This window comes from Aquabacterium sp., from assembly GCF_034003525.1.
GTDB lineage: Bacteria > Pseudomonadota > Gammaproteobacteria > Burkholderiales > Burkholderiaceae_C > Aquabacterium.
In genome coordinates this window covers 1-57,671 of record NZ_JAVEYN010000022.1, presented here as the reverse complement: position 1 = coordinate 57,671, position 57,671 = coordinate 1, and the positions used below count along the sequence as shown (strand labels likewise).

The following is a 57,671-nucleotide window of genomic DNA, read 5'->3' as shown; positions in this document are numbered from 1 at the left end:
TTCTCGGCCGACTTGTGGCTCTCCGCGTAGTGGTGGGCCGTGATCAGGCCGAGGGCGCTGTCGCCCATGGCATTGAGTGAGCCTTCTTCGGTCAGGTCACCGGTGGCGATGATGCGCACGCCGGCCTTGTCGAGCCCAGCCTGGGCAAAGGCCTTGGTGAAGGCCACGGTCTGCTCGCCCGGCGGCACGAAGAGGAAAACGGCGTCGGCCTGGCTGGCCTGGATGCGGGGCAGCACTTTGGCGAAGTCGAGCTGGCCGACCGGGATGCGGACATCACCCACGATCTCGCCACCCAGCGATTTGAAGGTGCGCTTGAACTCGGTTTCGGCGTCATGGCCCGGGCCGTAGTCGCTCACCAGGGTGAAGACCTTGCGCACCCGGTTCATGGCACTCCAGGTGGCGAGGGGCGCCGTAACCTGGGGCAGCGTTTGCGACACGCGCACGATGTAGTTGGACTGCGTCGTGATCTTGGAGGCGGCCGCGTTCATCACGATCATGGGCTTGCGGGCCGCAGTGGCCAGGGGCGCGACAGCCAGCGCGCTGGGGGTCAGGCCAAAGCCGGCGAGGATGTCGACCTTGTGGGTGCTCAGCAACTCCTGCGCGGCACGCTTGCTCGCCTCGGGGGCCACGCCGGTGTCGTCCTTGAGGATCAGTTCGACCTGGCGACCGGCGATCTGGCCGCCGTGCTGCTTCAGGTACACGCGCGCACCGCGCTCGATCTGCTGGCCATATGACGCATAGGGGCCGCTCAAGGGCAGCACCATGCCGATCTTGAGGGCTTCGGCCGCCAGCGCGGAAGCCGACAGGGTGGAGGCGAGCAGCGCCACCGAGAGCGAACGGAAAGACTTTGTCAACGCCATACAACTACCTGTTCATGGGGGTAGCGGGCATTATCAACATCTTGATGCGGTGCAGCAAATGGCACACGTCCTTGGTATGACATCCGCGCCCAAAAAGACAACGCGCCCCGGCGCAACAATCTGCGGCGGGGCGCGTTGGGGGATGCCGACTCAGGTGTCAGCAGGCGCTCAGTTCGCGGTCATCAGTGCGGGCAGCCAGGTCGACAGCTGCGGGACCGCGGCAATCAGGATCAGCACGGCCATGACGGCGATCAGGAAGGGGATGGTGGCCTTGAACAGCGCGCCCATGCGGATGTCCGCCTGCACCATCGCGATGTACAGCCCTGGGCCGACCGGCGGGGTGACCAGGCCGATGACGGTGGCCACGGTGCAGATGACGCCGAAGTGGATCGGATCGATGCCCAGGCTGGTGACCACCGGCATGAGCAGCGGCACGACCACGATCAGCACACTGATGCTTTCCAGGAACATGCCCAGGATCAGCATCATGACGATGACCAGCAGCAGGAAAACGAAGGGCGAATCGGTGAGGTTCTTCATCCACTCCACCACCAGGTCAGGCACGCCTTGGAAGGCCAGCGCCCAGCTCATCACCGAGGCGGCAGCGATCAGGCCCGTGATGGTGGCGGTGTTGGTGGCCACATCCAGGAAGATCTTGCCCAGGTCACGCACCTTGATCTCGCGGTAGGCGAAGCCCAGCACCAAGGCGATGATGGAGGCCACGGCGCCCGATTCGGTCGGCGTCATGATGCCCAGCATGATGCCGGCAATCACCACCACCGGGATCAGACCCGGCACCAGGCCGGCCAGCACGATCTTGAACGCCTCGGAGCGGTGACCGCGCTCGCCCTTGGGCAGACCAGGGCCGAACACGCCATAGAGGAAGATGACCAGCGCCAGCGCGACGACAATCAGGATGCCGGGCACGATGCCGGCGATGAACAACGGGGCGATGGGCTGCACGGCCACCACACCGTAGATGATCATCAGCATGGACGGCGGGATGATGGGGCCCAGCAGACCAGACGACACCGTGACCGCGCCGGAGAACGCACGGGTGTAGCCCGCCTTTTCCATGGCCGGGATCATGACCTTGCTCATGACGCCGATCTGCGCCACGGCCGAGCCGAGGATGGACGCAGCCATGGCGTTGGTGAACAAGTTGGCGTAAGCCAGACCGCCACGCAGCCCCCCCACCAGCACTTCTGTGACGGCGATGAGGCGCTGGGTCAGGCCACCCTTGTTCATGATCTCGCCGACCAGCAGGAACAGCGGGATCGCCAGCAGGCTGTTGATCTCCAGCGCACCGTAGAGCTGAATGGGAATGGAGTCGAACAGCACCGACAGGTCGTTGGTGGCCATGAAGACCACGGCGCCGGCCAGGATGGTAGCGACGATGGGCAGGCCGGCAAACAGCAGGCCGAAGAAGATGATCAAAGCGGTCATTGAGTGGCTCCCTTCGCGACCACATGCAGGTCGCGCAGGATGGCAACGAACTGGTGCCAGACGAGCAGGGCCAGCGCCACAGGCACGGCCGAATAGTTGTACCAACGCGGCAACTGCGTGGTGGCGCTCAGCTCGATGCGCACGTCATCGCGCTGCACCCACTCCCAGCTCAGCCAGCCGATGTAGGCGAACAGCACCATGGTGATGACGCCCAGCAAGGCCATCAGGGCATGGCGAGCCCGCAGCGGCAAGGCGCGCGGCAGGAAGTCGATCGTGACCAGCTGGTTCTGGTGCACCAGCAGCGACAGGCCGAACAGGGTGACGAACACCAGCAGCTGCACCGAGATCTCTTCCGCCCAGAAGATGGGCGAACTGAAGAAATAGCGCAAGATGACCTGCGCCATCATGATGACGGTGATGGCCGCTGTCAGCGCCACCACCAGCACGCGTTCCGCGGAGGCGACGCCACGGTCGAGTTTTTGAATCAGTTGGAACATGGCGCCCCTCTCTCTCACAGACCCTTGGCTTGGTCGTAGAAGGCCTTGATCAGCGGGTTCTTGGCGGTGTACTTGTCACGCACCTTGGCACCCACGGCCTGGAAGGACTTGATGTCGGCGTTCACGACCTTGGCGCCGTCGGCCTTGGCGATGGCCAGGTTGTCGGCTTCGGCCTTGACAGCCAGTTGGTAGCCAGCCTTCTCGGCATTGGCGATGACCTTGGTGATCATGTCACGTTCGGCCGGGGTGCGGGTGTTCCACCACTTCTTGGACACCACGATGACCGAGGGGAAGGCCATGTGGTTGGTCAGGGTCAGGTTGGGCGCCTGCTGGTGGAACTTGAGGCCGACCAGGGCGTCGAGGTCCACGTCCACAGCGTCGAGCAGCTTGGTGGTGAGCGACGGGGCCACTTCAGACAGGGGCATGGCCGTGGGGGCTGCACCGTTGGCCGTCCACCAGTCGTTGTAGATGGGGCTGGGGAAGGAGCGCACCTTCTTGTTGGCCAGGTCCTTGGCCGACACCACAGGCTGCACCGACAGCACATGGCGCTGACCGGCGAAGGCGTAGCCCATGCCGACCAGACCGTGCTGGTCCAGACGCTTGAGCATTTCCTTGGCTGCCGGGGTGCTGGCGGCGCGCGAAGCGTGGGCCACGTCCTTGAAGACGTAGGGCAGCGACCAGGCCTGGAAGGACTCTTCACGGTTGGACATGAAGCCCACGGTGAAGATGCCGAACTGCTGGGCACCGGCCTGCATCAGGTTGATCATCTGGCCTTCGTTGCCGAGCTTTTGCAGGGGGCTGACAGCGATCTTCATCTTGCCGCCCGAGGCTTTTTCCAGGTCGGCCGAGATCTGCAGGGCCACTTTGTGCCACACATGGGTCGGCGGAACGATGTGCCCCAGCTTGAGGGACTGCGCCTGGGCACCAACGGCCAAGGTCGACAGGACCACACCGCTGATCACGGTGCGCAGGGAGGGGGTGGCGTGCATGAGAAGCTCCTCAGTAGTACAGAAGTACGCTGATCATCAGCGCTCGAACCGTCAGTGTAGATACGACTGTCCGTATTATCCCCTAGTAGTTTCCCTTGAGCCAGATCAAAACACCACAAGGGGTTAGCCCCGGTTTCTTGATCTGACACATGGTCTGTACACTAATCATCAGCTGGCTCATCAATGAGCATGCAAAGCATTTACCGAACACCGTTTTCTGAGGAGATTCTCATGCAAAAGTACATTCTTGGCACTGGCTTGGCCCTGCTGGGCACCGTGGCCAGCGCTCAGAGCAGCCTCACGCTGTATGGCGTGGTTGATGTGGCCGTTGAGCACCTGACCAATACCGTTACCACGACCGACCCCACGCCCCGCAGCCTGACCCGCATGCCGGGCTTCACGGGCTCGGTGCCCTCGCGTTTCGGCCTGCGCGGCAGCGAAGACCTGGGGGGCGGCCTGCGCGCTGGCTTCACACTGGAATCGGGCTTTGGCGCCGACACGGGCTCGTTCAACCAGGGCAACCGCCTGTTCGGCCGTCAGGCCTTCGTGAACCTGAGCGGCAACTGGGGTTCGGTGATGCTGGGGCGTCAGTACACGATGCTGTTCCACGGCCTGCTGGGCTCGGACATCCTGGGGCCCAACGCATTTGGCTCGGGTTCGCTCGACGTCTACATCCCCAATGCACGCGCCGACAACGCCATCGGCTACCTGGGCACCTTCTCGGGCGTGACCGTCGGCGGCACGTTCAGCACAGGCCGTGACGCATCGACGGCTGGCAACCCCGGTGGCACGAACTGCGGTGGCGAAAATGCCGCCGACAAGACGGCCTGCCGTGAATGGTCGGCTCTGCTGAAGTATGACTCGCCCTCCTGGGGCGCAGCCCTGGCCGTGGACGAGATCCGTGGCGGCGCAGGCTCCTGGGCACCCGCCGGCCTGACCAGCTCCGACTCGATCGACCGCCGTATCTCGTTGGGCGCGTATGCCAAAGTCGCGGGCGTGAAACTGGGCGCCGGCCTGCTGAGCCGTGACAACGACGGCAGCAGCGCGAAGAAGCACGACGGCATCGCCGCCGCCAAGCGCAGCGACATGTGGTACGTAGGCGCTTCCTACCCGGTCACGCCGAAGGTCACGGTCGACGGTCAGGTCTTCCACCTGAAGTACAAGGACAGCGCCAACAAGTCGCTGATGTTCGCTCTGCGCGGCACCTACGCCTTGTCCAAGCGCACCGCCGTGTACGCCACCGCCGGCAGCATCGACAACAGCGGCACCCAGAACCTGTCGGTGAGCAATGCCGCCGCAGGTGGCGTGACTGCCGCAGGCGGCAACCAGATCGGCTTCGCCACCGGCATCCGTCACAGCTTCTGATGACGCGTCGTTGACGTAAGAACTAAGAAGTGAGAAGGGCCCGTTGCTCACGCACGGGCCCTTTGTTTTTTCTGTAGCCGCAACCGCAATACGTCAGAGATACCTGACGCATTCGGTGGTGATCAAGCCAGACGTCCTGCACGGAAGTCGTTGACTGCCTGGTAGATCTCCTGCTGCGTGTTCATCACGAACGGCCCGTACTGCGCAATCGGCTCGTTCAGCGGTTGGCCGGCGATCAGCAGCAAACGTGTCTCGGTCGATGCCTCGATCACCACACCATCGGCCTCAGCCTCGTTACGCAAGATGGCCATGCGTTGCACAGGCACCGCGGTGTCACCGACGCGGGCCTCCCCCCGGTAGACGTACACGAAGGCGTTGTGCCCCGGCACCAAGGTCTGCGCGAATCGGCTGCCCGCAGGCAGGTGCACGTCGAGATAGGTCGGCGCACTCGCCTCACGGGTCACCGCCCCGGTCACACCATGGCTTTCGCCGGCGATCACGGTCACGTCCACCCCTTGAGCCGTTTTGAACCGGGGCAGATCCGCCGCCGCAAAATCACGGTACCAGGGTGCCGACATCTTGTCCTTGCCCGGCAGGTTCAGCCACAGCTGAAAACCTTCCATCACCCCGTCTTCCTGCTGCGGGATCTCGGAGTGGATCACGCCTCGACCTGCCGTCATCCACTGCACACCACCGTTTTCGAGCAGGCCTTCGTGGCCCGCGCTGTCACGGTGCAACATGCGGCCGGCGATCATGTAGGTGATGGTCTCGAAGCCGCGGTGCGGATGGTCCGGAAAGCCGGCGATGTAGTCATCGGGGTTGTCGCTGCCAAAGGCATCGAGCATCAGATACGGATCCAGCCGGCGCTGCAGTTGCTGGGTCAGCACGCGAGTGAGTTTGACGCCCGCCCCGTCCGAGGTGGGGTGGCCCACGATCAACTGCTCGACGGTGCGCGACCGCTGGATGGTCGCCGAGGTGTCTGAACTGCTCATGAGGGGTCTCCTTGATCGAACGGAAGCGAATGGGTGCGAATGACAGCGGCCGAAGCCCGAAGGCTCAGCCCAGAGCCGCCAGCAGATCGTCCTCGGCCTGCGTGAAGCCCTTGTCCACCGCCTCGGGACCCATGGCCAAGCCTTCGGCGTGGATGAACTTCACATCGGTCATGCCCAGGAAACCCAGGATGGTCTGGATGTACGGGGTTTGCGAATCGGCCGGGGTGCCACGGTAGATGCCACCGCGGGCGAAGGCCACGTACACCTTCTTGCCCTGGATGAGGCCTTCCGGACCGTTGGCGGTGTAGCGGAAGGTCACGCCGGCACGGGCGATGGCGTCCAGCCAGGTCTTCAGTTGCACGGGCACGCCGAAGTTGTACATCGGCACGCCCAGCACGATCACGTCATGGGCTTGCACCTCGGCGATCAGCGCGTCGTCCAGAGCCACGCGAGCGGCTTGCTCGGGGGTACGCTGGTCGGCGGGGGTGAACAGAGCGCCCAGGGCGGCGGCGTCCAGCACCGGGTGCGGGGTGACGGCCAGATCGCGCACGGTGACGCTGGCACCGGGGTGCTTGGCCAGCAGGCGGGCCGTGACGGTGTTGGCCAGGCGGGTGGAGTTGGCACCTTCAACGCGGGCGCTGGAATTGATTTGCAGGATCTTCATGAGAGGGCTCCAAGTGGGTGAGTCGATGAATGAACTTTATTCCTCAACAATCCTCTTGATAAGCGCCTCAAATGGGTAACATTGACCCGCCAATGGAACAATATACCGAGTCCACCGCAGGCATCGAAGCCAACGACCTGCTGATCTTTGCCCGCGTGGCCGACCTGGGCAGCTTCAGCCGTGCCGCGGAGCGCCTGGGCCTGCCCAAATCCACGGTGTCGCGCCGCATCGCCTGGCTCGAATCTCACCTGGGCGAGCGCCTGTTGCTTCGCACCACCCGGCGCCAGACCCTCACGGAGTTCGGCCACTTGCTGCTGGAGCACGCCCGCCAGGTGGTCGCCGAGGTGGAAGCCGTCACCGCCCTGCGCGAGCACCGGCAGGCAGCCCCCAGCGGCCGCTTGCGCGTGTCCATGCCCAGCGACTTCGCCACCCTGTTGCTGGCCGACATGCTGGCCGCCTTCGTGGCCCTGCACCCGCGCATCACCCTGGAGTTGGACCTGTCGCCCCGGCGGGTGGACCTGCTGGGCGAGGGCTTTGACGTGGCCGTGCGCATGGGCGCCCTGCCCGACGACGCCCTGCTGGCCGCGCGCCGCCTGACCGTGTTCACCAACGGGCTGTACGCCTCGCCGAGCTATCTGGCCGAACATGGGGAGCCGACGTGCCCGGAAAGCCTGTTGCAGCACGACACGGTTCGCCTGCCGGGCCGAGCCAGCGACAGCACCGAGCCCGGTCACTGGGTGCTGACGCGCGGCGAGGAGCGCTGGGAAGGCTCACCACCCAGCCGTGTCATGGCCAACCAGCCGGAGTTGCTGTTGATTCTGGCGCGCTCCGGGGCCGGCATCACCGCGGTGCCCGACCTGTTCGCCCAGCCTTGGCTGCAGCGGGGCGAACTACGCCGGGTGCTGCCCGATTGGTGCCTGCCCTCACACACCGCGTGGGCAGTGTTCCCGGGACGCAAGCTGATGCCGGCCAAGACCCGCGTGTTCATCGACATGCTCGAAGCGGCCTTGACATCCCCCTGAGCCCAGTCGGCCCATCTCCCACCTGGCACGCACACCATACCCCAACCGGTAACATGCGTCAGCCCTCTTCCTTCCATCGGCGGTATCCATGAACAAGAACCTCTGGCTTCTGGCTGCGGCCCAGGGGCTCTTCCTGACCAACAACGTCGTCTTCATCGCCATCAACGGCCTGGTGGGCTTCAGCCTGGCCCCCGCGGGCTGGATGGCCACCCTGCCCGTGATGGGCTATGTGGTCGGTGGCGCCCTGTCCACCGGGCTGGTCGCGCGCAGCCAGCAACGCTGGGGCCGGCAGGTATCGTTCCAGTTGGGGCTGGCGGTGGCGCTGGGCTCGGCGCTGCTGTGCGCCCTGGCGCTGTGGCTGCACAGCTTCTGGTTGCTGGTCACAGCCACCGTGGTGGCTGGCTACTACAGCGCCAACGGCCAGTTGTATCGCTTCGCTGCCGGCGAACTGGCCACCCCGGCCTTCCGCGAGAAAGCCGTCTCCCTGGTGCTGGCCGGCGGTCTGCTGGGCGCGGTCATCGGCCCCAACCTCGCCAAGTACACCCGCGATGGCCTGGGCACGCCCTTCTTGGGCGCCTACCTGGCCCTGGCGGTGGTGGCCTTGTTGTCGATGGCGGTGATGATGGGCATCCAGTTCCCGCCCGCCGTGCGGCAGGCCAAAGGCGCCGACACCGGCCGCCCGCTGCGCGACATCATGCTCCAACCGGTGTTCATCGTCTCGACCTTGGGGGCCGCCCTGGGCTATGGGGTGATGAACCTGCTGATGGCCGCCACGCCCTTGGCCATGCAGGTGTGCGGCATGCCCTTTGACGACGCGGCCTTCGTGCTGGAATGGCACGTCATCGGCATGTTCGCACCGGGCTTTGTCACCGGCCACCTCATCAAACGCCACGGCGTGCTGACCATCATGGGCGCGGGTGTGGTGTTGAACCTGACCTGCATTGGCATCGCACTGTCAGGGCAAGACCTGCACCAGTTCGCGGTGGCGCTCTTCCTACTGGGCGTCGGCTGGAACTTCCTGTTCACCGGCAGCACCACCCTGGCCATGCAAGCTTACCGGCCGGAGGAAAAAGACAAGGCACAAGCGGCCATCAACTTCTGCGTGTTTGGCGTGATGGCCATCACCTCGTTTGCCTCCGGGGCCCTGATCACCACCCAAGGCTGGACCTGGCTGAACCTGGGCTCGCTGCTGCCCGTCGGCCTGACGGGCCTGGCCCTCATCTGGCTGGGTTGGCAGCGACGGACGGCGCAGACGCGTTGAGCGCAGGCGCCCAGCCTTTCAAGCGCCAGACCTCGGCCTGCAAGGGCGGCACCAGACGCAACGCCAGTGTGAGTTGCGTGTGCAGCAGGCGTTCGGTGCGCGACATGGCTGCCAGCCCGGCCTCGCTGTCGGCGTCACTCAGATCGTTGTGCAGCAGCGCCGACGCCACCGCTGGCGGGCTGGCCTCGCGCGCCTCCAGCGCATCGGCCAGGATGCCCAAAGCCGCCTGCAGGCGATCGGCCTGCGCCAGCACCGGCTCGCTGCAGGCCTGCAACGACACTTCACTGCGATGCGCCCCCAGTGCCGAGAGGTAATTGAGGACAGTGTGCGACAAGGTCAGGAAGCGCCCACACACCGCCGTGTCCAGGCGCACCCGCACCGGCTCCTTGAGCATGGCCGACAAGGCGTTGGACAGCGCCGCATCGGCCTTGTGGGCATTGCGCCGCGCCAGGCGATAGGCCAGATGGTCTTGCTTGCCCGTCTGATACTGCAGCAGGATGTCATGCAGGTATCGCGCCTGGGTGCGCAAGGCCTGCGCCGCCAGATGAGGCCACTGGCGCGCCTGCCAGTTCGGCCACACCCGCCAGGCGGCCACGGCTGCAATCGCCCCGCCCAACACGGTATCGAGCAAACGCGCCGGGATCACACCCTGCGCCATGCCCATCTGGTGAAAGCTCAACAACAAAAGCGTGGTGACCGCGCTGGTAGACACCACATAGTTGGTGCGCCGCGAGCCCAGAAACACCGCGCCCGCCACCACCAGCAAGGCCGATTGCATCACCGCCCCTGGGAACAGACGGATCAAGGCCCAGGCCAGCGCCAACCCGATCACCGTGCCCATCACCCGCTGGGTCAACTTGGTCAGGGTGGCCGCGTACTGCGGTTGGCTCACGAACACGATGGTCAGCAAGATCCAGAAACCGTGCGGGTCGTCCGTGAGCCACATCACCCCGCACCCCACCATCAGGGACACGCTGAGCCGCAGCGCATGGCGACACAACACCGAGCGCAGGCTCAGCTGCGCACGCAAACGCCGCCAGGCCTCCCCCAGCGTGCGCGGGTGGGTGTCCAGCAGGCTCTGATCCACCTCGCCCTGCCCCGGCTCCAGCACCGTGCGGAACACCTGTGCCAAAGCCGTGAGGTTGTCACCCAGGGCTTGCAAAGCCCGCAAGGAGCGACTGGCTGCCTGCCCATGTGACAGGTGCGCAATCGCCGCCTGCATGTCTTCGATCGCCCGTGCGGTGGCGCCGTGGTGCTCGGGGCTGCGGCGCTGGGCCATGGCCACGGACAGCTTCAAGGCCTGGTCCCCCGTCAACGCCAGCACCCGCTGACAGCGGTACAGCGCATCACTGTGAAAGAACGCATCGGCCAGCAACTCGTAATGCTCGTGCGACGAACTGGCACGCTCGTGGATGTCTTGCGCGGCCAGGTACTGTCGCATCGCCGTCTGCAACCAGGGCGGTGGACGCCGCTTGCCCAGACGGCTGAAAATCGCCTCCTTCGTGCCCCCCAGGCTTTCCACCACCCGGCCGTTGTGCAGCGCCAGCGCCATGCGACGCTGCGCCCGGTCGGCATCGCGCACCGGCTCCAGCAACTGCGCCTTCAGGTGCAGGTACTCGCCCAACAAGGCGTACAACTGCGACAGGCGGTGACGCACTGGAGGCTGCGGCAGCAGCGCCGCCCAGAGCACCGACACCAAGCCATACCAGGCGGCCCCGGCCAGCATCAAAGGCGTCACATCCAGCGCATGCAGGCGACTGGTCCGCGCCGACATGGCCACATAGATGAACAAGATGAGCGAGCCGAACGCGATCGCCCGATAGCGTTCACTGAGCGCGCCCAGCATCGTCAACCCAAAGGCCGACAGCGCCAGCACCACCATCAGCAACACCGGCCAAGGCAGCGTGAACCACACCGCCCAGGCCATCACCACAAACGCCCCCAACGCCATCAACTGCGCCCGCAGGCGGCCACGCCAGTTGTCGTCGGTCTCGGTCAGGGCACTGGCGATCACGCCCAGCAGCACGGGCATCAACTCGTCTTGTCGCCCTGCCCACCAGCCCACCGCCAGCACGCAGGCCAGGGCGAGCAAGGCGCGCACGCCATTCATGGCCCCTTCATGCTGAAGGAGGGTACGCCATCCGTCTTTCCAGTTCTCGTCCACTTGCTGCAACCGCCCAGGCACTGCGCCCGCCAAGATCGTGAGCATACGGCCGGAATCCACCCATACCAGCGGGCTGGGTCAAACGGTGCCCCCCTTATGGCACGAGAGTCTTTCACCGTCTTGCGCTGGTTGGGCTGGTGAGCCTGACGACCTGCCCCCCCACAACACACCCCGATTCCGCCCGTCCTCACCACCGTCCCGAGGGCTTTGCCAACACCAACGCCCAGATCCAGATTGGGCAGTTTCCTTGGTACGAGATCATGTGGCGCAGATGACGCGGCGACTTTGAGCCCATTACGCCACCCACAGGGGGCTGCGTGTTGGCGCCACGTCGCGAGTTCGACTGTGGTCAGTGTGTTTCAACTCGCGCTATCGATCAAAAGGTTCGCCCGAACTGCAGGACCAGCCCACTGCGATTGAGGTCTTTTGTCTCTTGACTGGCATACGACAACCCACCCGTAGGAGGTCGATAGAAGCGGTCATTCCCCGCTCTGACCCACGCCAGCCCACCATTCCAACCGTCGCCCCACGTCGCGTTGACCCCCAGCTTCAGGTCGTTGTACGAGGGGTTCATGCCACCGTAGCGAGCGCGCAACTCCGTTCTCCCCCAATGCCCAACGAGGCTGACTCGGTCGCTCAGCGGCCAGTTAACCGACAGGTCGTGATATCGCGTACCCCGGCTACCCGCGCTGTAGCCCGTGCGAACATTGGCGCCAAAATAATCGGTCGCCGAAATCGACAACTTGTAGCTCACCCACTTCCAGCTCACCCCTGCATTAACCTCGAAGGTGTCAAAGCGTTGAGAGACTTGTGAACATGGCGCAGCCATCGCTGCGGACGGACAAGCCGAATGGGCAAGGTTGGCGCCGGGGTAAGCATAGCCATACCCTCCCACAGAGAAGCTCCAGTCATCCCCGAAACGCCCACTGAAGCCTCCATAGTAGTCCAGCTCCAGCGACCCGCCTGGGTAAGTGTTACCCGACACATTGGAAGCCCACAGGCCGGCGTACCAGCCATTCGACCAATTGGCATCGACGCCGCCCTGCAATGCGGGGTGCCCCCAAGTCTGATCAATGCCTCGAAAGCGATAGTGGTTCACCACGCTGATGTTGCTCGCAATGGTGAGGGCCTTGGCATCAATTGGGTCAGGCTCCGCACGGCTCACCATGGACAGAGAAGACAAAGCAAGGCAAGCACTTACCCGGCCAGCAAACCGGTACAAAGAAGTGAGTTTGTTCATGTTGTTCATCGTTTTGACGAAGGTCAGTTCTGTCCACTGGAAGTTCGTGCCCGGGCCACCGCATCCACATCGATGTTGAGCGCCAGAACGTGAACACGTGGCTCCCCAAAGAAGCCCAGCCACGGTTGCTCGGTGTGGCGGTCGATCAAGTCCTGAACCACCAAATGAGGCAGGTCACGTACCCTGGCCACGCGAGCGGCCTGAAACTGCGCCGCGGCCACGCTGATGTGCGGGTCCAGCCCACTGCCGGACGCGGTCACCAGATCCACCGGAACGGGACGGGTGTTCCCTGGATCAATGGCGCGCAAAGCCTCGACACGTGCCTTGACCGCATCTTGCAAGGCAGGGTTCAGCGGCCCGAGGTTGGAGCCAGCCGAGTTAGCCGCGTTGTAAGGCGTCGGTGCCGTCGCCGATGGGCGCGACCAAAAATGCCCAGGATCGGTGAAGGCCTGGCCAATCAGGCGAGACCCGACAACCTGTCCGCCATCGTGCGAAACCAGACTACCGTTCGCCTGCGCCGGGAACAGCCCCTGCCCCACGCCTGTGACCGCGAGTGGATAGGCCACACCAGTCACCACTGACAGCATCACGAAGAGGCTGACAGCAGGACGAACGTACGAATGAGATGGTGATTGCGACTGCATGTGAATCTCCTAGTCGTGACCTCAGACGAGGCCCATGAAGCTCAAGCCCAGATCGATCAGCTTGATGCCGATGAAGGGCACCAGCACCCCGCCCAGGCCATAGATCAGCAGGTTGCGGCGCAAAAGCGTGGCAGCGCCCAGCGCGCGATAAGGCACGCCCTTGATCGCAAGCGGAATCAAGAGCATGATGATCAGCGCGTTGAAGATGACGGCAGACAGCACCGCCGAGGTCGGGCTGGTCAAGTGCATGACGTTCAGCGCCGCCAGTTGCGGATAGGTCGACACGAAGGCCGCTGGAACAATGGCAAAGTACTTCGCGATGTCGTTGGCCACACTGAAAGTGGTCAACGAGCCGCGTGTCATCAGCATCTGCTTGCCGGTCTCGACCACCTCAATGAGCTTGGTCGGATTGCTGTCGAGGTCCACCATGTTGCTGGCCTCCTTGGCGGCTTGTGTGCCCGAGTTCATTGCCACGGCGACGTCGGCCTGCGCCAAAGCGGGCGCATCGTTGGTGCCGTCACCCGTCATCGCCACCAGTCGGCCCTCAGCCTGGTGCTGACGGATGAGCGCCAGCTTCATCTCAGGGGTGGCCTCAGCCAGAAAGTCATCGACCCCGGCTTCGGCAGCAATGGCCGCGGCCGTCAGACGGTTGTCGCCAGTGATCATCACGGTCTGGATGCCCATGCGACGCAGCTCGGCAAAGCGCTCCTTGATGCCCCCCTTGACGATGTCTTTGAGCTCGACCACACCCAACACCTGTGCGCCATCGCTCACGACCAGCGGGGTGCTGCCTTGATGAGCCACACGCTCCACCTCGGCATCAACGGCGCTCGGGAAATGCCCGCCCAAGGCGATCACGTGCTTGCGAATGGCCTCGGCCGCCCCCTTGCGAATCTGGCGCTCGCCCAGGTCGACGCCACTCATGCGCGTCTGGGCCGAGAAGTGCACAAAATTGGCGTTCAGGGCCTGCAGGTCACGGCCACGCAGGTCAAACTGTTGTTTGGCCAGCACCACGATGCTGCGACCTTCAGGCGTTTCGTCGGCCAGTGATGCCAACTGAGCCACATCGGCCAGCATGGCCTTGTTCACACCTGGTGCCGGGAGGAACTCGCTGGCCTGACGGTTGCCCAGCGTGATGGTGCCCGTCTTGTCCATCAGCAGCACATCCACGTCCCCGGCAGCCTCGACCGCCCGACCCGATGTGGCAATCACGTTGGCCTGCATCATGCGGCTCATACCCGCCACACCGATGGCCGACAGCAGCCCGGCGATGGTTGTCGGGATCAAGCACACCAACAAGGCCACGAGTACCGTGACAGACACCGGCTCCCCCGCCCCAGAGGCCATCACGCCAAACGCTGAAAACGGCCACAGGCTGCAAGTGACCACCAAAAAGACGATGGTCAGGGCCACCAGGAGGATGGTCAAGGCAATCTCGTTCGGGGTTTTCTGGCGTTTGGCGCCTTCGACCATCGCGATCATGCGATCGACAAAGGTTTCCCCCGGGTTCACCGACACCCGCACCATGATCCAGTCCGACAGCACTCGCGTGCCGCCTGTGACAGCCGAAAAGTCCCCCCCCGACTCACGAATCACCGGTGCCGATTCACCGGTGATGGCACTCTCGTCCACAGAGGCCACACCGTCGATCACCTCGCCATCCGCCGGAATCACGTCGCTAGCCTGCACCATCACATGGTCACCCTTGCGCAGCTCCGACGATTCGATGGGATGCCACTTCGCCCCGACATCAGCCGACTCAAGCTTCTTGGCCCAGGTCTGCTTTTTGAGGCTGCGCAAGGAAGCGGCTTGGGCCTTGCTGCGCCCCTCTGCCAGCGCCTCGGCAAAATTCGCGAACAGCACCGTGAACCACAGCCATAAGGCAACGGCAACAACGAAGCCCGACGACTCGCCGCCGCTGCCACCACCGGACAAGGCATGGATCGCCAACCCGGTGGTCAGCCAACTGCCCACGTAGACCACAAACATCACCGGGTTGCGCCATTGCATGCGCGGATCAAGCTTGCGAAATGCATCCAGCACAGCAGGCTGCAGCAACACGGGGTCAAACAACTTGAAAACAGAACGTGTCATGTTGGTTCCTTCAACGCCACAGCATCAGTTGCTCCACCACCGGCCCCAAGGCCAGCGCCGGAACGTAGTTCAGTAAACCGATCAGGAGTACCGTCCCCATCAGCAGGGCCACGAACAACGGGCCATGTGTCGGCATGGTCCCTTGGTGAGCCGCCAGGCGCTTCTTGCCTGCCAGAGAGCCCGCCAGGGCCAGCACAGGCACAATCACACCCAAACGACCGAACCACATCGCTACGGCCAGCAGCACGTTGTAAAAGGGCGTGTTGGCCGACAAACCGCCGAACGCACTGCCGTTGTTGTTCGCGGCAGAAGTGAGCGCGTACAGGATTTCGGAGAAGCCATGCGGCCCCGGATTGGCCACCCCCACACGCCCAGCTTCCACCGACGTGGCAAGAGCCGTCCCTGCCAGCACCAGAATTGGCGTGATCAGAATGACCATCGATACCATCTTCATATCGAAGGCCTCGATCTTCTTGCCCAAATATTCCGGCGTGCGGCCGATCATGAGTCCAGCCAGGAACACCGCCATCACCGCAAAGATCAGCATGCCGTAAAGGCCCGTCCCCACACCACCGAACACCACCTCACCCAGTTGCATGTTGACCAGCGGCACCATGCCGCCCAATGGGGTGAAGGAGTCGTGCATGGCGTTGACGGCGCCACATGAGGCATCGGTCGTGACCGTGGCGAAAAGAGCGGACGCGACGATGCCAAACCGCACCTCTTTGCCCTCCATGTTGCCGCCGGCCTGATCCATCGTCTGAGCCTGGTTCACGCCAAGCTCACGCCACATCGGGTTGCCTTGTTGTTCGAAGTACGTGGCCGACCATGCCCCCGCGATGAACAACACGAACATCACCGTGATCACGCTCCAGCCCTGGCGCGCATCACCCACCATGCGACCAAAGGTGAAGCACAGCGCCGCCGGAATCAGGAAGATCAAGAGCATCTGAATGAAGTTGCTCAGAGCGGTCGGATTCTCGAACGGGTGTGCCGAGTTGGCGTTGAAGAAGCCTCCACCGTTGGTGCCCAACATCTTGATGGCTTCCTGAGAGGCCACTGGCCCCATCGCCACTGTCTGCTTCTGACCGGTCAGGGTCTGGAGCTCAACGTAAGGCAGGAAGTTCTGAATCACGCCTTGGTGAACCAAGGCCACCGCGGACACGAAGGCAAGGGGCAGCAGCACCCACAAGGTGGCCCTCATCAAATCGGTCCAGACATTCCCCAGCCCCTGCGCACTGTGACGCACAAAGCCGCGGATCAAGGCCACCACCACCACGATCCCAGTTGCCGCCGACAGGAAGTTCTGCACCGCCAGACCGAGCATCTGTGTGAGGTAACCCATCGTCGACTCACCACCGTATCCCTGCCAGTTCGTGTTGGTCACGAAACTCACGGCTGTGTTGAAAGCAGAGTCCGGTGTCACAGCACCCATTCCTTGCGGATTGAGAGGCAGGACATGCTGCAGGCGCTGCAAGGCATAGACCGCGATGACGCCCAACAAGTTGAACAAGATCAGCGACAGGGCGTAACGCTTCCAGCCCATGTCAACTTCAGGCTGCGCGCCGCAGACACGCAGGATCGGCGTTTCAACCCGGCGCATCCAGGTCACACGCCCCTCCATCACTGCATGGATGTACCGCCCCAAGGGCCATGCCGCGGCCAGCAGCACCACGCAGAACAGGCCTATGAGAGCCAAAGCTTGGGTGTTCATGAAAAGTCCTCCGGGTTGAGCAAAACCGCGATCAAGTAAGCCAGCAACCCCACGGCCAGGCCTCCACACAGCAGCAACTCGCCACTCATGACGCACTCCGCTTCAAACGATCACACCCCATCGCCATGCCGACGATGAGCAGCCAGAACGTCGCGCCCAGCGCGACAAACACGATGTCCATCGGGTTCTCCTGTTCATATCCGATGCCATCGATCGTAGGAAGGCAGCCGTCAAGACGGGACCAAGCTTTCGCATGCCCGCATCAAGAACGCATCAAGACCGACCTGAGCCACTCGCTCATGCACGAGCTTCACCAATTCTTGACACTCAAACCCGCCTTCTCTACATCGTCTTGCCGCCGCGATACCTAGATTGGGCAGTGTCCAAACCAACGCGCCACCCTGTTGTGGCGCTCACCAAGATGAGACCCGTTGCCGTGATTCAGCACGACGCCGTGCAAGGCCCTGGCATGCTGAAAGCGCTGCTGACCCAGTGGGGCATCCCCATGGTCCACATCCAACCCAGTCAGGGCGACCCGCTCCCTCGGTCAGCCAGCCGCTTCAGCGGCATCGCCCTACTGGGTAGCGATCACAGCATCCACGATCCGATTCGTTGGATCTACGAAGAGCGACGTTTGGTTCAAGATGCACTTTCGCAAGACGTACCTGTCCTCGGGCATTGCTTTGGCGCCCAGATGCTCGCCTGCGTCGCTGGCGCTTCGGTCCGACGCTTGCCGCGACCTGACATCGGGTGGCGCATGTTGACGCCCACCCCGTACGCTCACGGCCTTTGGGGCACCTGTCAGGCGGTGCCGTCGTTCAACTGGCACCATGAAACCTTCGACATGCCAGCCGGTGCTGAGCGCATCCTCATCGGACAGCATTGCCAGAACAAGGGCTTCCGCCTCGGTCCACATCTGGCCTTGCAATGCCACTTGGAGATCACCCCCGACATCCTGACAGCCTGGTGCCAACATGGTGCGCCAGAGCTGGCGTGTCATCACTCTCCCAGCGTTCAGCCTGCCAGTCAGATTCTCTCGGACGCCCCTGTCTGGCTGCCTGCGCTGCACGGGTTGGCCCGTCGCGTGTACGGCAACTGGACCGCACATCTGCCTGAAAGCCCTATGGCTTCAAGGCACCACATGCCCCACCGTCTTGACACCGTCTTGATGCGATCAGGCGCACACTTCGGAGAACAAGAAAGAACCCGCCATGTACCCTGGTCGAGAACGCCCCAACCCCGATGAACTGCTGCAACAGGTGAAGCAGGACGACATCCGCGCGCATCGGGGACGTTTGAAGATCTTCATCGGCGCCTCTGCGGGGGTCGGCAAAACCTGGGCGATGCTGGCGGCTGCTCGCGCCAGTCAGGCGCAGGGTCGCTCGCTGATCATCGGTCTGCTGGAAACCCATGGCCGCCATGACACTGAGCGCATGGCCGAAGGTCTGCCACGGTTGCCCCTGCGTCAGGTGCAGCACCGTGAGCGAGCGCTCAAAGAGTTCGATCTGGACGCCGCACTGGCCTTCGGTCAAGAACACAACGATGCCTTGGTGTTAGTGGACGAATTGGCTCACAGCAACGTACCCGGCTCACGCCATCCCAAGCGTTGGCAGGACATCGAAGAGTTGTTGCAGGCCGGCATCGACGTCTGGACGACCATGAATGTCCAGCACCTCGAAAGCCTCAACGATGTGGTCAGCGGCATCACCGGCATACGGGTGTGGGAGACGGTCCCTGATCGCCTGTTCGACGAGGCCGACGAGGTGGTCGTGGTGGACCTCCCCCCCGATGAGCTGCTGGCGCGACTCAAAGCGGGCAAGGTCTACCTGCCAGACCAGGCAGAGCGCGCTGCCGGCAGCTTCTTTCGCAAGGGCAATCTGCTGGCCTTGCGCGAGTTGGCTCTGCGTCGCACGGCTGATCGGGTTGACGGGCAGGTGCTGGCCTACCGTCGACAGGCATCGGTTGAAAGCGTCTGGCCAAACCGTGAGGCCCTGCTGGCTTGCGTAGGCGCCGACGGGCAGGCTGACAAGGTGGTACGAAGCTGCGCGCGCTTGGCTGCACAACTGGATGTGAACTGGCATGCGGTGCACATCGAGCCGCTTGCCACGTCGGGCCAGGACGGTGCTGTTTCTCCAGAAGTGGATCGCACCTTGAAGCTCGCTGCCCAGTTGGGCGCGACCACGGCGGTTCGCCCCGGCGCTGACGTCGCTCAGGCGTTGGTCCGCTACGCTCGTGAGCAGAACTTGGTCAGACTGGTGATGGGGCGACACGGTCGACGCTGGCCTTGGGACGTCGTGCTGTCAGATCGCATCGCAGAGATGGCCTCTGAGATTGATGTCCTGCAGGTGTCCACCCCAGCCGGCAGTCTCGGCAACACGAACAATGCGCCCGCATCTCCCTCAGCGCCCTCAGACAAGCCAGCCATGGTGTGGCAAGGACATGGCGCGGCCGTGGCGGCATGCGTGCTCACGGCCTTGCTCGCCACACCTTTGCAGCAGATCCTGGAGTTGTCCAACATCGTCATGCTCTTCCTGTTGACCGTGGTGGGCGTCGGACTGCGCTTCGGCCGCGGTCCGGCCTTGACTGCTGCCTTCCTGGGCGTGGGCTTGTTCGATTTCTTCTTTGTCACCCCTCGCTTTTCGTTCGCTGTCAGCGACGTCCAGTACCTGGTGACGTTCATGGTCATGCTCGCCGTTGCCCTGACCATCGGACAACTCACCGCTGTGCTCAAAGTTCAGGCGGAATCAGCCATACGCCGTGAGCAACGGGTGCGCAGCCTGTACGAAATGGCCCGTGACTTGTCATCCGCCCTGATGGTTGAACAGGTCTCCGACATCGCACAGCGTTTTCTTGCTGCCGAGTTTCAGGCCCAAGGTACCTTGCTGGTCGCCGACGATGCAGATCAACTGAAGCCTGTGAATGGAGGCCGGTGCGAAGTTGACATGGCCGTGGCCCAATGGGCCTTCGGCAAAGGTCGTGCAGCGGGATCTGGCACCGACACCCTGCCTGCCAGTCGCACGCTGGTACTCCCCCTGAACGCACCCATGCGAACCCGCGGGGCCCTTGTCATCATGCCTCCGGAACACACCAACCTCGATTCGGCGCAGCATCGACTGCTGGAAACCTGCGCCTCACTGTTGGCGATCTCGCTCGAACGCATCCATTACATTGAGGTGGCTCAGGCCAGCACCATTCAGATCGAGTCCGAGCGACTGCGCAACTCGCTGCTGTCAGCCATTTCACACGATTTGCGTACGCCTCTTTCAGGCTTGGTGGGCATGGCCGATGCCCTCGAAACATCCAGGCCCACACTGCCCCCCCCACAGCGCGAGATCGCAGGGGCCATGCGCCAGTCCGCGATTCGCATGGGGGTCCTCGTCAACAATCTGCTTGACATGGCCCGGCTGGAAGCCGGTGCGGTGCAACTCAATCGCCAGTGGCAACCATTGGAGGAAGTGGTGGGCAGCGCGCTTGCAGCAAGCCAGCCCACACTGAAAGATCGTCCGATCACCGTCGATCTTGCCGAGAACCTGCCTTTGCTTCACCTGGACGCCGTACTGATTGAGCGTGTGCTCGTCAACCTCTTGGAGAACGCCGCCAAGTACACCCCCGCAGGCTCCCCCATTGAGCTGCATGCAGACTGCGCCAGTGGCACAGTCACCATCTGCATCGATGACCGAGGACCAGGATTGCCCCCTGGTCGAGAAGAAGCTCTGTTCCAGAAATTCGAGCGAGGCTCCCGTGAAAGTGCACTGCCCGGCGTGGGTTTGGGGCTGGCGATTTGCCGCGCCATTGTTCAGGCACACGGCGGGCAGATTCACGCGGAACAACGCGATGGCGGGGGGGCCCGCTTCATCGTGGCGCTACCGACTGGAACCCCCCCCAGCGATGACGGTAGCGTCACCATCGGCGACTCAACCTTTGTAGCGAATGACCTCACATGAGCGAACTGCATGCACACATTCTCGTCATCGAAGATGATCCGACGATCCGGCACTTTGTTCGACTCACGCTCGAATCCGAGGGACACGAATCACACGAGGCCGACACGTTGCGACGAGGCCTGATCTCAGCGGGTACCCGTCGGCCTGATCTCGTGGTGCTCGATCTGGGCCTACCTGACGGAGATGGGGTTAACTTCATCCGCGAGTTCCGAACCTGGTCGACAACACCTGTGATCGTCTTATCCGCTCGCAGCGCCGAGGCCGACAAGATCAATGCACTGGATGCAGGCGCCGACGACTATCTGGTCAAACCCTTTGGCTCCGGCGAACTCATGGCCAGGGTACGCGCTCAACTACGCAGACACCTGCATCAGACGCCCAGTGGCGACAGCACCATTCGCTTTGGCGAACTGGAGCTGGACCTCGTCAAGCGCCAATTGAGCAAACAAGGAACACTCGTCCACCTCACCCCCATCGAGTACAAGCTGCTCACTTACCTGGCCGGTCAGCCAGATCGCGTCATCACGCATAGCCATTTGCTCAAGGCCGTCTGGGGCCCTGGACATGGTGAAGACACCCACTACGTGCGCGTGCACATGGCCAACCTGCGCAAGAAGGTCGAAGCCAACCCGTCCATGCCAAAACACCTGTTGACTGAGGTCGGTGTGGGCTATCGATTCGTCAATCAATGAGCCATCCCACTGAAGCGACAGTTCAGCGCAAATGGTGTGGAACGTGCAAACTCGGTTCCATCTCTGATAGGTACCCTTCAGAGTCATATGCGGCCTCAAGGGGCTTGTGCCCCTTGTCACGGATGCGCACAAATCAGCTTTCATCCAACTGCACAACTCTTGGCGTGAATCGCTGAGTACGCAACTCTGTCATGCAGGCCTCGACCTCGGGCACCCTGTTGAAGACACAGCGTCTAGCGAGTTCCGGCTTGTTCTTGACGGTCACACGGGAGCAGCTGCGCTTGGCGATGTGCGCCATGAGACAGACTCCTGTGAACGAGGAGACTTCTGTAGTCAGCGTGTTTATATCCGGACCGACTTTCCGTGCAGTCACGCTGCGCCGTTTGGCACAGATTTGGCACAGAACCCTTGAAAGCAAAACAGCCACATTGCTGCGGCTGTTTCAACTCCTTGATTTACAAGGGAAATTTGGTCGGGGTGAGAAGATTCGAACTTCCGGCCTCTACGTCCCGAACGTAGCGCTCTACCAGGCTAAGCTACACCCCGATGTCATTGATTTCGACTGCGAACCGCTCAAGAAGAGCGGTGAATCGAATCAAACGATAATTGTAGCAGAGCTTCGCGCCACTCCGAAGCCGGCAAGGCCTCCAGGCACTTTTTCGCCACTTCGGCCTGGGCTTGCGCGGCCTCTCGCGTGACATCCAGCGCGCCAGTGGCCTTCACCACGGCCACGATCTCGGGCATGCGCTCGACCTCGCCGTTCAAAATGGCGTTGCGGATCATCTCGCGCTGCTCGGGCGTGCCGCGCTGCATCGCCGCCAGCAGCGGCAAGGTCGGCTTGCCTTCGCGCAGGTCGTCGCCGATGTTCTTGCCCAGCTCGGCGGTGGTGCCTTCGTAGTCCAGCAGGTCGTCGATCAATTGGAAGGCGGTGCCCAGGGCGCGGCCGTAGGCGGCGCAGGCCTCTTCGACCTCGGGAGAAGCGTCGCTGATCAGGGCGCCCAGGCGGGTACTGGCCTCGAACAGCTTGGCCGTCTTGTATTCGATCACGCGCAGGTAGTCGTCCACCGAGATGTCGGGGTCGTGCATATTGACCAGCTGCAGCACCTCGCCTTCGGCGATCACGTTGGTGGCTTCGGCCAGCACTTCCATCACGCGCATGCGGCCGGTCGAAACCATCATCTGGAACGAGCGCGAGTACAGAAAGTCGCCCACCAGCACGCTGGCGGCGTTGCCGAACATCGCATTGGCCGTCTGGCGGCCGCGGCGCAGGTCAGACTCGTCCACCACATCGTCGTGCAGCAGGGTCGAGGTGTGGATGAACTCCACCACCGCCGCCAACTCGTGCATCTGCGAGCTGTTGCATCCCAGGGCGCGCGCCACCAGCAGCAACACCATCGGGCGCACCCGCTTGCCGCCCGCGTTGACGATGTAGTGCGAGATCTGGTTGACCAGCGCCACTTGCGAAGACAAGCGACGGTGGATGACCTGATCGACCTCGGCCATGTCGGGCGCGGCGAGGGTACGGTAGCTGGCGGGGGAGGTGGAGGTGCTCACGCGGAGTTGCAGACGAAACGCCCGGTCACGGGCAGACCTGAGATTATAGGAAGGGAAGGCCGCGGGTTTCCCTGCACCGTTTTTCCACAGGACAATACAAGGGCATCCGGCTTTTTCTACTCAGGTCTGCCCATGTCTGCTCCCCACGCTTCCGACACCTCCGCGCCTCTGTCCTCGGTCGAGCTGCGCCTGGCCATCATCGGGGCCGGCCCGGCGGGTCTGAGCCTGGCGCTGCAAGCCGCACGCGCCCTGCCCGCGGCCCGCATCACCGTGTTCGACGCCCGCCCGGCCGACAAGGACGTGCGTGCCGATGCCCGCACCCTGGCCCTGTCCCAAGGCACCGTGCAGGAGTTGCACCGCATGGGCATCTGGGAAGCCATCGAAGCCAGTGGCCACAGCGCGTCAATCAAAGCCGTGCACGTGTCACAGCAGCAGCCCACGGTGCTGTGGCCCGGATCGCAACAGCCCGCCGTGCGCATCAGTGCGCAAGAGCAAGGCGTGCCGCAGTTGGGCGCGGTGGTGAGTTACGGCACCCTGGTCGCTCCTTTGCAAGAAGCCTGGTTGAAGGCCATCGGCACCGACGAACATCGCTTGGCCATGCGCTTTGGCACCCCGGTGCGCGGGTTCAAGTCGCTGCCGCAAGGCGTGGAGATCGACGCCGACATCGCCGAGACCTTTGACCTGGCCGTGGTGGCCGAAGGTGGCGTTTTTGCGGACCAGCCCAAGCTGCAATGGCCCGAAGGCGTGAGCCGCGACTACGAACAAACCGCCTGGGTGGGACAGGTGCTGCTGGACGACAGCAGCGCGCCCGGCGTAGCCTACGAGCGCTTCACCCCCTCCGGCCCCGCCGCCTTGTTACCCCTGCCGCCCGGGCAGGTCCAAGTGGGCGGCCCCATCGGCCGCCGCGCCGCGCTGGTGTGGTGCGTGCAGCAAGCCGACGACCCCGTGCGCGACCTGAACGACACCCAGCGCCTCACCCTGCTCAACACCATCTTCCACGAAGAGGTGGGCGCGATCCGTCAGATGTCATCGCTCAAGGCCTTCCCTCTGGGCCTCAATGCGCACCGTCACCTCGTCTCCGACGGGCAGGTGGTGCGCATCGGCAATGCCGCGCAAACCTTGCACCCGGTGGCCGGCCAGGGCTTCAACCTGGGCATGCGCGATGTGCACGAACTGCTGGCTGCACTCAAGGACCAGACCTGGACCACGGTGGACGACGATGCCGCGCGCCAGATGAAGGTGCAACGCGCGTTGCGCCGTTTTGAGCGCCGCCGCCAGCCCGACCGCCTGGCACTGGTGGCCTCCACCGACTTCCTTGCGCGCAGCTTTACCTGGCCCGCCCCGATCCTGGCCACCCTGCGCGGCCTGGGCCTGGGGGCGGTGCAGACCCTGGGCCCGGTCAAGCGCCTGCTGGCGCGCACGATGATGTTCGGCGTGCGCTGAAGCCTCAACCCTGGTCTTCGCGCGGCGCGTCGGGCAACCGGGCCGGCGCTCGCTCACCGAAGCCATCGCCTGCCGACGGATCAGCGCCCACCTCCAGGCTGGCATCACAACCGCTGCCTGCTGAAATCAGGCGACGCACCCAACGCAGCGCCAAGGCACGCACCGGCCTGGGCCAGCGCAGCAACACCCGCGCAGCCACCGGCCCCGCCTCCACCGTCTCGCTCCCTGCGGCCAGCATCAGCCCGCAGTGATAGCGCCCTGCAGCCTCGGACCACACCAGCACCGCGCAGGCACCGTGGCGCTTGCGACTCACCAGCATCCCCACGGGACAAGGCTCGGCCAGACAGCACACGCCGCAGCCATTGCACGGCGCGCCCTCCGGCGGTTTGACCGGAGCGTCAGGGTGAATGTGGATGACCTGGTGCATGGCGAGCAGAGTTTGCGACAATCTTGCCTTATGAACACCGCGATCACCCCTTCCGCCGACCTGCCGGTTGACCAGTACATGACCGCCGTGGGTCAAGCCGCCCGCGTCGCGGCCACCACGATGGCCGCCGCCAGCACCGCCGCCAAGAACAACGCCTTGCTGGCCCTGGCTGCGCAGATTCGCGCCCATGCGGGCGAGCTGAAGGCGCGCAACGAGGCCGATGTGATGGCCGCCGAGCGCCACGGCCTGGCTGCTCCCATGGTCGATCGCCTGCGCCTGACCGACAAGGTCATCGAGACCATGGCCGAGAGCTGCGAACAGGTCGCCGCCCTGCCCGACCCCACCGGGGAGATCACCAATGTGCGCCGTCGCCCCACCGGCATCAGCGTGGGCCAGATGCGCGTGCCCATCGGCGTGTTCGGCATGATCTACGAGAGCCGCCCCAACGTCACCATCGAGGCGGCCTCGCTGGCCATCAAGAGCGGCAACGCCTGCGTGCTGCGTGGTGGGTCTGAGGCCATCCATTCCAACCTGGCGCTGTGGAAGCTGGTGCAAGCCGCCCTCACCCAGGCCGGTCTGCCCGCCAACGCCGTGCAGCTGGTGCAGACCACCGACCGCGCCGCCGTGGGCCAGCTCATCACGATGCCGCAGTACGTGGACGTCATCATCCCGCGCGGCGGCAAGGGCCTGATCGAGCGCATCAGTGCCGAGGCCCGCGTGCCGGTCATCAAGCACCTGGACGGCAACTGCCACACCTATGTGGACAGCGAGGTGGACCTGGACCTGGCAGTCAAGGTGACCGACAACGCCAAGACCCAGAAGTACAGCCCCTGCAACGCCACCGAGTCGCTGCTGGTGCACGTGAAGCAGGCCGAATCCTTCCTCCCCAAGATTGGCGCCGTGTTCGCCGCCAAGGGCGTGGAGATGCGCTGCGACCTGCGGGCCAAGTCCGTGCTGGGCAAGGTGGACGGTGCCACGGTGGTGGATGCCACCGAGCAGGACTGGTACGAGGAATACCTCGCCCCGGTCATCGCCGTGAAGGTGGTCGACTCGCTGGACGAGGCCATCGCCCACATCAACCAGTACGGCTCGCACCACACCGACGCCATCCTGACGACCAACCACCCGAACGCCATGCGCTTCCTGCGCGAGGTGGACTCGTCGAGCGTGATGATCAACGCCTCGACCCGCTTTGCCGATGGCTTCGAGTACGGCCTGGGCGCCGAAATCGGCATCAGCACCGACAAGTTCCACGCACGGGGCCCGGTCGGCCTGGAAGGCCTGACCTCGCTGAAGTACGTGGTGCTGGGCCAGGGCGAAGTGCGCAGCTGAGCGGCTCGCCCTTCTCTGCCCTGACACGAGCCCGGCGACCTGCCGGGCTCTTTGCTTTGAAGCCCCCTTGTGATGCTGGACCTCACCCTCACCAACGTGAGCCTGATGCTGCTGGCCTCGGCCGGCGCCGGGCTGGTGGACGCCATCGTGGGCGGCGGCGGGCTCATCATCGTGCCCTCGCTGTTTGGCCTGTTCCCGCAGGCTGTGCCAGCCACGCTGCTGGGCACCAACAAGGCCGCGTCCATCTGGGGCACGGGCTGGGCGGCACTGCAGTACGCACGGCGCGTGAAACTGCCCTCGGCCCGCCTGATGGGCGCCATCGTGGCCGCCATGTTGGGTGGCTTGCTCGGCGCCTGGCTGGCCACCTTGATCCCGGCCACGCGCTTTCGGGTGGCGCTGCCGTTTGTGCTGGCCGCCGTGTGGGTCTACACCCTGTGGCGCAAGGACCTCGGGCACCACCATGCGCCGCACTGGTCAGCCCGCACCGAAGCACTGGTTGCCACAAGCATCGGGGGACTCATCGGCTTTTGCGATGGCGTGTTCGGCCCCGGCACCGGCAGCTTCTTCGTGTTCGCGCTGGTGCGCCTGCTGGGCTGGGACTTCCTGCATGCCAGCGCCGCCGCCAAGCGCCTGAACTTCGCCACCAATGTGGCAGCCCTGACCTGGTTCATCCCGCACGGGCACGTGGTGTGGGCGCTGGCCCTGCCGATGGCCGTGGCCAATGTGGCCGGCAGCGCCGTGGGCACCCACCTGGCGCTCAAGCACGGCGCCGGCTTTGTGCGCGCGGCATTCCTCTTCGTGGTCGGTGCCCTCATCCTGAAGACGGGGATGGATGCATGGCAGTTGCTGTGACGCCTGCGGTGACACGGCATGAGGCCAGACATCACCACAGTGCCCTTTCAACTGATCCGCAGCCAAGTGGCCATCATTTGACAAAAGCTATCAAATCAATCGAATCAGTCGACTGGACCAATGGTGCCTCAGCCGGAATAATGAGAACCATTCTCAAACAAGAAACCGTCTGCCAAAGGAGTCCACCATGGCCAAAACCGCAACCTTCGGCGTGATGCACGTGATCACCGCCTTCAGCGTGACCTACGCCATGACGGGCAGCATCACCATCGCCGGCGTCGTCACCTTCGTCGAGCCTGTGGTGAACACGGTGATGCACTACTTCTTCGACAAGTACTGGGATCACCCGCGTGCCCAGGCCGCTCGCCAGGCCATCGCCCGCGTGGTGCAGCAGATCACCCCACACCGAACGCGCCAACAAGAAGGCCCCGAAGCGGGGCGCGCAGTCGGGGCCTGAGGCGGCGGGTTCACGCCCACCAGACGGCAGACACGCCCGGGCCACATGCCTGGGCGATGTCTGATGCGTGAGATTTACTTTTCCACGAACGCGCGTTCGATCACATAGTCGCCCGCCACGCCTTGCGACGGCGAGATCTGGAAGCCACGTGCGTCCAGGATCTTGCACAGGTCGGCCAGCATCGAGGGGCTGCCGCACATCATGGCGCGGTCGGTGGCCGGGTTCAGCGGCTGCAGGCCCAGGTCGGCGGCCATCTTGCCGTTCTCGATCAGGTCGGTCAGGCGGCCCTGGTTGCGGAAGGGCTCACGCGTGACCAGCGGGTAGTAGATCAGCTTGTCGCGAATCAGCTCGCCCAGCAGTTCGTGGTCGGGCAAATCGTGGGTGATGTAGTCGTGGTACGCCAGCTCGGACACCGTGCGCACGCCGTGCACCAGGATCACCTTCTCGAACTTCTCGTAGGTGTAGGGGTCCTGGATGATGCTCATGAACGGGGCCAGGCCGGTACCGGTACCGAACAGGTACAGGTTCATGGCGGGCTTGAGGTCGTCCACAACCAAGGTGCCCACGGCCTTGCGGCTCACCAGCAGCTTGTCGCCCACCTTCAGGTGTTGCAGGCGCGAGGTCAAGGGGCCATCCTGCACCTTGATCGACAGGAACTCCAGATGCTCTTCGTAGTTGGCGCTGGCGATCGAGTAGGCACGCATCAGGGGCTTGCCGTCCACTTCCAGGCCGATCATCACGAAGTGGCCACTGGCAAAACGCAGCGCCGGGTCGCGGGTGGTCTTGAAGCTGAACAGCGTGTCGTTCCAGTGGTGAACGTAGGTGACGGTCTCTTGATTGAACGCGGCCATGTTGGTTGATCCTGACGAAAACCCTGAATTGTCCCTCAGATCGTCACGCGAACGTCATCTGACCCCGTGCTTTTGGGGCCTTTGACCTGGCATAAGCTATGCTCAAAAAGTCATAAAAAACATCGCCTTGCACCGTCATGTCACAGGATCCCCGCACCGCACTGGTCGTTTTCTCGGGAGGCCAGGACTCCACCGCCTGCCTGGCCTGGGCTTTGGCACGCTACAGCCACGTCGAAACCATCGGCTTTGACTACGGTCAGCGACACAAGGTCGAGCTCGACTGCCGCGGCCGCATCCGCACCGAGCTGGCGCGCGCCTTCCCCGACTGGGCGCCGCGCCTGGGCGAAGATCACCTGCTCGATTTGGGCCTGCTGGGCCAGATCTCCGACACGGCGCTGACCGAATCGCGCGCCATCGAGATGCAGGCCAACGGTTTGCCCAACACCTTCGTGCCCGGGCGCAACCTGCTGTTCCTGAACTTTGCGGCCGCACTGGCCTACCGCCGTGGCGCCTCGGTGCTGGTGGGCGGCATGTGCGAAACCGACTACTCCGGCTACCCGGACTGCCGCGACAACACACTCAAGGCCTTGCAAGTGGCGATCAGCCTGGGACTGGACAGCCCCATGACGATCGAAACCCCCCTGATGTGGTTGACCAAGGCGCAAACCTGGGCACTCAGTGAGACACTGGGAGGTCCGGCCCTCAACGACCTGATCATCGAACACACCCACACCTGCTACCTCGGCGACCGCAGCCAGCGGCACGCCTGGGGATATGGCTGTGGGCACTGCCCGGCCTGTGAACTGCGGCGTGAGGGCTACGCACAATACCAACGTGACAAAGGGAATGCATGAGCACCACACAGATCATCCTGCTGGCCTTGGGCGCGGTTTTGTTGTTCTGGGTCGTCGGGGCCTACAACCGCATGGTCCGGATGCGCAACGAGATCGGTAACGCCTTTGCGCAAATTGATGTGCAGCTCAAGCGCCGGCATGACCTGATCCCTAACCTGGTCGAGGTCGCCCGCAAGTACCTGGAGCACGAGCGCGAAACGCTCGAGCGCGTGACCGCTGCGCGCGCGCAGGTGATGGCCGCCACCGACATGGTCAAGTCCCACCCCAACCAGAGCGGCCCGATCAAGAGCCTGGGCCTGGCCGAAGGCGTGCTGGGCAGCGCCATGGGCCGCTTTCAGGCCGTGGTCGAGTCCTACCCTGAGCTCAAGGCCGATCAGCAGATGACCGACCTGCGTGAAGAGCTGACCCACACCGAAAACAAAGTGGCCTTCTCGCGCCAGCTGTTCAACGACGTCACGCTGGACTACAACAACGCCATCCACCAGTTCCCGACCAATCTGCTCGCTGGCCTGTTCAGCTTCCAGACGGCCGAGATGCTGCAATCGACCTCGTCCGAGGCCGAGCGCGCCCCGGTCAAGGTCAGCTTCTGATCCCTGGGACTCATGCGTTTTCGTCAGCACCAAGGGGCCGCCCAGACACGCACCATCCAGCTGATGCTGTGGTTTGGCGTGCTGGTGGTGGCGCTCACCCTGGCCATCAACCTCTTGCTGGCCCTGGTCTACAAGCTGGTGGTGCCGACAGGCTTCGGCTTTCCCAACCTGTTTTTCGAAACCAACACCGCCGTGGTGCTGTTGTTCGTGGTGGGCGGCGCCATCGTCGAGACCCAGCGCCTGCGGGCAGGCGGGGGCGCGCGGGTGGCGCACTGGCTGGGTGGTGTCGAGGTCACCGACCCGGATGACGCGCTGGAGCGCCGCCTGCTCAACGTGGTCGACGAGATGGCCATTGCCAGCGCGCAGCCCGTTCCCCGCGTGTTCGTGATGCGTCGCGAAGACGCCATCAATGGCTTCGTGGCAGGCTGGAGTGCCGACGACCTCGCCTTGACCGTGACCCGCGGCGCCCTGGAACGCCTCAACCGCGCCGAGCTGCAGGGCTTGGTGGCGCACGAGTTTGGTCACATCAAGGAAGACGACCTGCCCTTGAGCATGCGCATGCTGGCCCTGGTGTGGGGCCTGTCGCTCATCCACGGATATGGCCAGACCCTGATGCGACCCAACCAGGACGGTCAGGTCAACCCGCTGGCCTGGCTGGTGGGGCTGGTGCTGACGGCCGCGGGCTGGCTGGGCTGGTTGGCCGGTCGCATCCTGCAAGCTGCCATTTCGCGCCAGCGCGAGTTTCTGGCCGATGCCAGCGCGATCCAGTTCACCCGCACAAGCGACGGCCTGGGCAATGTGCTGCGCAAGATCTGGCACGACCAGAAGCTGCTGGCCGGCCGCATGCAGCACCCCGCCGCCGAAATGGTGGCCGCCATGCTCTTGCACGAACCCGGACAGACCCACCTGCTCGCCTGCCATCCGCGCTTGAGTGAGCGCATTCGGCGCGTGTGCGGCACCGTGCTGCCGCCCCTGCCCGCGCGACTCCTGCGTGAACCGGTCTCCGAGCCGCGTCGGCCGCGTGCCACCACCGCGCCGGAAGGGGCGCTGGCCGCCGTGAACGACGGAGGCCTGACTTGGGTGAGCGCGGGCGCCACAACAAGCGCGACCCCAGCCAGCGTCCAGCACGACCTGATCCAGGCGCACAGTGAGGGATGGAGCGCTCGCCTGCACGCCGACCGCGAGGCACTGGCGCGCCTGCAACGCCTGCAAGGCCCGACCGAGCAGCGCTTGCTGCTGCTGGCCCTCATGATGGACCCGGCCAATGGGGCCGAGCGTCGCTGGTGGGACGTGCGCAGCCAGGAACTGACCCATGGCGCCCGCATCCTGGACGACGTGCAGGCCCTGCTCCCCCAGCACCGCATGCCGGAGTTCGAGCGCCTCACCGCGCAACTGGCGGGCGCCCCGATCGCGCAGCGGCGTCAGGTGGTACATGACGCGCGCGAGTTGCTGCGCGCCGACGGTCGCATCAGCCCGCGTGATCGCCTGTGGTGGTTGACCCTGCGCCATCGGCTCAACGCACAGCCAGGCGGCGCGCCCCTGATCCTGCCCCTCACGCATCACCACGAGGACATCTCCGACCTGCCGGAGGCGGAGCGTGCGTACGTGGCCGCGCTGAGCGCTTATCTGGCCCGCTTCATCCCGATGCCGGAGCGGGCTGACGGGGTTCACCCTGCTTCGCAAGTCTGGTACGACCAGGTCATGCAACGCTGCGGAGAAGACATGGCGGACACGGTGATGCCTCAGCCCCCGGATGCGGATGGCCTGGTGCATGCCTTGTCGGCGGTTCAGGAATTGGGTTGGGTGTTGCGCGCCATCTTGGTGAAGTCCTGGGTGGAAGAAGCGTTCAACCACAGCCCCCAGGGCCTGCTCAGCGACGAGACCGCCGATGCCCTGCGCATGTGTGCGTGCCTGCTCGACACGCCCTTGCCTCCGATGCTGGAGGCACACTACCGCGCCACTCGCTGAGCAGCGCGGTAGCCAGAACCGGTCAGCCGATCAGCCCTTGGTGAGGCCCAACAGACCGTTGCGCAGATCGGGAGGCGCACCCTCGCCGATGTACATGCGCATGTAGATCTGATAGGCCAGCTTGTCGCTGATCACGAGTGGCTTGCCATCGGCCTCATTGAGCGAGCGTCCGTTGTGGGTGGCCAGCCAACCACGACCGGGCACCCAGTCCAGATTGACCACATCGCCCTTGACCACTTCCTTCACGTTCGAGTATGCAGCGCCAATCATGCCGATGGGGCCGATCAGGCGCTTGAACTCGTCCTCGGTGGCGTGATCCTTGAAGTCAGCCAGGAAGATGCGTGTGATGGTGGACGAGGTGAAACGGCGCAGGATGTTGAGCTGGATGCGGCGCACGCCGTCCAGCTTGAAGATCGCTTCGGCCGAGGTGGTCTTCTCTGGCAGGTACAAGGCCGTGACGTCGGCCTTGAAGTAGCCGCGCTTGCGCACGCCCGCACCATTGAGCACGAGCTTTTGGCCATAGGCCGTCACCGTGGGGGCCAGATCGACCCCTTCCAGTGAGACCTGTTGTGCCATCGCGGGTGCAGCCCAGGGCAGGAGCGTCGAAGCCGCCGCGCCCAGCGTCAACTGGCGACGCAGGGTGTTGATGGCTTCAGGCTTTTGACGTTCGTCATGCATGGTCATACCTCCAGACAGAAAGGCGGCAGGATCACAGAGGCTTGGAGATGGTCAGCCAGAAAGCCTGACCTTCGGTGCGGTTCTTGGCACCGAATTCCTTGATGAACTTGCCTTCGATCAGCATTTCGCCACCGTTCATCAGCCAGGCGACGGCGGGGCCGATGGCGTTGACGCTGGCTTTGTTGCCATTTTGGTCTAGCAGCATTTTCTGCGTCATCGCGTTCGACGCATTCGGGGTGACCGTATCCGCTTGCAACTGGCGAACAAAGTAGCCTTGCACACCGACGCGGATGTCTTCCGACACGAAGGCCATGGCCTGCCAGTCAAAGTTGAAGATCTTGCCGCTGTAGTAGTCGGTGTCCTTGTTACGGGTGTTGAAGGACATCACGGCACGGCCACCGATGTCCCAGCCGTCACCAATGAAGGCGTACTGCACGGACGGACGGAAGGTGTAGTAATCGCCGAAACCGGTGTTGACACGCTGATTCGCCTTGAAGTCACCCAGCGGCATGACGATCGTCGGGGCAAACGTCACCGACTGGTGATCGCCAATTTCCCAGTGCATGACGGGAGAGACTTCCAGATCAGCGATGCCGGTCTCGGACCCACTCATGCCTGCAGCAATGCCAGACAAACCTGCGAACCCATCCACAACAGCGCTACCGGTCGTCAGACCGAAATCAGCCTTACGTTTGACAACCGGCAACATGGCCGTCACACCCACATGGGCACCCAGCAGGCGATGGCTGCTGATGTAGGTCAAGCGAGGGAGGATCGCGTAGGTGTCGGTGTCAATGGACACCTTGGCACGGTACGAGGGGTTGACATAATTCGTCAGCTGCTTGCCGTCGTTCCCTTTGATCTTGCTGGCGTGGTACGCCACCATCGGGGCCTGGAAGTACAGACCAGGCACGACCGGGGTGGTCATGTCGCTGCCACCAATGCCGGCGGAGTAACGCTGGTTGCCGTTCTCGGCAGCCATGGCGCTGGTGGCTGCTGCCAGGGCCAGCACCAGAGCAGACGCCTTCAGAGGGGCGCGGTAAATCGACGACGGGACGGAAGTAAAACGGGGCATTGTGACTCCTTGGTACGCGGGGACAGTCTGTGATCCACAGCAGGGGACAGATGCCTGATCACCCCCCTTTGCGGGATGAGCCAACTTTGCCTCGAGAACTTACGTCTGGGCACAATCTCTGCTGTCTCGGCGCAACAAAAAATCACGGTTTTGCAGGAGCTTGTGACAATTTCGCGGCAGATGAAGGGTAAACCCTCGTCGGGTTATTCACCTTCGCCAAACTTGTCGTTGATCAGCGCCAGCAAGGCCTTCATGGCCTCTTCTTCCTTCGGGCCTTCGCACTCGATCTCCACAGTGCTGCCCAGGCCGGCGGCCAGCATCATCACGCCCATGATGCTCTTGGCATTGACGCGGCGGTCGTTGCGGCTCATGAACACTTCGCAGGGAAAGCTGCTGGCCAGTTTGGTGAGTTTGGCGGAGGCACGGGCGTGCAGGCCCAGTTTATTGCTGATGTTGGCGGTGGTCTTGATCATGACTGCTAGCTTGGCTGGCCTGGTTTTGCGGCCTGCTGGCCGCGATCTGCATGACGCCCTGGGTGCCCCCGGCCAGCGCGCGGGTCACCAAGGTGTCCAGGGGTTCGCTGGCGTAGTTCAGGGCGCGCCACAGCATCGGCACATTCACCCCGGTGATCACCTTCACGCGCAGACCGTCGGCCAGGCGCTGGACGGTGTTGCAGGGCGTGGCACCGAACACGTCGGTGAGGATCAGGACCTCGCCGCGCGGGTCGGCGTCCTGCGCCAGGCTCAACATCACACGCGCCTGCGCTTCGAGCTCGTCACAAGGCAGGTTGGGCGGCACGTCGAGCGCCTGCAGGTGCTGCGCCAACTCGGGGAAACAATGGCCGGCGGCCAGCTTCAAGGCTGAAGCCAAGGGAGCGTGCGCGATGATGAACAGGCCGGGCATGGGGTGGGTGTGAAGGGGTCAGACAGGGAACTGGAATCCGTCCCGGAAGGACAACTCCGCATCTTGCGCTGCCGCAGTGGGTTCTGTCCCCTTTGATCCGATGGGACGGGACACCGAGGCCTGAAAAATCTGCAGGCCGTGGGCAAAATGCCACGCTGTGACGCCCATCTCCAGCGGCCGCCCCCAGCCATCGACCCGCCGTGCCTGGAAACGCCAACCCTGCGCTTGGGCTTGTGGCGTCATGCCACGAACCTGTACCGGCCCCAATGGCACCACCCCGACCGGAGCCTGACTGCCTGCCATCTGGCTGGCGGCCTGCAGGTTGTCCTGCATGACGCGGGGCAAGGCCGCCAAGGTGGGCCCGACCTGCGTCACGTCCTGCACCTGCACCTGGCTGAGCGCCCAGGTCACCTCACCGGTCTGACAGGACCACATGTGCATGACCAGGGGCTGGGGCGCGCTGGGCAGAGTCACGGTGCGCGTCACGTGATCTGGCTTGCAGGGAAACAGGGAGCGCAGACCCGGCGCCTCGGACGGGCGCACCTCGCGCCAATCCAGTGCGGGCGAGCAGGCGCTCAGGGCAACCAGGGTCAGCATCAAACCCAGGCGCGCGCAACGCCGCGGCAGGCTCACGAACGGCATCGGGCGCGACCTCAAGCGGACGGCTGGGCCAACAACTGCCCCAACAGCTTGTGCAGGGCATCGAAGTCAGGTTCGCCCACATAGCGTTTGACGACTTTGCCCTCGCGATTGATCACCAGGGTGGTGGGCGTGAGTTGCACGTCGCCAAAGGCCTTGGCCAGGCTGCCGTCGTGGTCGATGGCCACGCGGAACGGCAGCTGGCGGGTCTGCGCAAACTGCATGACGTAGGCCGGTGGGTCGTAAGACATGGCCACAGCCAAGGTTTCCAGCCCTTGCGCCTGGAAACGCTGGTGGGTGGCGACGATCTGAGGCATCTCCTTGACGCAGGTGGTGCAGCTGGTGGCCCAGAAGTTGAGCACGGTCACTTTGCCTTTGAACACGCTTGTACGATGCTGGCTGCCATCCAGCTGGGTGAAAGGCAGGTCCGGCAGATCCGAGTTGCCCCCCGACAGGCAGGCGCTCAGGAGCACGGGCAGGCCCAGGATCATCAAACGTCGACTCATCGGCATGGGTGTCACCACAGCAAACTAGAAAGGAAACAACATGAAACGTCGCAGTGTATTGTCATCCCTGGGGGTGTTCGGCCTGGGCTGGGTCACCCTGCCGGCAACAGGGTGGGCTGCCGCGTTCAGCAGCAAGGACGCCACCGCCGCCCTGCGTGCTGCGCTCGACAAGGGGGCCGAGGTGGCGGTGTCCCAACTGGGTGCCAACAATGGCTTTCTGAACAACGAGAAGGTGCGCATCGGATTGCCCTCACCGTTGGACAAGGCGGCACCCGTGCTGCAGGCCATGGGGCGCGGCCAGCAATTGCAGCAGTTGACCGAAGCCATGAACCACGCGGCCGAGCAGGCGGTGTCCCTCGCACGGCCCCTGCTGAGCAAGGCGATCAAGGACATGAGCGTGCAGGACGCTGCCGGCATCTTGCAAGGCGGCGACAACGCGGTGACCGAGTACTTCGCCCGCAAGACGCGTGAGCCGCTGACAGCGCAGTTTCAGCCGGTGGTCAACCGCTCGCTGGAAAAGCTGTCGGTGACCCAGCGCTACAACGATCTAGCGGGCAAGGCCCAGCAGTTCGGCCTGCTCAAGGGCCAGGGCGGGACGCTGCAGGATCACGTCACGAACAAGGCGCTGGACGCCCTGTTCATGGTGATCGGCGAAGAAGAACGCAAGATCCGCCAGGATCCGGTGGGCACGGGCAGCGCCTTGCTCAAGAAGGTGTTCGGGGCACTGTGACCTCGGCCGGCTTGGGGCCACGCTCGAGCTTTTCCACATGGGGGTCGGCCCAGGGACCGGTGACCATGAATTCCTGGGTGCCGGCGTCGGCCACCTGTTTGCGCAACAGGTACTGTGCAATGAAGGTGCCGATGCCAATGACCGGGTTGATGGCAGCGTAGGCCAGTGAGGCCGCCTCGGCGTTGATCTGCGGCACCACGAAGACGTGCAGGTTCTGCGTCTCCTTGGCCAGGTCGGCCTGCCCTTCCATCAGCACGATGGCCTGCACACCACGCATGCGCAGGTTGCGGGTGGCGGCCACGCCCTGCGTGACCTTGACGTCGCCGTCGATGGCGTCAAACGCAAACCCCTGCTGGAACAGGTCACGGAAATCCAGCGTCAGCCGGCGCGGCAGGGACTGCAGGCTGAGCACCCCCAGCAGTTTGGCCATGCCCGGGTCGGCTTTGAGGAACTGCCCGGCGTTGATCTGGACCTTGATGTCACCGGACATCGTCAGCGGATCGGGCTCCAGCGGCGAGCCCAGCCAGTTGACCTGCCCGGTGAGCTGGCCTTTGCCGCCGCGCAGCGTCTGCGGCAGGCCCAGGCGGGTCAGCAGGGCACCGCTGTCGCGCAGGTCCAGGGTGAAGCCAAAGGCCGAGCGCGGGCGGCCGAGCGTGCCCAGGGCTGCCCAGTTGCCCGAGGCATCGAGCTGGGCCTCCGGGGTGCTCACGCGCAGGCGATTGAGGCGCCATTCGGGCAAGGCTGCGCCGCCCGCCATGGGCACGAGGCGGTTGAGGGCCTCGACCTCCACACGGCCCAAGGCCAGGCCGCGCCACTCGAACTGATCGATCTGGATGTCGAGCGCGGGCAACTGCCTGGCGCCCTCGCCAGCGAGCATCTGCGCGGTCGCCTGGCTCTGCAGAGCCTGTGCCTCGGCATTGGGGATGGACAGGCGGGACAGACGCGCCGTCACCCTGCTGGAAGACGGTCCGGCGGCCAGCGGCGCCTTCTCAGGCGCCCATTCGATCTGACCGGCCACCTGGTCCGCGTGGAGTTGCAGACGCCACACCTCCGGGGCCGGATGGGCCAGCGTGGCCGACACGTCCTTGAGCGTGCGCTGGCGGAAGGTCAGCGCGCCCGTCTGGATGCTCACCGTTTCTGGCAGGCCATCCCCGAAGTCTGACTGGCTGGCGCCCCCGGCCGGGCCACGGAAGGTGTCGGCGACCTTCATCCACGCATCCAGATCCAGCGTGGGGCTCGACCACTGCGCGGCCACCCCGCGCGCTGGCAAAAGTGGCAAGGCCGCGCTCTGCCCCGGCCCAGCCTGCACCACGCTGATCAGCCCCTGCGTGACCCGGGCGTGAGCGCCGCTCACATCACGGCGCAGGTCCACACGCACGCGCGGCAAGGCCGCCGGCGTCATGGCCAAGGTCTGCGGATTGCCCACGTCCACCTGGATGAGGTCACGTTCACCTTGCTCGCTGTCGGTGCGGTAGGTGACGGTCAGCGGCCACACTGCGGCAGCCGGCTTGGTCAGGGGTGCGGGCAAGGCCGCGCCGATGCCCTGCAAGGTCGAACTCACCTGCACCTCGGTGCGTGCCCCGGCGGCCACCGTCACAGCCACCGGTGTCTCCCCCGCGAGGTGCGGCGCCAATCGCGCCAGGGCCGGGTACTCCTGCGCCTGCTTGAGGCCCTCGGCCGACATGCTGCCGCGCGCGCTGAAGCGCACCATGCCATCTGGTCCGCGCTTGCCCTGTACGGTCATCTCCTGCCCCCAGACGCGGGTGCGTGCCTGCACATCCAGCTGCGTCTCGGTGAGGGCAATGGTGCCGCGCAAGGCCGCAAAGGCCGGGATCGACGGACTCAGACGCACACTGGCCTGGTCCTTGTCCGACAGGGTCACCAGGCCCTTGACCCGGGTGTCTTCGCCGCGGTTCAGCGGGATGTCCAGCGACAGCTGCAAGGCGCCCCGCCCACCGCCTCGGGCCTCGCTGAGCGCACCGCCCGTCCACTCGCCCACTGGCGAGGTCGCCAGGAAGCGCAGCAGATCGTCCATCGGCCCTGCGCCACGGCCCTGGATGGTCAGGTGCGGGTCATCCGCCCCCATGTCCTCGATCCGGCCTGACACCTCGCTCAGCACAAAGCGCCCCGCGCCCATGGTACCCAACAGGGCACGGGCGTCCTCGATGAGCATGCGCTGGCCCTCGAAGCGCAGCAGCCCTTCCAGCGACGTGAACGCCGGCCAGATGCCCTTTGTCGCGTCGGGCGTCAGGCCCAGCAGCGTCGGGGGCACATAGTCCATGACCACCTGACGCACGGGCACCCGCACGCGGAAGCGCCCACCCACATCGTCCTTGAACGGGAATGCGTCCAGTTCGCCCTTAACCTCAAACGTCACCCCTTCGGCGTGGCCGCTGCGGAAGGCCTGGCGCACATAGTCACGCGTGTCGGGCGGGATGCTCAGGGGCAGGTAGCGCCACACGCGGGTGGCCTCACCGCGTGCCAGCCGGCCGTCCAGCTGCAGCACCCCCGGCAGACGCGACAGCGGCTGCCCCTGGGCATTGCGCTCTCCGGCGGCGGCTGTGCGCCAGGTGGCGTCCAGCGTGCCTGCGGCGTCGGCATTGGCAAAACTGGCCTGACTGACCTTCACCGACCAATCCGGTGCAGCGCCCACCGCCACGCGCCGCGTCCAGTCCACGCGGGCCTGGAGCCGATCCAGAGGGATGCGGGGCGCTTCGAACACGCCCGGGAACGCCAGCCAGCCTTGCTGCATGGCGAGATCGGCCCGCCCGCTCGTCTCTGTGGCCGTCACCGTGACATCGGCCTGCGCCAAGCCCGGTCTCATCCCGTCCGGGGACTCCGCCAGACCCAGGCCCTGGACGCGCGCCTTGACCCGGTAACGCGTGGGCGCCGTCGCCGCCCCTTCCCAGCTCAGGTCCAGCCCGGACACGATGCCCTGGGGGGCCAGCTCCTGCAGAGCCTGGCGGTGGGCGGTGGGCAGCGGCAAGCGATCGGCCACCCGGGCCAGCAAGGCCAGGTCCAGATGCTCGGCCTGAGCCTGCCCGCCCAACGTCTGACGCCAGGCTTTCGCCACATCCACCAGCGGGTCGGCCGCATGGCGCCACACCAGGCGCCCCTGGCTGAGGGGCCACGAGAGGCCGTCGTTCAACTCGAAGGCCAGTTGCTCGAATGCCAGTGCGGTCTGCTCGGAGCGGTGGTCCAGGCTCAGGCGGCCATCCAGACGCCTGAAGCTCAGCGGCGCCAGCACCGGGTCCAGACGCACATCCACGCCCTGCACCGCAAGCTGCAAGCCCCCCCCCGCCAAACGGCCGTCTCGCAAGCGCACAGTGGCACGCACCGCGCCCCGCCCGCCCCGCACCTCGACCGGCAGGCTCACATGACGCTGCAGCGTCTGCACATCCACATGCGGCAGGTCCAGCACCACCGAGCCGGTCCAGCGCTGCCACTGGCTGGGCCGGGTCAAGGACGGCCACCAGCGTTGCCACCAGGCCGCCTGCTCATCCAAGGCCCACAAGGGCTGGGCCATGTCCATCTCCAGGCGCACCCGCTGGCCGAACTCGCGCGGCGGCGTGGCGGCCAGCGCCAGCTCATGGTGACGACGCCCCAGTCCCAGTCGGTGACGCAGCGCCAAGTCCACCTGCTGCAGACTCAAGGTGGGACGTCCCCGCATCTCATCGGTCCAGCGCAGACGCCCTTCGCGAATCTGGATCAGCGACTGCGACAACACCCAGTCGGCCCCCGCAGACGTGCCCTGGCCGCTCGCCCCCTGCGGCGCCAGGCGCAAACCCGCCACATGGACTTGCCCGCTGACGTCTCGCCGCACCTCCAGCTCAGGGCGAACCAGTTCCAGGCGGCCCAAGCGCACCTCGCCCGCCCACAGGGCCTGGGGCGACAGCGTGGCCAGCGACACCCGCGCCGACACCTCCGGCAACGCCAAGGCCACCCGGCCCTGCTCGTCCAGCAGTTCCACCCGGTGCAGGCTCAGCACCGGCCACATGCCATCAGTGTGCCCCTGCAGCGCACCAATGCGCACCGTCACCCCCAATGCCCGCGTGGCTTGTTCAGCCAAGTCCTGCCGCCAATCGCCAATACGGGGCAGAATCTGAAACAGCAACACCGCCCAGGCCACCGTGGCCAGCAACACCCCCGCCCCCAAGAGGCTCAAGGTGATGCGAACCAGACGTCGGGTCGCCCGCCCCATGAACCGGGCCGACGACCACAGCCTGTGGCGGCGCCCGGTGGCGGTTTGCGTGGAAAGCTCAGAGGAAGCAGCAGGAATCTCAGACATGGATCAGACAGTTCACCCGTCGAACCGCCCACAACGTGGCCTGACTGCTGCTCTACCATTGCCAGCACAGCCCCAGGGATCGACAACCGATCACACTAGCACAGACCTCTTCGCCGGCGACACGGTCCATGATTGATTTCCCCTTCGACGCGGTGCCCACCACCACCCCTGCGGCCCACTCCCGCTACGTCCAACGTGTCCGCCGCCGCTACGCTGACGAGATCGCCCGGTTCGCCCAGACGGCCCCCGGCACGCCCCGCACCGCCGAGATCACGACCCTGATCGCCCACCTGCGTGAGCAAGGGCGCGAGTTGGGCTCGGCCCTGCGCGTGGCCCGCCACCTCGTCATGGAACGCCTGGCCTGCCTGGACGTGGAAGGCGGCGCCCCCATGCTGGAGATCACCGCCTCGGTGACCGAACTGGCCGAGGTCACGCTCGACCACGCCCTGGCTGCCGCCGAAGCCGAGCTCGACCTCAAGCACGGCGCCCCACTCGACGCCCAAGGCCAGCGCATCGACCTGTGGGTCATCGGCATGGGCAAGCTCGGCGGGCGAGAGCTCAACGTCTCGTCCGACATCGACCTCATCTACGTCTACGAAGACGAGGGACACACCACCGGCATCGAAGACGGCGGCATGGTGCGCGGCCGCGTCACCGCCCACGAATACTTCAGCCAGGTGGCCCGCCGCCTGTCCACCCTGATCGGCGACACCACCGAAGACGGCTTCGTCTTCCGCGTCGACCTCGCCCTGCGCCCCAACGGCAACTCTGGCCCTTCCGTGGTCAGCATGGGAATGCTGGAGGAGTACTTCCTCGTTCAGGGACGTGAGTGGGAGCGCTTTGCCTGGCTCAAGAGTCGCATCATCGCGCCGCGTCGCGCCATGCCCGGTGGCGAACACCACCAGCGCGCCCTGGCCTTGCGCGACCTGGTCATGCCCTTCGTGTTCCGCCGCTACCTCGACTACGGCGTCTTCGAAGGCCTGCGCCAGCTTCACCGCAAGATCCGCGACGAAGCCACTCGCCGCGCCGCTGGCCGCCCCGAGCGCGCCAACGACGTCAAGCTGGCCCGCGGCGGCATCCGCGAAATCGAGTTCACCGTGCAATTGCTGCAGGTGGTGCGCGGCGGCCAGTTCCCGGAAATCCGCACCCGCTCCACGCTCAAGGCCCTGCCCCGACTGGCCGCACGCGGCCTGATCCCCGCCGACAAGGCCGAGAAGCTGGCCGAGGCCTACACCTTCTTGCGCCGCATCGAGCACCGCATCCAGTTCCTCGACGACCAGCAGACCCACATGCTACCCACCGAGGACGCCGACCTGGCCTGGATCGCCGACAGCCTGGGCATCCATGCCCGTGAGCAAGGCAGCGCCGACCGCCCCGAATGCCGCTCCAGCACCTGCCAGCTGCTCGAAGCGCTGTGCAATGTGCGCGAGTTCGTGGCCACCGAGTTTGACGCCCTGCTCCATGACGGCCGCGACCCCAAAGCCAACGGCTGCAAAGGCTGCGGCGGCCCGCCTCTGCCCGTGGACAGCGAGGAGTTCCTCGCCAAGCTGCCAGAGGATCTCGCCCCGCACGTGCGCCAGTTCGCTCAGCAAGGCAAGGTGGCCGTACTGTCGGATGCAGCCAAGCTGCGCCTGGCCAAGCTCATCGGCCGCGCCACCAAGGCCGCCCTGGACGCGCGCGAAGGCCCGGACGGCGCGCCGTGCATGAACACCGACACCGTGCGCCACTTTGTCGACTGGCTCACGCCCTTGCTGCGCCGCGACAGCTATCTGGCCCTGCTCGACGAGCGCCCCGAGGTGCTCAACCGCCTGCTGCGCCTGCTGGGCCTGGCCAAATGGCCCATGCAGTACCTGCTGCGCCACCCCGGCGTCATCGACGAACTGGCCGACCCTCGCCTGCTCGAAGGTCGCTTTGACGCCGTCGCCTACCAGCGCGACCTCGAAGATCGTCACACCGCCTGGGTTCGCGCCGGCCAGGCCGACGAAGAAGCGGTGCTCGACACTTTGCGCCGCGCCCACCACGCGGAGGTGTTCCGCACCCTGGTGCGCGACGTCGAGGGCACGCTCACCGTCGAGCAGGTCGCCGATGACCTCTCGGCCCTGGCCGACGCCACCCTGTCCGTCACCATCAAGTGGGCCTGGAGCTACCTCCAGCAGCGCCCCGGCAAGCAAGGCCGCTACGCCGTGGGCCGCCAGCCCCACTTCGCCGTCATCGCTTACGGCAAGCTGGGCGGCAAGGAACTCGGTTATGGCAGCGACCTGGACGTCGTCTTCCTCTTCGACGAAACCCAGGATGCCCCCGACCCGCAAGCCGGCCCCGACACCCCGAGCGCCATCGATGCCTACCTGCTGTTCGCCCGCAAACTGGTCACCTGGCTGACCCTGCGCACCTCGGCCGGCGAACTGTTCGACATCGACACCGCCTTGCGCCCCAACGGCAATTCGGGCCTGCTGGTCACCAGCTTCCACGCCTTCGACGACTACCAGCGCCAGCGCGGCAGCAACACCGCCTGGACCTGGGAGCACCAGGCCCTGAGCCGCGCGCGCTGGTGCGCCGGCGAAGTGGCTCTGGCCGATCGCTTCGAGACCACGCGCCGCAGCGTGCTGTCCGCCCAGCGCGACCCCGTGGCCCTGCGCGACGAGGTCATCGCGATGCGCGAACGCCTGCGCGAGGCCCACCCCTGCCCAACCGACCAGTTCGACATCAAGCACAGCCGTGGCGGCATGATCGACGTGGAGTTTGCCGTGCAGTACCTGGTGCTGACCCACAGCCACGCTCACCCCGCCTTGCTGGACAACGTCGGCAACATCGCCTTGCTGCAACGCGCTGAAGACGCCGACTTGCTGCCGCCGGGTGTTGGTCATGCTGCCGGACAAGCCTACCGCGAACTGCGTCGCATCCAGCACCGTGCCCGACTGGACGATGCCAGCACCAAGCTGAAAGACGAGGCCCTGGCGGCGGCCGCATCGCACCGCGAGGCCGTGCAGGCACTGTGGCAGGCCGTTTTCCCAGGGCATTGACTTGGTGGGGCAGGACGGGTTAACACTGTCACGACGACACAACAGGCCCAGCCCCCCATGTGAGCGGCAGGAGAAAACCCCAGGGAACTCACCCCTTCCCTGCGTGATCATTCACCGGTGACGCAAAAGAACGCGCACAACCGTTCTGGTCTCCACCTTGATTTGATCAACCCCTGCCACACCATGACCCATCGCCTGCAAGCCATTGCCCGTCAACGCACCATCCGCTCGATGGCGCTGCTGCCCATCGTCGTTGCTGCCGCCCTGGTGGCCGGTTGCGGTGACAAGTCCGCCTCGGGCGAAGGCAAGGCCACCCAGGCCGCCGCGCGTGTCGATGGCAGTGAAATCACGGTGCACCAGATCAACCAAGTGCTGGAGCGCCAACAAGGCCTCAAGCCGGAACAGGCCGAGGCGGCCAGCCACCAGGTGCTCGAAAGCCTGATCGACCAGCAACTGGCGGTCGCCAAGGCCGAAGAGCAAAAGCTCGACCGCGACCCGCAGGTGGTGCAGATGCTCGAAGCCACCCGTCGCAGCATTCTGGCGCGCACCTACTTGGAAAAGGCTGCGGCGTCTGGTGCCGGCACCCCCACGACAGAAGAGATTCGCAAGTACTACGACGAGAAGCCAGCCCTGTTCTCTCAGCGCAAGGTGTATGCACTGCAGGAATTCACGGTTCCTGCCGCCAAGGAACAAAGCCAAGCCCTGATGGAGCAACTGAAAGCCACTCGCGGCCCGGCTCAGTTCGTCGACGTACTCAAGGCCAGCGGCCTCAAGTTCAATGCCAACCAGATCACACAGGCTGCTGAAGGCCTGCCACTCGGCATCATCGACCCACTGAGCAAGGTCAGCGATGGTGAGGCCCTCTACATCACCGGCAACGATGGCTTCAAGGCCGTGTTGGTGGTCGCGTCCCGCAGCCAGCCGGTGTCGTTCGAGCAGGCCAAGCCCGCCATTGAGCAGTACCTGACGGCCGAGCGTCGTCGTGAGTTTGCGCTCAAGGAGATGAAGGGCTTGCGTGAGGCGGCCAAGATTGAGTATCTGGGCAAGTTTGTGAACAAGCCTGCATCGGGTGTGGCCGCAGGAAAGCCCTCGGCCTCGGCACCCGCAGCAGTTGCCTCACCAGCTAGCGTTGCATCGGAGCCGAGCGTTGACGCCGACGCGCTCAGCAAGGGCCTGACCGGTCTGAAATGATGCCTCGGGCGGGGCTTGGCCCCGCTCCGCAATTTTTGCAACTCCGAAGTTCGCTGCCCCACCAAGACGACCATGACGTTCAACCAATTCCTGCGAATCATCCGTTCCCGCTGGGTGCTGGTCTTATCGATCGTCACGGTCGTCGTGCTCAGCACGCTGGGTGTCAGCCTGATGCTGACCAAGCAGTACACGGCGTCGGCCACCGTCATGGCCGACGTGCGGCCCGACCCCGTCTCGCCTTACGCCATGGCCGGTGCCATGGCCAACACCTACCTGGCCACCCAGGTCGACATCATCAAGAGCGCCAACGTAGCGCAGCGTGTCGTCCGCACGCTGAGACTCACCGAGAACCCGCAAATGCGCGAGCTCTGGATGAAGCAAACCAAGGGTCAAGGTGACGTTACTGCCTGGGCAGCCGACCTCATTGACAAAGGCCTGACTGTCAAGCCATCACGGGAGTCGAACGTCATTGAAATCCAGTACGAGGGCAACTCGCCCGGGTTTGCCTCCACACTCGCCAACGCCTACGCTCGCGCCTACATCGATTCCACAGTTCAGATCAAGGTCGGTCCGGCCCGCCAGTACGCCGAGTTTTTCGAAGAGCGCGCGCGTGCCGCCCGTGAAAAGCTGGAGCGCGCCCGTGAAAAGCTCGCAGAAGCCCAACGCGAGAAGGGCATCGTGCTAACCGATGAGCGTCTGGACGTCGAAACTGCACGACTTGCCGAACTTTCAAGCCAAGTCAACGCTTTGCGCGCCATGCGCTCAGAGACCACCAGCCGCCGCGCCCAGGCCTCAGCCAATCCAGAACAACTCAACGATGTGCTGAACAACCCGGTGGTCGCCAACCTCAAGACTGATCTGGCCCGCCAAGAAGGTCGCCTGCGCGAGCTGAGTGAACGCCTCGGTGATGCCCACCCTCAAGTCATCGAGTCCCGCGCCACGATTGACAGCCTGCGTGCCCAGATTCGCAACGAAACCAGCCGCGTGACCGGCAGCGTGCGTGGTGGTGCCTCCATGGCAGCACAGCGCGAAGCGGAGGCTATCGCGGCCTTCGAGGCACAACGTGAGCGCTTGCTCAAGCTCAAGGAGAGCCGCACAGACTTGCAGGTCATGGAGCGCGAGGTTGAGACCGCTCAACGCATTTACGACTCCATCCAGGAACGCCTGAGCCAGACCAACCTCGAAAGCCAGACCAGCCAGTCCGGCATCTACTTGCTCAGCAGTGCCACAGAACCCACTTCGCCGACCTCCCCGCGCGTCTTTCTCAACACGGCAGTGTCGCTCGTGCTGGGAACACTGCTCGCCCTCATGGTGGCGATGACCGTCGAGCTCTTTGACCGCCGAGTACGCAGTCCCATTGATATCACTCAGGCCCTGGATATCCCCGTCATCGGCGTCCTGCCCGCGCCGAAATCACACCGACGACTCACAACGGCTCGCCTGCGCCTCGCCTTTGGCAGTAAATCTGCCTCGTGATCTCTGTTGTTGACTGAACGCACCCATCCAAAGGCATTCATGAAGCCCCTTTTCAGCCAATCCCGCCTGGGCCCCATCGACGAGTCCGACGACTTTCCAGACACACAAGCGGCTCCGATGGAAAAGTCCATCGGACAGTTGATCAGTGAAGCCAACAACCTGTCGACTGATCAGATCGAACAGATCCTGTCCTACCAGAAGGACAACGGCGTTCGCTTTGGTGAAGCCGCCGTGGCCTTGGGTTTGGCCAAAACTGACGACGTTCTCTGGGCCTTGGCTCAGCAGTTCCACTACCCCTACGCGAGCGAAGGTAAGAACGCTCTCAACCCAGAGCTCGTCGTTGGTGCCGCCCCCTTCACCGACCAAGCCGAGGCGTTTCGCACAATCCGAAGCCACCTGATCATGAGGGTATACAGCTCGGAAGGGCCACGCCCGGCCATTGCCGTGCTCAGCCCTGACTCCGGTGACGGCAAGACCTATTTCTCGGCCAACTTGGCAGTGGCCTTCTCCCAGCTGCCGGGTCGAACACTGCTGATCGACGCAAACCTGCGCAACCCGCGCATGCACGAGCTGTTCACACTGCAAAACCGCAGTGGCGGCCTTTCGTCAATTTTGTCTGGCCGCACGGCCTCGAAGGTCATCCAGGCCGTCAAAGAGTTGCCCAACCTGTTCGTCCTGCCCGCAGGCCCTACGCCGCCTAATCCGCTGGAACTGCTGGAGAGGCCTGCCTTCGACCTGCTCATGCGCGAGCTCAAAACCAAATTCGACCGCATCATTGTCGACACCCCTGCCACCTCGCAAGGTACCGACGGTGCGGTCATCGCAGCTCGCTGTGGCGCGGTGCTGTTGCTTTCCAGCCAGAACAAGAGCCGCATGCCGGCACTCAACGAACTGCTCAAGACTGTTGGCATGAGCTCGGCCAAGGTTGTGGGGGCCATCGTCAACGAGTACGGCGGTTGATCGACTCAAGGGGAGATCAGCACCGGACGGAAATCCACCGGCACGCTCGTGCCTGATGCGACTGCTCTACAGCGCCCCGACAGGTCGCACACCTTCGTTGCACCAGCGGGCAAGGCCACAGCATGAGGAGCCTGAGGAACCCGCGCCGGGTGCCAGATCACCTGAGCCTCCCGACCTTTGACGTCGCGCAGCACCGCGCGCCACACTCCGTCCTGCTGCCCTGTATCCATTCGAACCAGACGTTTGCCCACCATCCAGCGGCGTACCTGACGCCAAGCCTCCCCAGATGCATTAACCCCTGTGGTCGCGTTGTTGTTTCGATTGAATGACGTTGGTGAACTTGGCCATCCGTGCTGATCATCCCAGGCATAGTGGTAGACCCGCCCCAGACCCGCCCCCCAAGCGATCACAAAAAAACGAGCGAGATATGCCGGCCCCAGCTCATCGCGGGTCGGCGGCGGGAGGCCTTGGCGTCGCGCCTGCAACGTTGCCGGCTCGGTATCGAAGTGAATGGCTTCGATGGCGCTCTCTGTGCTCCACAGCGGCTTGTCGGCCAAACCATGGTCTTGCAACATGCCGCGCAGCGCAAGCACCTGCGGCATCAGCATCTCCGGCGCCCCCTCCAGGTAGATGTGATAACCGATGGCATCCGCTTGCTTACCCCCACCAATGCGCAGGAAGTAATCCAGGTAGTTGCGGTGGTGGTAGCTGATGCCAGAAGTCACCACGGCGGCTTTGGGGTCCACTCGACGAATGATGCGAAACGCTTCGTTCTGCAACTCCAGCAACTGCTCGGGCGTGCCACGGTAGCCTGATCCCAATCCGCTACGGCAGGATTGTGGGTCGGGGCACCAAGGGTGCGAAGGAGGGAAATTGGGTTCATTCCAGATTTCCCAACTACGGATGGATCGCCCCTTATAGCGCCCCACGACGTCAGTGACCCAGTTTTGCCAATCGGCCATGCGGCGAGGAGTTTCATCGCAGCGATAACAGTCAGGCAAATTGGCATCGTCGGCATCCTCAGCCATCGAGGCCCAAGCAGGTGCATAGCCTCCCAGCACCATCAACATATCCACATTGTGCTGATCTGCGAGCGCTGCCCGTTCGTCCAGAGCATCCCAGCGATAGATGCTGCGGGAGCCGCGAGGCCGGGTCTTTTGCACTTGGTGCCACTGTGACTGACTGCTATCCCAGATCCGGACAGATCCAGCCTCGGAGTCGGCGATGCCGGATCGGACGTTACGCGTGTGCAGGATGTGGGTGCCGAAAAACTCAGCCGGCACATCGACGGCAGGCAAAGGTAGGGACATCGCTTTAACCTGCAGACTGGCCTCATCCACCCATAGGGTGCCTGGCGTAGCGCTAGAGACCATGAACACGGCTTGGCGGCTGCCGGACTCCCAGAGGCCATGGGAGAACGCGGCGACCTCCACCCGGACCCACTCATCGATGACGCGAACCGTGCGTGCGCCATACTCCAAATAGGGTGGACCGCTCTGGCGCAAGGACAACTTGACCACCATGGGAGATTGCGCGCGCAACCAGACCCCAACCCGATACTGAGCATCAGGCACCAAGGTCTGAGGCTGAACCAATTGGAACACGCCCTGCGCCAAACGCACCTTTAATGCGCGCCCCGAACGGGCTGGCGCAATTGTCGTTTCGTACTCAATGCGGCTTTGCGGCTGCCAGCAAGAGTTGTCCGACCAGTTGATCGGCAAGCTTCCTTGCACCCGGGAACAATCACCGAGCTGACGGCTGCCCCCCTCGAAACCACCGTCCTTGAGCCCCCCGGACACTATCTGAGCCCGCGCCGATTCGCACATCAGGCTCAAAATCAGGACAAGCCCAAAAGTCAGGACCTGCAATGAAAACCCCGTCCGCTTGCGACACTCCATCCCACACTCCAAGATCATCAGATTGGCGTCGACGGCAGTCTGCTCAAATAGGCATGTAACCTCGCCGCCACGGCATCGACCTCGAACCGTTCGACAAATCGGCGTAACGCGGCTTCACGCATCGACTGCAACCGGTGCTCATCGTCCACCACGGACAACAAAACATCACAAGCCCGGCCAGGGTCGTCTAGCGGCCAGAAGCAGCCCTGCACGTCGTTATCAAAAATCTCGGGAATCCCGCCAACCGGGCCGGCCATCACCGGCACTCCGACCGACAACGCCTCCAGCAGCACCACCGGCAGGTTCTCCATCACCGCAGCATGCACGTACAACCGATGCCCTGGAATGTAGGTTCGCCCCTGTGACGAGAAACCTTCAAAAAAGACCTGATCAGCTAGGCCCAGCTCATTCGCCCGCTTGGTCAGGGGGCCGCGATCTGGCCCGTCACCCACGAGCGTAAGGCTCAGAATGCGACCACGCCGCCGTGCTTCAGCCAACACTTCCAGCAAGAAGCCCTGGTTCTTACGCGGCTCTAGCGTGCCAATGCAGATGAGGTCTCTTCCAACCATGCTCCGCAACGGAGAGCCACCTGACAGCGGCTTGACGAAGTTGGGAATGATGGCCGCATTGGACTGATCCAACCCTGGCCACACCTTACCCAACTCACGCAGCATGAAAGCCGACACGAAAATCAAGCCGTGTACACGACGCACGACCGATGACTCGAGGGCGCGGATGCCTCGATCGATTGGGCCATCGCGAGTGATCATCCCCTTACCAATCCACTCCTCAGATTGAGACACATTGAAGTGCACAACCAGGGCCACGCGCTGCCCAGGATGCCGACGCGCGCGCAAAGCCACATCGGCCGACAAGGGGCACTGGGCATACACGACGCAATTCGGATGACGGCGCATGAGTGTGCGCAAACGCACCCCCAGCAAAGCGGCATGACCACGCCGGTACAAGGCCACAGCGGCAGGTTTATGCAACCGCTCCAGCACTCGACGCAGGGCAATGAACAGCGCCAAGAATGGACTGGTCGGCCAATGAAAAGGCGTCGCAATATCGTGGGGCAGACTGCGGGCAGCTAGATAGCCAACAAACTCGCGCATGTGCGCCTGCACACCGGTCGTGCCCTCCAGTCGCATCAGCGACGCTACGATGATCATGGGCTGGGTCATGCAACCTCCTGATCAACAGCTTGCTGCAGCGCCGTGAGCAATCCCTGGGCGGCATGAGCAAACGTGAACCGTTCGACCTCGTGCCGTGCGGCGTGTGACATCGATTGCCACAATGCGTCATCCGACAAGAGCTTCACCACACGATCAACCCACAGAGCCTCATCCAGGGGGCAGACGAAGCCCGTCACCCCATCTTGTATCAGCTCATCGACCACCCCAGTGTGCGGGGAGACCACACAGGGCACACCGGCCGCACAGGCTTCGTTTGCAACGACACCCCAGCAGTCGAACGATGTGGGAAAGAGAAACACGCGAGAAGCTGCATATTCCAACGGCAACTCGGCCTGAGACAGGTAGCCTGCAAAGGAAACATCTACCCATTCAGACACTTCATGTGCCAACTGACGCATGTCCGCCTCCATGTCTCCCCTGCCGACGAAACGCAGGCTCAGGCGACGACCCAGTCGGCGTGCTGCCTGATACGCCACAGCAATGGCGAACAGCGGGTTCTTATGAGCCACGAATCGACCGCTGAACAGCAAGTCGTGGTTGCGAGGAATTTGCACTGATGCAAACCTGGCGTTGTCGGTACACAGCGCGGCCACATGGATACGTTCACGAGGCAGACCGTAGCTCAGGTAAAGGTCGGTCGACCCCTGACACGCCCCCACAAAAGATCGACTTCGGCTGAATACAAAGCGTCGCACAAGCCGATGCTTCCAGCTTAAGCTGCGCTCTGATTCAAGCGTGCCGTCGGTCATGGTCACATGGGGTACACGATGCATCACTGCCCAAGCGAAAGCAAACAGGAAAGTGGGAATGAAGCCGGAGGTCACGATGACATCGGGCTGGATCGAATTCAACAGGCGCCACACACCCGGATCAGCGTGCGAGAAACGTGTGTCGTGAATGTCATAGCGCCCTTTCAGAAAGTGCACCTGGTATCGGCTGGATCGCCCGTCCTGAGCCGGATCAATGTGAGCCCCCGCGCAGTACACCATGTGCAACTCAACCTGCCCCGAAGCAGCCAAGAGGTCCCAACACGGCAATCGGTAAGGCGCAGGCACGTTCGTAATCACGGCGCATCGAATGGGGCGCTTTGCTGCCTGCATCAGCGCCCCCATAGAGAAAAAGCCTTGGTTTGTGCCTTCGACGAAGCATCGGCCACTGTTCCATCGACCTCGTCAGGAGAAGCCAAGATCAGCAAGAACACGCTCGCGAGCGGCCAAGTCTTTAAGGCGAACAGTGAGACCGTCATGGTCATTCCTTGCACCAGATACATCAGGAACGCCACAAAGGCCAACCCACTTGCCCATCGACGTCGTCCGTCACTGTTCGCAATACGCCAAACCAAATACCATCCACAGAAGTTCATCGCAAGACCAAAGATGCCTTGAGTGGTCAGTTGATACATGACATCGTTGTGGGCACCATGTGGCACGCCATCCGAAACGTTCTCCATGTAGATGAGCAAGTCGGCATACAAGCCTCGGCCAAAAAGCAACTCCAGCGGACCATAAGTGGCGAGCCCGTAGCGAATTAGCACCTCCAAAATGCGGTCTCGTCCCTGAGTAAAAGAGCCCATGTTGGACGTGTCAAACCCAAGATACTTGCTCGGGTCGTAAAGAAACATCACCAGCGCTACGACCACCCCCAGGAAGGCCGCATAGCCTGCCAACACTGCAGGCCGCGCACCGTTTTTGTAGGCGATGAAGGCCAAAACAATCAACATGGTCAGGTAATTGGCACGAGAGTTGGCCAACACCACCATGCCCACGGACAGCAACGTCAGGATCAAGAAAGTGGGCGTGGGCTTGTAGCGGTTCCAAGCGGCGTAAATCAACACCGAGGTAGCCATGCTGTAGGACAAGTCCGTCTTGAACATGTAAAACCCTTTGAACGTACGGACGCCGCCCCAATATGTCCAACCGAAATCGAACGGGATGAGGGCCGCATTCGCCAGAATGTTCAAAGCAGCACCGACGGCCAAGGCAAAAGGAAGGCTTTTATCTCGTGCAGCAACCAGCAAGCCAAAGAAGACAAATGGACTGACAATCTTGAAAATCATCTGTGGCGACCCGTTTTGCCACATCATCAGCACCACCAGAAACGTGAAATACAGCATCACGTAAACCCACAGAACCGACTGCAAGTTGTTCACCCCTCGCCCCTGCAGCTGACGATCAAATGCGCGCCCAGTGCGCATGAAGAAGACACCAAAAATCAACAAGAAGAAATACAGGTACTTGACGACATTGACCTCGAAGAAGGCATCAACGCCGGATTTCAGTGCCACCGCCAAAAAAATGGGGGCTGCGTAAAACGTGGGAAACTCGATTTTTTTCATGACAGGATGCCTCCCGACTGGTTCACGCCGGCGTGGCGCACTTGCATAAGCAGGCGGCGCATACCCAAGAAGAGCACCAAGGCGTACGTCATCTCACCCAGCACCAAGCCCAGCATCAGACCGTTCTTGGCGTAGAAAACTCCCAAGACACACATGACTGGAATGCTGATGGCCGAACTGATGGCCGCCGCATAGAAAGACTGGCGAAAGCGACCTCCTGCCAAGAGAACGCCGTTGCATATGCCAGATAAACCACTGGCGAAGAAGAACAACGCCCACCAGGCAATGTCACTGGACAATCCACGGTACTTCTGCCCCAGAACATGAGTCTCTAGCGTCGGGTATGCAAGCGCCAGCACCAGGGTGTAAGAAAGCACGATCGCAAGCACCCCAGCCATGGACACCCAGGTCAGTCGACGCACACCACGCACGTCACCATCGGACAAATTGCGACTGACGCGGGGACGGAAGATGTTGGCCCATGAAACGAACACCATTCCCAGCGGCGCCGCGAACAGCTTTGCAGCCACCACCTCGGCCGTGGTCTCAGGCCCCACGACGCGGGCGCCGATGAGCAAATACCCATTCCCAAAAGCCCACGCCACCAAGCCTGCTGGCAGCGACCACTTCGCATAGGGCCAAATGTCCCGCAGCAGGGTCGACCACGCCTGCCATCGAGCCGACAGGGACAACTCGGCTGATCGCAACCAAGGCAGCGCACTCAATAAGCCTGCCAGCGCCATCACGTACAACACGCCCGCCGCTGAGATCTCGCTCGATCGCATCAGCACACCCACGCCAACCGTAAGCGCCAGCACGTACATCACATCCTGCCAGAGGCACAGGTCAGGCCTCAGTCGGATGAACTGAACATTGCGCAAGAACTCTCGTAGCCAGACGCCAACCACCATGCAACTCATGGCCCCGGCCAACGGCCAAGTAACCGCGTCCATCGCGATGGAGGCCGGCACCCACCAGATCACCGCCCCCCCCACCATGGCCATCACAACACTGAGCGCAACCTGCAAACCGAAATATGCATCGGCCATATCACGCCTGGCCTGCCCGACACGCTGCGGCAGCAGCGTCAGCGCCGTCGTGTTGATCAATGCCGCCTGGATTGCCAACGTGAGCGCGATGTAGCCCACCAGTTGGCTGTAGGCGTAGTAATCGGTTTTGGAGGCATATTTGATGAACACCAATCCGATCAAAAAGTTGGAGACACTCAGCAGCGCTTGGTCGAGCAATGAATAGTGGACACCTTTAAAGACCGACTCTTGGCCTGCAGGAGGCTTGACCTCACCGGGCATGAACGCCCCCTTGCAGCAGTGCACCTTGCAAGTCGGCCATGGCTCTGCGATAGACCCCCTCCAACTGCATCGCATTGCGCTCTGGCGTGTAAAGCGCCTCGTACTCGGCTCGGGCAGCTTTACCCATCTCCAGCATCGCCTGAGGGTTCAACTGAGCCCAGCGGATGCACTCTACCAAAGCGGCCGCGTTGCCAGGCTCGAACAGCAACCCGGTACGCCCCTCCTTCACCAATTCTTTCAGTGAGCCGTGACGACTTGCAATCACCGGCACGCCACAGGCATAGGCTTCCACGAGTGTGCGTGGAAAGCCCTCGTAGCAAGCGCTGGGCAACACCAGGAAAGCCGCGCGAGATAGCCGCGCCAAGACCTCGTCGAGGGGCTTCGCGCCCAACCAAGCCTCGCCGGCCGTCGACTTGACCTCAGCCTCCAATGGCCCGCTGCCAATCACCTCGACACTGCGAGCAGGGAGGGAGCGCATGGCCTCGATCAAAGTCGTCACGCCCTTCTCAACGGACAGGCGCCCCACGTAGACTCCACCGCAGCGATCGGACCAACTGGGGAGCCGCAACTGATCCACGAAATTGGGTTTGACATCAATCCGCTCAGCCGGCAGCCCCCCCTCAATGAACTTCTGACGACAGAACTCATTGAGTGCGATGTAGCGCGTCACTTTGCGCTGCCACGTCCCCAAGCCCTCATGCAGCATCACCATCGCTGCGACGGCCCCAGTCTGCAATGCCGAGTCCCGATAGCAACGGTGTTGCACTGCAGGCCACGGCACACGTCGCCCCAGGCAGTCCTCGCAGACCTTGCCTTCGCGGAGAAACGTCGCCTGCGGGCATAACAGACGGAAATTGTGCAGCGTCTGAACCACCGGGACACCCTCGCTCGCTGCCGCCCAAAACACGGAAGGTGAGATCAACGGCAAGGTGTTGTGGACATGAATCACATCTGGCTGAAAGCATGCAATGTGAGCGCGCAGCAAACGCACGGAGTCAGACGACCACAAGGTCTGCCGCGCCAAAGACAAACGCGACATGCCCTGGACGTCATCGTTGTGACGAATCCAGAGGTCAACCTCATGCCCCTGCTGACGCAGCAAGGCCGTCTCGGCCTCGACCACACTGTCCTCCCCCCCCCGCAATTGATACGCGTTGTGGGCTATCAATACGCGCAGGCGGGCGGACGCCCCAGCATCACGATCACTCACGCCGTCATTCACTCGTGATAGTCGTAGGCTTGGAAACCAGCGAGCTTCACAAGACTGTCACGCTTGGCAGAAGCGTAGTCACTTGTCACCATCTCGGCGACCAACTCCGCCAAGCTGATCTTGGGGGTCCAACCAAGCTTCTCGCGTGCCTTGGTGGGATCGCCCAGCAGCGTCTCGACTTCGGTAGGACGGTAGTAGCGCGGGTCCACCCTCACAATCACATCACCTGCCTTGCACTTTGAGAGCACCTGACCGTTGACGTGGGTGACTGCGACGACCTTACCTACCTCGTCTTCGCCCTCTCCCTCAAAAGCCAAAGTGATGCCCAACTCCCGCGCAGCGAACTCCACAAACTGACGCACGCTGTACTGCACGCCCGTGGCGATCACAAAGTCATCGGCCACATCCTGCTGCAGCATCAACCACTGCATCTCCACGTAATCCTTGGCGTGTCCCCAGTCACGCAGTGCACTCATGTTGCCCAGATACAAGCAATCCTGCAAACCCAAGGCAATGCGACTGATCGCACGCGTGATCTTGCGCGTCACGAACGTTTCACCACGCACCGGGCTCTCGTGGTTGAACAGCACGCCGTTACAAGCGTACATGCCGTAAGCCTCACGGTAGTTGACCGTGATCCAGTAGGCGTACATCTTGGCCACCGCATAGGGGCTGCGCGGATAAAAGGGTGTGGTTTCCTTTTGCGGGATCTCCTGCACCAACCCGTACAACTCCGAAGTCGATGCTTGGTAGAACTTTGTCTTCTTCTCTAGTCCGAGGATACGAATGGCCTCAAGCAAGCGCAACGCCCCCAGACCATCAGCGTTGGCCGTGTACTCAGGCTCCTCAAAGCTCACGCCAACATGTGACTGAGCGGCGAGGTTGTAGATCTCATCAGGCTGCACCTTCTGGACGATGCGGACCAAACTGGTCGAGTCCGTGAGATCGCCATAGTGCAGGATGAAGTTGCGGTTATCAACGTGTGGATCTTGATACAAATGATCAATGCGATCTGTGTTGAAGAGCGAGGAACGACGTTTGATGCCGTGTACTTCATATCCCTTCTTCAACAAGAACTCGGCCAAGTAGGAACCATCCTGCCCCGTAACGCCGGTGATCAGTGCAACTTTTTTGGACATGTCAATCTTCTTTGAGGGAACCGAAAAAACGAGCCCGGTCTGACGCAGGCATGGCAACAGCCAGATCATTGACGAACTGCTCTTGCAGAACCTTGGCTGCACTCAATTCAGCCTCGTCTGTTGAAGGCGTCAAACTGGAAATGCGCATCAGCATCCCATCCATGATCCAACCCTGCAGACCGTACTTCAACTGCGCAAGCTTACGAGACAAGCCGGGAATGCTCGCGCTGTGCCCCAGTGTCACCCAATATGTGATGGGCTCACGCCTCTGCCCTGCTGTCGCCAACAGACGCACCACTTGCAAATCATGGTCCTGCACCCTGAGCTGCCCAACGGAAGCGCCCTTCACAACGAATCCCTGTGCTGAGTAGCAGAATTCAGGTCGGTGCGCTGCGGTCGACGCCGAGTTCTGATTCTTCCCATAAGCGATGGAGAGCATCACCCGCGCACCGTCTTGACGGACATAAGTTCGATTCAAGGTCTGCGAGTACAAAGCGTCCAGCTTCTCGGTTACCGTCGGGTCAGGCAGAACGGGCACCACCGACGGATCTACTCTCCAAGCACCAAAGGACTCGGGCACAGAACGCTCAAGGTTCATCGCAGGCCACTCGTCAGCCATCACGCGCCTGGGTGTCAGCAACTCTGCCGCACCGAACCCCATCACCATCAGGATGACGGCCAGAAGGACTGGCAACAACTTCACGCGCGATGCGCCGCGACCCAAGCTATCAACGGTTGCCACGACCACCCCCTTGATCATCAAAACGTGCGGCCAGCAAGCGGTCTACACCGTAAGTCAGCACCAAGGCGACGGCAAACAACACCATGCCAGCAAAGCCGTGCATGAACCCCTGCCCTGCCTCGTCACCCAGGTGATAGGTCACCATGATCAAGATGATGACGCGAGTGACATTCGAAATGAACGAAATCGGAATGATCGCCAACCCAAGGATCACGTTACGAGCCTTGGAGGTGTAGTTCATCACACGCATGTACAAAAAACCCAATGCCTCAAGGGTGAACAGTGAGTTCAAGCCTGAGCAGGCATCGGCCACCAACAACTGGTATTGGCCCACAGTCAGGGTCACGCCAGTGCGTGCAATGGGGTAACCCGCCCAGTACATCAACTGCTCAGCCACCACCGACACCGCGCTCTTGAGGGGCATGGTCATGGCCTGCACCAGCACCCCCGGCAGGGGCA

50 protein-coding genes and 1 tRNA gene (1 of these 51 running past the window's edge) are annotated in these 57,671 nt (G+C 63.4%); 18 read left to right on the top strand and 33 right to left on the bottom strand.

Annotation, left to right across the window (positions count from 1 at the left end; genetic code table 11):
• The 4 genes from RBT42_RS12830 to RBT42_RS12815 form a co-directional block, all read right to left on the bottom strand.
• On the bottom strand, positions 1–860 hold the 5' portion of the coding sequence (locus RBT42_RS12830) for an ABC transporter substrate-binding protein (protein WP_320365716.1). The gene continues 316 nt to the left of window position 1, outside the view; 860 of the gene's 1,176 nt are visible here — the first part of the coding sequence; it begins with the start codon at positions 858–860; the stop codon falls past the left edge of the window.
• A gap of 168 nt (positions 861–1,028) precedes the next feature.
• The gene (locus tag RBT42_RS12825) at positions 1,029–2,306 is read right to left on the bottom strand and encodes a TRAP transporter large permease (protein WP_320365714.1); all 1,278 of its coding nucleotides are present in this window, start codon (positions 2,304–2,306) and stop codon (positions 1,029–1,031) included.
• Positions 2,303–2,803, bottom strand: coding sequence for a TRAP transporter small permease (locus tag RBT42_RS12820; RefSeq protein ID WP_320365712.1), 501 nt, complete (start codon positions 2,801–2,803; stop codon positions 2,303–2,305). The genes RBT42_RS12825 and RBT42_RS12820 overlap by 4 nt, the downstream gene beginning before the upstream one ends.
• 14 nt (positions 2,804–2,817) lie before the next feature.
• Positions 2,818–3,792 (bottom strand): TRAP transporter substrate-binding protein, encoded by a 975-nt coding sequence (locus RBT42_RS12815; RefSeq protein ID WP_320365710.1) that lies wholly within the window; start codon positions 3,790–3,792, stop codon positions 2,818–2,820.
• 231 nt (positions 3,793–4,023) lie between these two features.
• On the opposite strand from RBT42_RS12815, the gene RBT42_RS12810 reads away from it, so the two are divergent.
• Entirely contained in the window at positions 4,024–5,157 is a 1,134-nt protein-coding gene (locus RBT42_RS12810; protein WP_320365708.1) for a porin, read from the top strand.
• Positions 5,158–5,279: 122 nt separating this feature from the next.
• Here RBT42_RS12810 and RBT42_RS12805 read toward each other — a convergent pair whose 3' ends face one another.
• Together RBT42_RS12805 and RBT42_RS12800 are read right to left on the bottom strand one after the other, a co-directional pair.
• Positions 5,280–6,149, bottom strand: coding sequence for a pirin family protein (locus RBT42_RS12805; RefSeq protein ID WP_320365706.1), 870 nt, complete (start codon positions 6,147–6,149; stop codon positions 5,280–5,282).
• A gap of 64 nt (positions 6,150–6,213) precedes the next feature.
• A complete protein-coding gene (locus RBT42_RS12800; protein ID WP_320365704.1) occupies positions 6,214–6,813 on the bottom strand; it encodes an FMN-dependent NADH-azoreductase in 600 nt (199 codons plus the stop codon).
• A gap of 92 nt (positions 6,814–6,905) precedes the next feature.
• Between RBT42_RS12800 and RBT42_RS12795 the strand changes: the two genes are divergently transcribed.
• Together RBT42_RS12795 and RBT42_RS12790 are read left to right on the top strand one after the other, a co-directional pair.
• A complete protein-coding gene (locus RBT42_RS12795; RefSeq protein ID WP_320365702.1) occupies positions 6,906–7,835 on the top strand; it encodes a LysR family transcriptional regulator in 930 nt (309 codons plus the stop codon).
• Between the two features lie 88 nt (positions 7,836–7,923).
• On the top strand, positions 7,924–9,096 hold the full coding sequence (locus RBT42_RS12790; protein WP_320365700.1) for an MFS transporter: 1,173 nt from the start codon (positions 7,924–7,926) through the stop codon (positions 9,094–9,096).
• Here RBT42_RS12790 and yccS read toward each other — a convergent pair.
• The 6 genes from yccS to kdpF all read right to left on the bottom strand — a co-directional run bounded on the left by yccS (position 9,053) and on the right by kdpF (position 17,041).
• On the bottom strand, positions 9,053–11,305 hold the full coding sequence (gene yccS / locus RBT42_RS12785; protein WP_320365698.1) for a YccS family putative transporter: 2,253 nt from the start codon (positions 11,303–11,305) through the stop codon (positions 9,053–9,055). The genes RBT42_RS12790 and yccS overlap by 44 nt on opposite strands.
• Before the next feature lie 331 nt (positions 11,306–11,636).
• Positions 11,637–12,509, bottom strand: coding sequence for a TorF family putative porin (locus RBT42_RS12780; RefSeq protein WP_320365696.1), 873 nt, complete (start codon positions 12,507–12,509; stop codon positions 11,637–11,639).
• Positions 12,510–12,523: 14 nt separating this feature from the next.
• On the bottom strand, positions 12,524–13,144 hold the full coding sequence (kdpC, locus tag RBT42_RS12775) for a potassium-transporting ATPase subunit KdpC (RefSeq protein WP_320365694.1): 621 nt from the start codon (positions 13,142–13,144) through the stop codon (positions 12,524–12,526).
• Positions 13,145–13,165: 21 nt separating this feature from the next.
• Positions 13,166–15,238, bottom strand: coding sequence for a potassium-transporting ATPase subunit KdpB (kdpB, locus tag RBT42_RS12770; RefSeq protein ID WP_320365691.1), 2,073 nt, complete (start codon positions 15,236–15,238; stop codon positions 13,166–13,168).
• A gap of 10 nt (positions 15,239–15,248) precedes the next feature.
• Positions 15,249–16,952 (bottom strand): potassium-transporting ATPase subunit KdpA, encoded by a 1,704-nt coding sequence (gene kdpA, locus RBT42_RS12765; protein WP_320365689.1) that lies wholly within the window; start codon positions 16,950–16,952, stop codon positions 15,249–15,251.
• Complete coding sequence (kdpF, locus tag RBT42_RS12760; protein ID WP_081961321.1) at positions 16,949–17,041, bottom strand: K(+)-transporting ATPase subunit F; 93 nt, start codon at positions 17,039–17,041, stop codon at positions 16,949–16,951. The genes kdpA and kdpF overlap by 4 nt, the downstream gene beginning before the upstream one ends.
• A 380-nt stretch (positions 17,042–17,421) precedes the next feature.
• Here kdpF and RBT42_RS12755 point away from each other — a divergent pair, with 380 nt between their 5' ends.
• The 3 genes from RBT42_RS12755 to RBT42_RS12745 are packed head-to-tail and all read left to right on the top strand — an operon-like array spanning position 17,422 to position 21,588.
• A complete protein-coding gene (locus RBT42_RS12755; protein WP_320365684.1) occupies positions 17,422–18,198 on the top strand; it encodes a type 1 glutamine amidotransferase in 777 nt (258 codons plus the stop codon).
• A complete protein-coding gene (locus RBT42_RS12750) occupies positions 18,164–20,896 on the top strand; it encodes a DUF4118 domain-containing protein (RefSeq protein ID WP_320365682.1) in 2,733 nt (910 codons plus the stop codon). Before RBT42_RS12755 ends, RBT42_RS12750 begins: the two co-directional genes overlap by 35 nt.
• Complete coding sequence (locus RBT42_RS12745; protein WP_320365680.1) at positions 20,893–21,588, top strand: response regulator; 696 nt, start codon at positions 20,893–20,895, stop codon at positions 21,586–21,588. Before RBT42_RS12750 ends, RBT42_RS12745 begins: the two co-directional genes overlap by 4 nt.
• Before the next feature lie 133 nt (positions 21,589–21,721).
• Here the strand turns inward: RBT42_RS12745 and RBT42_RS12740 are convergent, their stop codons facing one another.
• From RBT42_RS12740 to ispB, 3 genes are all read right to left on the bottom strand, one after another.
• Positions 21,722–21,886 (bottom strand): hypothetical protein, encoded by a 165-nt coding sequence (locus RBT42_RS12740; protein ID WP_320365678.1) that lies wholly within the window; start codon positions 21,884–21,886, stop codon positions 21,722–21,724.
• A gap of 171 nt (positions 21,887–22,057) precedes the next feature.
• Positions 22,058–22,134, bottom strand: a tRNA-Pro gene (locus RBT42_RS12735).
• 27 nt (positions 22,135–22,161) lie between these two features.
• A complete protein-coding gene (gene ispB, locus RBT42_RS12730) occupies positions 22,162–23,091 on the bottom strand; it encodes an octaprenyl diphosphate synthase (RefSeq protein WP_413785899.1) in 930 nt (309 codons plus the stop codon).
• A 183-nt stretch (positions 23,092–23,274) separates the two neighbouring features.
• On the opposite strand from ispB, the gene RBT42_RS12725 reads away from it, so the two are divergent.
• Complete coding sequence (locus RBT42_RS12725) at positions 23,275–24,585, top strand: FAD-dependent monooxygenase (protein ID WP_320365674.1); 1,311 nt, start codon at positions 23,275–23,277, stop codon at positions 24,583–24,585.
• Between the two features lie 4 nt (positions 24,586–24,589).
• Here the strand turns inward: RBT42_RS12725 and RBT42_RS12720 are convergent, their stop codons facing one another.
• Positions 24,590–25,012 carry a hypothetical protein gene (locus RBT42_RS12720; protein WP_320365672.1) on the bottom strand — a complete coding sequence of 141 codons (423 nt, stop codon included), beginning with the start codon at positions 25,010–25,012 and terminating at the stop codon, positions 24,590–24,592.
• A gap of 30 nt (positions 25,013–25,042) precedes the next feature.
• Here RBT42_RS12720 and RBT42_RS12715 point away from each other — a divergent pair, with 30 nt between their 5' ends.
• From RBT42_RS12715 to RBT42_RS12705, 3 genes are all read left to right on the top strand, one after another.
• Positions 25,043–26,344 carry a glutamate-5-semialdehyde dehydrogenase gene (locus RBT42_RS12715; RefSeq protein WP_320365670.1) on the top strand — a complete coding sequence of 434 codons (1,302 nt, stop codon included), beginning with the start codon at positions 25,043–25,045 and terminating at the stop codon, positions 26,342–26,344.
• A 72-nt stretch (positions 26,345–26,416) separates the two neighbouring features.
• Positions 26,417–27,196 carry a sulfite exporter TauE/SafE family protein gene (locus tag RBT42_RS12710; RefSeq protein ID WP_320365669.1) on the top strand — a complete coding sequence of 260 codons (780 nt, stop codon included), beginning with the start codon at positions 26,417–26,419 and terminating at the stop codon, positions 27,194–27,196.
• A gap of 187 nt (positions 27,197–27,383) precedes the next feature.
• Positions 27,384–27,653 (top strand): DUF2061 domain-containing protein, encoded by a 270-nt coding sequence (locus RBT42_RS12705; protein WP_320365667.1) that lies wholly within the window; start codon positions 27,384–27,386, stop codon positions 27,651–27,653.
• A gap of 74 nt (positions 27,654–27,727) precedes the next feature.
• Here RBT42_RS12705 and RBT42_RS12700 read toward each other — a convergent pair whose 3' ends face one another.
• On the bottom strand, positions 27,728–28,504 hold the full coding sequence (locus tag RBT42_RS12700; RefSeq protein ID WP_320365665.1) for a ferredoxin--NADP reductase: 777 nt from the start codon (positions 28,502–28,504) through the stop codon (positions 27,728–27,730).
• 137 nt (positions 28,505–28,641) lie between these two features.
• Between RBT42_RS12700 and queC the strand changes: the two genes are divergently transcribed.
• Genes queC through RBT42_RS12685 form a run of 3 tightly spaced genes read left to right on the top strand, consistent with a single transcriptional unit; the run spans position 28,642 to position 31,916 of the window.
• Positions 28,642–29,358: a 7-cyano-7-deazaguanine synthase QueC gene (gene queC, locus RBT42_RS12695; protein ID WP_320365663.1), complete on the top strand. Its 717-nt coding sequence runs from the start codon at positions 28,642–28,644 to the stop codon at positions 29,356–29,358.
• The gene (locus RBT42_RS12690) at positions 29,355–29,948 is read left to right on the top strand and encodes a LemA family protein (protein ID WP_320365661.1); all 594 of its coding nucleotides are present in this window, start codon (positions 29,355–29,357) and stop codon (positions 29,946–29,948) included. The genes queC and RBT42_RS12690 overlap by 4 nt, the downstream gene beginning before the upstream one ends.
• Before the next feature lie 12 nt (positions 29,949–29,960).
• A complete protein-coding gene (locus RBT42_RS12685) occupies positions 29,961–31,916 on the top strand; it encodes a M48 family metalloprotease (protein ID WP_320365659.1) in 1,956 nt (651 codons plus the stop codon).
• A gap of 30 nt (positions 31,917–31,946) precedes the next feature.
• Here RBT42_RS12685 and RBT42_RS12680 read toward each other — a convergent pair whose 3' ends face one another.
• From RBT42_RS12680 to RBT42_RS12655, 6 genes are all read right to left on the bottom strand, one after another.
• Positions 31,947–32,594 (bottom strand): chalcone isomerase family protein, encoded by a 648-nt coding sequence (locus tag RBT42_RS12680; RefSeq protein ID WP_320365657.1) that lies wholly within the window; start codon positions 32,592–32,594, stop codon positions 31,947–31,949.
• Positions 32,595–32,625: 31 nt separating this feature from the next.
• The gene (locus RBT42_RS12675; RefSeq protein ID WP_320365655.1) at positions 32,626–33,669 is read right to left on the bottom strand and encodes a transporter; all 1,044 of its coding nucleotides are present in this window, start codon (positions 33,667–33,669) and stop codon (positions 32,626–32,628) included.
• 203 nt (positions 33,670–33,872) lie between these two features.
• A complete protein-coding gene (locus RBT42_RS12670; protein ID WP_320365653.1) occupies positions 33,873–34,142 on the bottom strand; it encodes an HPr family phosphocarrier protein in 270 nt (89 codons plus the stop codon).
• On the bottom strand, positions 34,111–34,572 hold the full coding sequence (locus RBT42_RS12665; RefSeq protein WP_320365651.1) for a PTS fructose transporter subunit IIA: 462 nt from the start codon (positions 34,570–34,572) through the stop codon (positions 34,111–34,113). The genes RBT42_RS12670 and RBT42_RS12665 overlap by 32 nt, the downstream gene beginning before the upstream one ends.
• An 18-nt stretch (positions 34,573–34,590) precedes the next feature.
• Positions 34,591–35,214 (bottom strand): hypothetical protein, encoded by a 624-nt coding sequence (locus tag RBT42_RS12660; protein WP_320365650.1) that lies wholly within the window; start codon positions 35,212–35,214, stop codon positions 34,591–34,593.
• Between the two features lie 11 nt (positions 35,215–35,225).
• Positions 35,226–35,717, bottom strand: coding sequence for a TlpA disulfide reductase family protein (locus RBT42_RS12655; RefSeq protein ID WP_320365648.1), 492 nt, complete (start codon positions 35,715–35,717; stop codon positions 35,226–35,228).
• Positions 35,718–35,757: 40 nt separating this feature from the next.
• Between RBT42_RS12655 and RBT42_RS12650 the strand changes: the two genes are divergently transcribed.
• Entirely contained in the window at positions 35,758–36,447 is a 690-nt protein-coding gene (locus RBT42_RS12650; RefSeq protein ID WP_320365646.1) for a DUF4197 domain-containing protein, read from the top strand.
• Here the strand turns inward: RBT42_RS12650 and RBT42_RS12645 are convergent.
• The gene (locus RBT42_RS12645) at positions 36,422–40,735 is read right to left on the bottom strand and encodes a YhdP family protein (RefSeq protein ID WP_320365644.1); all 4,314 of its coding nucleotides are present in this window, start codon (positions 40,733–40,735) and stop codon (positions 36,422–36,424) included. The genes RBT42_RS12650 and RBT42_RS12645 overlap by 26 nt on opposite strands.
• 128 nt (positions 40,736–40,863) lie before the next feature.
• Between RBT42_RS12645 and glnE the strand changes: the two genes are divergently transcribed.
• The 4 genes from glnE (at position 40,864) to RBT42_RS12625 (ending at position 47,382) form a co-directional block, all read left to right on the top strand.
• On the top strand, positions 40,864–43,755 hold the full coding sequence (glnE, locus tag RBT42_RS12640; protein ID WP_320365642.1) for a bifunctional [glutamate--ammonia ligase]-adenylyl-L-tyrosine phosphorylase/[glutamate--ammonia-ligase] adenylyltransferase: 2,892 nt from the start codon (positions 40,864–40,866) through the stop codon (positions 43,753–43,755).
• Between the two features lie 183 nt (positions 43,756–43,938).
• Complete coding sequence (locus tag RBT42_RS12635) at positions 43,939–44,946, top strand: EpsD family peptidyl-prolyl cis-trans isomerase (RefSeq protein ID WP_320365641.1); 1,008 nt, start codon at positions 43,939–43,941, stop codon at positions 44,944–44,946.
• A 72-nt stretch (positions 44,947–45,018) separates the two neighbouring features.
• Entirely contained in the window at positions 45,019–46,422 is a 1,404-nt protein-coding gene (gene epsF / locus RBT42_RS12630; protein ID WP_320365639.1) for a chain length determinant protein EpsF, read from the top strand.
• 39 nt (positions 46,423–46,461) lie between these two features.
• Positions 46,462–47,382, top strand: coding sequence for a polysaccharide biosynthesis tyrosine autokinase (locus tag RBT42_RS12625; RefSeq protein WP_320365638.1), 921 nt, complete (start codon positions 46,462–46,464; stop codon positions 47,380–47,382).
• Between the two features lie 5 nt (positions 47,383–47,387).
• On the opposite strand, the gene RBT42_RS12620 is transcribed toward RBT42_RS12625, so the two are convergent.
• The 9 genes from RBT42_RS12620 to RBT42_RS12580 form a co-directional block, all read right to left on the bottom strand.
• Positions 47,388–49,280, bottom strand: a complete 1,893-nt coding sequence (locus tag RBT42_RS12620; RefSeq protein ID WP_320365636.1) for a hypothetical protein — start codon at positions 49,278–49,280, stop codon at positions 47,388–47,390.
• 17 nt (positions 49,281–49,297) lie between these two features.
• The gene (locus tag RBT42_RS12615; RefSeq protein ID WP_320365634.1) at positions 49,298–50,464 is read right to left on the bottom strand and encodes a glycosyltransferase family 4 protein; all 1,167 of its coding nucleotides are present in this window, start codon (positions 50,462–50,464) and stop codon (positions 49,298–49,300) included.
• Positions 50,461–51,402, bottom strand: a complete 942-nt coding sequence (locus RBT42_RS12610; protein WP_413785898.1) for a glycosyltransferase family 4 protein — start codon at positions 51,400–51,402, stop codon at positions 50,461–50,463. The genes RBT42_RS12615 and RBT42_RS12610 overlap by 4 nt, the downstream gene beginning before the upstream one ends.
• A 173-nt stretch (positions 51,403–51,575) precedes the next feature.
• A complete protein-coding gene (locus RBT42_RS12605; protein ID WP_320365632.1) occupies positions 51,576–52,811 on the bottom strand; it encodes an O-antigen ligase family protein in 1,236 nt (411 codons plus the stop codon).
• Positions 52,808–54,121: a hypothetical protein gene (locus RBT42_RS12600; protein ID WP_320365630.1), complete on the bottom strand. Its 1,314-nt coding sequence runs from the start codon at positions 54,119–54,121 to the stop codon at positions 52,808–52,810. The genes RBT42_RS12605 and RBT42_RS12600 overlap by 4 nt, the downstream gene beginning before the upstream one ends.
• On the bottom strand, positions 54,111–55,331 hold the full coding sequence (locus tag RBT42_RS12595; RefSeq protein WP_320365628.1) for a glycosyltransferase family 4 protein: 1,221 nt from the start codon (positions 55,329–55,331) through the stop codon (positions 54,111–54,113). Before RBT42_RS12595 ends, RBT42_RS12600 begins: the two co-directional genes overlap by 11 nt.
• 8 nt (positions 55,332–55,339) lie before the next feature.
• Positions 55,340–56,470 carry a GDP-mannose 4,6-dehydratase gene (gene gmd, locus RBT42_RS12590; protein WP_320365626.1) on the bottom strand — a complete coding sequence of 377 codons (1,131 nt, stop codon included), beginning with the start codon at positions 56,468–56,470 and terminating at the stop codon, positions 55,340–55,342.
• Between the two features lies 1 nt (position 56,471).
• Positions 56,472–57,212 (bottom strand): exosortase-associated protein EpsI, B-type, encoded by a 741-nt coding sequence (gene epsI / locus RBT42_RS12585; protein ID WP_320365624.1) that lies wholly within the window; start codon positions 57,210–57,212, stop codon positions 56,472–56,474.
• A partial coding sequence (locus RBT42_RS12580; RefSeq protein WP_320365622.1) for an archaeosortase/exosortase family protein occupies positions 57,199–57,671 on the bottom strand: 473 nt, incomplete at its 5' end. The genes RBT42_RS12580 and epsI, both read right to left, overlap by 14 nt.

Excerpts from the sequence above, each read along its gene's own strand:
- RBT42_RS12825 (WP_320365714.1), bottom strand. The coding sequence starts at position 2,306 with ATGACCGCTTTGATCATCTTCTTCGGCCTGCTGTTTGCCGGCCTGCCC.
- RBT42_RS12820 (WP_320365712.1), bottom strand. The coding sequence starts at position 2,803 with ATGTTCCAACTGATTCAAAAACTCGACCGTGGCGTCGCCTCCGCGGAA.
- RBT42_RS12815 (WP_320365710.1), bottom strand. The coding sequence starts at position 3,792 with ATGCACGCCACCCCCTCCCTGCGCACCGTGATCAGCGGTGTGGTCCTG.
- RBT42_RS12810 (WP_320365708.1), top strand. The coding sequence starts at position 4,024 with ATGCAAAAGTACATTCTTGGCACTGGCTTGGCCCTGCTGGGCACCGTG.
- RBT42_RS12805 (WP_320365706.1), bottom strand. The coding sequence starts at position 6,149 with ATGAGCAGTTCAGACACCTCGGCGACCATCCAGCGGTCGCGCACCGTC.
- RBT42_RS12800 (WP_320365704.1), bottom strand. The coding sequence starts at position 6,813 with ATGAAGATCCTGCAAATCAATTCCAGCGCCCGCGTTGAAGGTGCCAAC.
- RBT42_RS12795 (WP_320365702.1), top strand. The coding sequence starts at position 6,906 with ATGGAACAATATACCGAGTCCACCGCAGGCATCGAAGCCAACGACCTG.
- RBT42_RS12790 (WP_320365700.1), top strand. The coding sequence starts at position 7,924 with ATGAACAAGAACCTCTGGCTTCTGGCTGCGGCCCAGGGGCTCTTCCTG.
- yccS (WP_320365698.1), bottom strand. The coding sequence starts at position 11,305 with ATGCTCACGATCTTGGCGGGCGCAGTGCCTGGGCGGTTGCAGCAAGTG.
- RBT42_RS12780 (WP_320365696.1), bottom strand. The coding sequence starts at position 12,509 with ATGAACAACATGAACAAACTCACTTCTTTGTACCGGTTTGCTGGCCGG.
- kdpC (WP_320365694.1), bottom strand. The coding sequence starts at position 13,144 with ATGCAGTCGCAATCACCATCTCATTCGTACGTTCGTCCTGCTGTCAGC.
- kdpB (WP_320365691.1), bottom strand. The coding sequence starts at position 15,238 with ATGACACGTTCTGTTTTCAAGTTGTTTGACCCCGTGTTGCTGCAGCCT.
- kdpA (WP_320365689.1), bottom strand. The coding sequence starts at position 16,952 with ATGAACACCCAAGCTTTGGCTCTCATAGGCCTGTTCTGCGTGGTGCTG.
- kdpF (WP_081961321.1), bottom strand. The coding sequence starts at position 17,041 with ATGAGTGGCGAGTTGCTGCTGTGTGGAGGCCTGGCCGTGGGGTTGCTG.
- RBT42_RS12755 (WP_320365684.1), top strand. The coding sequence starts at position 17,422 with ATGCTGAAAGCGCTGCTGACCCAGTGGGGCATCCCCATGGTCCACATC.
- RBT42_RS12750 (WP_320365682.1), top strand. The coding sequence starts at position 18,164 with ATGTACCCTGGTCGAGAACGCCCCAACCCCGATGAACTGCTGCAACAG.
- RBT42_RS12745 (WP_320365680.1), top strand. The coding sequence starts at position 20,893 with ATGAGCGAACTGCATGCACACATTCTCGTCATCGAAGATGATCCGACG.
- RBT42_RS12740 (WP_320365678.1), bottom strand. The coding sequence starts at position 21,886 with ATGGCGCACATCGCCAAGCGCAGCTGCTCCCGTGTGACCGTCAAGAAC.
- ispB (WP_413785899.1), bottom strand. The coding sequence starts at position 23,091 with ATGGCCGAGGTCGATCAGGTCATCCACCGTCGCTTGTCTTCGCAAGTG.
- RBT42_RS12725 (WP_320365674.1), top strand. The coding sequence starts at position 23,275 with ATGTCTGCTCCCCACGCTTCCGACACCTCCGCGCCTCTGTCCTCGGTC.
- RBT42_RS12720 (WP_320365672.1), bottom strand. The coding sequence starts at position 25,012 with ATGCACCAGGTCATCCACATTCACCCTGACGCTCCGGTCAAACCGCCG.
- RBT42_RS12715 (WP_320365670.1), top strand. The coding sequence starts at position 25,043 with ATGAACACCGCGATCACCCCTTCCGCCGACCTGCCGGTTGACCAGTAC.
- RBT42_RS12710 (WP_320365669.1), top strand. The coding sequence starts at position 26,417 with ATGCTGGACCTCACCCTCACCAACGTGAGCCTGATGCTGCTGGCCTCG.
- RBT42_RS12705 (WP_320365667.1), top strand. The coding sequence starts at position 27,384 with ATGGCCAAAACCGCAACCTTCGGCGTGATGCACGTGATCACCGCCTTC.
- RBT42_RS12700 (WP_320365665.1), bottom strand. The coding sequence starts at position 28,504 with ATGGCCGCGTTCAATCAAGAGACCGTCACCTACGTTCACCACTGGAAC.
- queC (WP_320365663.1), top strand. The coding sequence starts at position 28,642 with ATGTCACAGGATCCCCGCACCGCACTGGTCGTTTTCTCGGGAGGCCAG.
- RBT42_RS12690 (WP_320365661.1), top strand. The coding sequence starts at position 29,355 with ATGAGCACCACACAGATCATCCTGCTGGCCTTGGGCGCGGTTTTGTTG.
- RBT42_RS12685 (WP_320365659.1), top strand. The coding sequence starts at position 29,961 with ATGCGTTTTCGTCAGCACCAAGGGGCCGCCCAGACACGCACCATCCAG.
- RBT42_RS12680 (WP_320365657.1), bottom strand. The coding sequence starts at position 32,594 with ATGCATGACGAACGTCAAAAGCCTGAAGCCATCAACACCCTGCGTCGC.
- RBT42_RS12675 (WP_320365655.1), bottom strand. The coding sequence starts at position 33,669 with ATGCCCCGTTTTACTTCCGTCCCGTCGTCGATTTACCGCGCCCCTCTG.
- RBT42_RS12670 (WP_320365653.1), bottom strand. The coding sequence starts at position 34,142 with ATGATCAAGACCACCGCCAACATCAGCAATAAACTGGGCCTGCACGCC.
- RBT42_RS12665 (WP_320365651.1), bottom strand. The coding sequence starts at position 34,572 with ATGCCCGGCCTGTTCATCATCGCGCACGCTCCCTTGGCTTCAGCCTTG.
- RBT42_RS12660 (WP_320365650.1), bottom strand. The coding sequence starts at position 35,214 with ATGCCGTTCGTGAGCCTGCCGCGGCGTTGCGCGCGCCTGGGTTTGATG.
- RBT42_RS12655 (WP_320365648.1), bottom strand. The coding sequence starts at position 35,717 with ATGAGTCGACGTTTGATGATCCTGGGCCTGCCCGTGCTCCTGAGCGCC.
- RBT42_RS12650 (WP_320365646.1), top strand. The coding sequence starts at position 35,758 with ATGAAACGTCGCAGTGTATTGTCATCCCTGGGGGTGTTCGGCCTGGGC.
- RBT42_RS12645 (WP_320365644.1), bottom strand. The coding sequence starts at position 40,735 with ATGTCTGAGATTCCTGCTGCTTCCTCTGAGCTTTCCACGCAAACCGCC.
- glnE (WP_320365642.1), top strand. The coding sequence starts at position 40,864 with ATGATTGATTTCCCCTTCGACGCGGTGCCCACCACCACCCCTGCGGCC.
- RBT42_RS12635 (WP_320365641.1), top strand. The coding sequence starts at position 43,939 with ATGACCCATCGCCTGCAAGCCATTGCCCGTCAACGCACCATCCGCTCG.
- epsF (WP_320365639.1), top strand. The coding sequence starts at position 45,019 with ATGACGTTCAACCAATTCCTGCGAATCATCCGTTCCCGCTGGGTGCTG.
- RBT42_RS12625 (WP_320365638.1), top strand. The coding sequence starts at position 46,462 with ATGAAGCCCCTTTTCAGCCAATCCCGCCTGGGCCCCATCGACGAGTCC.
- RBT42_RS12620 (WP_320365636.1), bottom strand. The coding sequence starts at position 49,280 with ATGGAGTGTCGCAAGCGGACGGGGTTTTCATTGCAGGTCCTGACTTTT.
- RBT42_RS12615 (WP_320365634.1), bottom strand. The coding sequence starts at position 50,464 with ATGACCCAGCCCATGATCATCGTAGCGTCGCTGATGCGACTGGAGGGC.
- RBT42_RS12605 (WP_320365632.1), bottom strand. The coding sequence starts at position 52,811 with ATGAAAAAAATCGAGTTTCCCACGTTTTACGCAGCCCCCATTTTTTTG.
- RBT42_RS12600 (WP_320365630.1), bottom strand. The coding sequence starts at position 54,121 with ATGCCCGGTGAGGTCAAGCCTCCTGCAGGCCAAGAGTCGGTCTTTAAA.
- gmd (WP_320365626.1), bottom strand. The coding sequence starts at position 56,470 with ATGTCCAAAAAAGTTGCACTGATCACCGGCGTTACGGGGCAGGATGGT.